Origin of the sequence: Aeromonas sp. 96A, from assembly GCF_051919165.1 — a bacterium.
GTDB lineage: Bacteria > Pseudomonadota > Gammaproteobacteria > Enterobacterales > Aeromonadaceae > Aeromonas > Aeromonas veronii.
Genome location: NZ_JBQBFE010000001.1, coordinates 1489711 through 1545051, shown reverse-complemented (window position 1 = coordinate 1545051; position 55341 = coordinate 1489711). Strand labels below are relative to the sequence as shown.

General features: G+C 59.8%; 56 protein-coding genes and 2 tRNA genes (2 of these 58 cut by a window edge). 25 read left to right on the top strand and 33 right to left on the bottom strand.

What is annotated here, in order from left to right:
• Together ACTG2W_RS06950 and ACTG2W_RS06945 are read right to left on the bottom strand one after the other, a co-directional pair.
• Window positions 1–484, bottom strand: the start of a protein-coding gene (locus ACTG2W_RS06950; protein WP_106842479.1) for an exonuclease SbcCD subunit D C-terminal domain-containing protein. It extends 743 nt beyond the left edge of the window; the window shows 484 of its 1227 coding nt (coding positions 1–484); the start codon lies at window positions 482–484; the stop codon falls past the left edge of the window.
• A gap of 103 nt (window positions 485–587) precedes the next feature.
• Entirely contained in the window at window positions 588–1016 is a 429-nt protein-coding gene (locus ACTG2W_RS06945; RefSeq protein ID WP_005338252.1) for a GNAT family N-acetyltransferase, read from the bottom strand.
• A 177-nt stretch (window positions 1017–1193) separates the two neighbouring features.
• Here ACTG2W_RS06945 and rdgC point away from each other — a divergent pair, with 177 nt between their 5' ends.
• Together rdgC and ggt are read left to right on the top strand one after the other, a co-directional pair.
• Window positions 1194–2105, top strand: coding sequence for a recombination-associated protein RdgC (gene rdgC / locus ACTG2W_RS06940; protein WP_005347467.1), 912 nt, complete (start codon window positions 1194–1196; stop codon window positions 2103–2105).
• A 191-nt stretch (window positions 2106–2296) separates the two neighbouring features.
• Window positions 2297–4078 carry a gamma-glutamyltransferase gene (ggt, locus tag ACTG2W_RS06935; RefSeq protein WP_440016134.1) on the top strand — a complete coding sequence of 594 codons (1782 nt, stop codon included), beginning with the start codon at window positions 2297–2299 and terminating at the stop codon, window positions 4076–4078.
• Between the two features lie 144 nt (window positions 4079–4222).
• On the opposite strand, the gene ACTG2W_RS06930 is transcribed toward ggt, so the two are convergent.
• Window positions 4223–4693 (bottom strand): FKBP-type peptidyl-prolyl cis-trans isomerase, encoded by a 471-nt coding sequence (locus tag ACTG2W_RS06930; RefSeq protein ID WP_005347462.1) that lies wholly within the window; start codon window positions 4691–4693, stop codon window positions 4223–4225.
• Between the two features lie 174 nt (window positions 4694–4867).
• Window positions 4868–6016 carry a sodium:phosphate symporter gene (locus ACTG2W_RS06925; protein WP_106842481.1) on the bottom strand — a complete coding sequence of 383 codons (1149 nt, stop codon included), beginning with the start codon at window positions 6014–6016 and terminating at the stop codon, window positions 4868–4870.
• 250 nt (window positions 6017–6266) lie between these two features.
• Between ACTG2W_RS06925 and ACTG2W_RS06920 the strand changes: the two genes are divergently transcribed.
• Entirely contained in the window at window positions 6267–6641 is a 375-nt protein-coding gene (locus ACTG2W_RS06920; protein WP_005359057.1) for a hypothetical protein, read from the top strand.
• A 94-nt stretch (window positions 6642–6735) separates the two neighbouring features.
• Here ACTG2W_RS06920 and ACTG2W_RS06915 read toward each other — a convergent pair whose 3' ends face one another.
• The 5 genes from ACTG2W_RS06915 to ACTG2W_RS06895 all read right to left on the bottom strand — a co-directional run bounded on the left by ACTG2W_RS06915 (window position 6736) and on the right by ACTG2W_RS06895 (window position 13479).
• Complete coding sequence (locus tag ACTG2W_RS06915) at window positions 6736–8082, bottom strand: APC family permease (protein WP_103251324.1); 1347 nt, start codon at window positions 8080–8082, stop codon at window positions 6736–6738.
• Complete coding sequence (locus tag ACTG2W_RS06910; protein WP_021230505.1) at window positions 8082–8348, bottom strand: hypothetical protein; 267 nt, start codon at window positions 8346–8348, stop codon at window positions 8082–8084. Before ACTG2W_RS06910 ends, ACTG2W_RS06915 begins: the two co-directional genes overlap by 1 nt.
• A 537-nt stretch (window positions 8349–8885) precedes the next feature.
• Window positions 8886–10235 carry an APC family permease gene (locus tag ACTG2W_RS06905; RefSeq protein ID WP_440016133.1) on the bottom strand — a complete coding sequence of 450 codons (1350 nt, stop codon included), beginning with the start codon at window positions 10233–10235 and terminating at the stop codon, window positions 8886–8888.
• A 366-nt stretch (window positions 10236–10601) separates the two neighbouring features.
• Window positions 10602–11891, bottom strand: a complete 1290-nt coding sequence (gene gabT / locus ACTG2W_RS06900) for a 4-aminobutyrate--2-oxoglutarate transaminase (RefSeq protein ID WP_106842484.1) — start codon at window positions 11889–11891, stop codon at window positions 10602–10604.
• Between the two features lie 124 nt (window positions 11892–12015).
• Complete coding sequence (locus ACTG2W_RS06895) at window positions 12016–13479, bottom strand: NAD-dependent succinate-semialdehyde dehydrogenase (RefSeq protein ID WP_106842485.1); 1464 nt, start codon at window positions 13477–13479, stop codon at window positions 12016–12018.
• A gap of 413 nt (window positions 13480–13892) precedes the next feature.
• On the opposite strand from ACTG2W_RS06895, the gene puuR reads away from it, so the two are divergent.
• A complete protein-coding gene (gene puuR / locus ACTG2W_RS06890; protein ID WP_106842486.1) occupies window positions 13893–14495 on the top strand; it encodes an HTH-type transcriptional regulator PuuR in 603 nt (200 codons plus the stop codon).
• A gap of 45 nt (window positions 14496–14540) precedes the next feature.
• A complete protein-coding gene (locus tag ACTG2W_RS06885; protein ID WP_106842487.1) occupies window positions 14541–15818 on the top strand; it encodes an NAD(P)/FAD-dependent oxidoreductase in 1278 nt (425 codons plus the stop codon).
• Window positions 15819–15945: 127 nt separating this feature from the next.
• Here the strand turns inward: ACTG2W_RS06885 and ACTG2W_RS06880 are convergent, their stop codons facing one another.
• The 6 genes from ACTG2W_RS06880 to ACTG2W_RS06855 form a co-directional block, all read right to left on the bottom strand.
• Entirely contained in the window at window positions 15946–16194 is a 249-nt protein-coding gene (locus ACTG2W_RS06880; RefSeq protein WP_005338226.1) for a DUF3297 family protein, read from the bottom strand.
• Between the two features lie 112 nt (window positions 16195–16306).
• Window positions 16307–16519: a GNAT family N-acetyltransferase gene (locus ACTG2W_RS06875; RefSeq protein ID WP_421308337.1), complete on the bottom strand. Its 213-nt coding sequence runs from the start codon at window positions 16517–16519 to the stop codon at window positions 16307–16309.
• A 57-nt stretch (window positions 16520–16576) separates the two neighbouring features.
• On the bottom strand, window positions 16577–16735 hold the full coding sequence (locus tag ACTG2W_RS06870) for a hypothetical protein (RefSeq protein ID WP_374809139.1): 159 nt from the start codon (window positions 16733–16735) through the stop codon (window positions 16577–16579).
• An 85-nt stretch (window positions 16736–16820) separates the two neighbouring features.
• Window positions 16821–17300 carry a TIGR00645 family protein gene (locus ACTG2W_RS06865; RefSeq protein WP_227096060.1) on the bottom strand — a complete coding sequence of 160 codons (480 nt, stop codon included), beginning with the start codon at window positions 17298–17300 and terminating at the stop codon, window positions 16821–16823.
• Window positions 17301–17492: 192 nt separating this feature from the next.
• Window positions 17493–18878: an ATP-binding protein gene (locus ACTG2W_RS06860; RefSeq protein ID WP_005338217.1), complete on the bottom strand. Its 1386-nt coding sequence runs from the start codon at window positions 18876–18878 to the stop codon at window positions 17493–17495.
• Window positions 18878–19552: a response regulator transcription factor gene (locus ACTG2W_RS06855; protein WP_040066247.1), complete on the bottom strand. Its 675-nt coding sequence runs from the start codon at window positions 19550–19552 to the stop codon at window positions 18878–18880. The genes ACTG2W_RS06860 and ACTG2W_RS06855 overlap by 1 nt, the downstream gene beginning before the upstream one ends.
• Window positions 19553–19751: 199 nt before the next feature.
• Here ACTG2W_RS06855 and ACTG2W_RS06850 point away from each other — a divergent pair, with 199 nt between their 5' ends.
• On the top strand, window positions 19752–20432 hold the full coding sequence (locus ACTG2W_RS06850) for a bactofilin family protein (protein WP_106842489.1): 681 nt from the start codon (window positions 19752–19754) through the stop codon (window positions 20430–20432).
• A gap of 87 nt (window positions 20433–20519) precedes the next feature.
• Here ACTG2W_RS06850 and ACTG2W_RS06845 read toward each other — a convergent pair whose 3' ends face one another.
• Both ACTG2W_RS06845 and tsaA read right to left on the bottom strand, forming a co-directional pair.
• The gene (locus ACTG2W_RS06845) at window positions 20520–21068 is read right to left on the bottom strand and encodes a cytochrome b (RefSeq protein ID WP_005350133.1); all 549 of its coding nucleotides are present in this window, start codon (window positions 21066–21068) and stop codon (window positions 20520–20522) included.
• Window positions 21069–21356: 288 nt separating this feature from the next.
• Entirely contained in the window at window positions 21357–22061 is a 705-nt protein-coding gene (tsaA, locus tag ACTG2W_RS06840) for a tRNA (N6-threonylcarbamoyladenosine(37)-N6)-methyltransferase TrmO (RefSeq protein WP_106842490.1), read from the bottom strand.
• 212 nt (window positions 22062–22273) lie between these two features.
• On the opposite strand from tsaA, the gene ACTG2W_RS06835 reads away from it, so the two are divergent.
• Window positions 22274–23272 carry an NAD-dependent epimerase/dehydratase family protein gene (locus ACTG2W_RS06835; RefSeq protein ID WP_106842491.1) on the top strand — a complete coding sequence of 333 codons (999 nt, stop codon included), beginning with the start codon at window positions 22274–22276 and terminating at the stop codon, window positions 23270–23272.
• Window positions 23273–23431: 159 nt separating this feature from the next.
• Here ACTG2W_RS06835 and ACTG2W_RS06830 read toward each other — a convergent pair whose 3' ends face one another.
• From ACTG2W_RS06830 to cydD, 4 genes are all read right to left on the bottom strand, one after another.
• A complete protein-coding gene (locus tag ACTG2W_RS06830; protein ID WP_106842492.1) occupies window positions 23432–23818 on the bottom strand; it encodes a DUF488 domain-containing protein in 387 nt (128 codons plus the stop codon).
• A 9-nt stretch (window positions 23819–23827) separates the two neighbouring features.
• Entirely contained in the window at window positions 23828–24199 is a 372-nt protein-coding gene (rcsF, locus tag ACTG2W_RS06825) for an Rcs stress response system protein RcsF (RefSeq protein WP_041235016.1), read from the bottom strand.
• Window positions 24200–24362: 163 nt separating this feature from the next.
• A complete protein-coding gene (gene cydC / locus ACTG2W_RS06820) occupies window positions 24363–26093 on the bottom strand; it encodes a heme ABC transporter ATP-binding protein/permease CydC (protein ID WP_106842493.1) in 1731 nt (576 codons plus the stop codon).
• Window positions 26086–27855 carry a heme ABC transporter permease/ATP-binding protein CydD gene (gene cydD, locus ACTG2W_RS06815; protein WP_106842494.1) on the bottom strand — a complete coding sequence of 590 codons (1770 nt, stop codon included), beginning with the start codon at window positions 27853–27855 and terminating at the stop codon, window positions 26086–26088. Before cydD ends, cydC begins: the two co-directional genes overlap by 8 nt.
• Window positions 27856–28056: 201 nt before the next feature.
• Between cydD and ACTG2W_RS06810 the strand changes: the two genes are divergently transcribed.
• Window positions 28057–28130: transfer RNA gene (locus ACTG2W_RS06810), tRNA-Gly, on the top strand.
• Between the two features lie 15 nt (window positions 28131–28145).
• Window positions 28146–28220, top strand: a tRNA-Gly gene (locus ACTG2W_RS06805).
• 161 nt (window positions 28221–28381) lie between these two features.
• Here the strand turns inward: ACTG2W_RS06805 and arcA are convergent.
• On the bottom strand, window positions 28382–29101 hold the full coding sequence (arcA, locus tag ACTG2W_RS06800; protein WP_005338193.1) for a two-component system response regulator ArcA: 720 nt from the start codon (window positions 29099–29101) through the stop codon (window positions 28382–28384).
• 396 nt (window positions 29102–29497) lie between these two features.
• Between arcA and ACTG2W_RS06795 the strand changes: the two genes are divergently transcribed.
• Together ACTG2W_RS06795 and ACTG2W_RS06790 are read left to right on the top strand one after the other, a co-directional pair.
• A complete protein-coding gene (locus ACTG2W_RS06795) occupies window positions 29498–29905 on the top strand; it encodes a DUF3293 domain-containing protein (protein ID WP_440016132.1) in 408 nt (135 codons plus the stop codon).
• Between the two features lie 42 nt (window positions 29906–29947).
• Window positions 29948–30427 (top strand): putative 4-hydroxy-4-methyl-2-oxoglutarate aldolase, encoded by a 480-nt coding sequence (locus ACTG2W_RS06790; protein WP_118854119.1) that lies wholly within the window; start codon window positions 29948–29950, stop codon window positions 30425–30427.
• Window positions 30428–30430: 3 nt separating this feature from the next.
• Here ACTG2W_RS06790 and ACTG2W_RS06785 read toward each other — a convergent pair whose 3' ends face one another.
• Window positions 30431–30910 carry a hypothetical protein gene (locus ACTG2W_RS06785; RefSeq protein WP_440016131.1) on the bottom strand — a complete coding sequence of 160 codons (480 nt, stop codon included), beginning with the start codon at window positions 30908–30910 and terminating at the stop codon, window positions 30431–30433.
• A gap of 157 nt (window positions 30911–31067) precedes the next feature.
• On the opposite strand from ACTG2W_RS06785, the gene ACTG2W_RS06780 reads away from it, so the two are divergent.
• From ACTG2W_RS06780 to ACTG2W_RS06750, 7 genes are all read left to right on the top strand, one after another.
• Window positions 31068–31466 (top strand): META domain-containing protein, encoded by a 399-nt coding sequence (locus ACTG2W_RS06780; RefSeq protein WP_005359119.1) that lies wholly within the window; start codon window positions 31068–31070, stop codon window positions 31464–31466.
• Window positions 31467–31721: 255 nt separating this feature from the next.
• Window positions 31722–32090, top strand: a complete 369-nt coding sequence (locus ACTG2W_RS06775; protein WP_440016130.1) for an ArsR/SmtB family transcription factor — start codon at window positions 31722–31724, stop codon at window positions 32088–32090.
• A 4-nt stretch (window positions 32091–32094) separates the two neighbouring features.
• Window positions 32095–32463, top strand: a complete 369-nt coding sequence (arsD, locus tag ACTG2W_RS06770; RefSeq protein ID WP_236301784.1) for an arsenite efflux transporter metallochaperone ArsD — start codon at window positions 32095–32097, stop codon at window positions 32461–32463.
• Window positions 32464–32490: 27 nt separating this feature from the next.
• Window positions 32491–34254: an arsenical pump-driving ATPase gene (gene arsA / locus ACTG2W_RS06765; protein ID WP_421288057.1), complete on the top strand. Its 1764-nt coding sequence runs from the start codon at window positions 32491–32493 to the stop codon at window positions 34252–34254.
• A gap of 109 nt (window positions 34255–34363) precedes the next feature.
• Complete coding sequence (gene arsB, locus ACTG2W_RS06760; RefSeq protein WP_042080992.1) at window positions 34364–35428, top strand: ACR3 family arsenite efflux transporter; 1065 nt, start codon at window positions 34364–34366, stop codon at window positions 35426–35428.
• A 75-nt stretch (window positions 35429–35503) separates the two neighbouring features.
• The gene (gene arsC / locus ACTG2W_RS06755; RefSeq protein ID WP_005338171.1) at window positions 35504–35929 is read left to right on the top strand and encodes a glutaredoxin-dependent arsenate reductase; all 426 of its coding nucleotides are present in this window, start codon (window positions 35504–35506) and stop codon (window positions 35927–35929) included.
• 358 nt (window positions 35930–36287) lie between these two features.
• Window positions 36288–37496: a NupC/NupG family nucleoside CNT transporter gene (locus ACTG2W_RS06750; protein WP_021230483.1), complete on the top strand. Its 1209-nt coding sequence runs from the start codon at window positions 36288–36290 to the stop codon at window positions 37494–37496.
• A 77-nt stretch (window positions 37497–37573) separates the two neighbouring features.
• On the opposite strand, the gene ACTG2W_RS06745 is transcribed toward ACTG2W_RS06750, so the two are convergent.
• Window positions 37574–39673, bottom strand: coding sequence for a hypothetical protein (locus tag ACTG2W_RS06745; protein WP_440016129.1), 2100 nt, complete (start codon window positions 39671–39673; stop codon window positions 37574–37576).
• 432 nt (window positions 39674–40105) lie between these two features.
• Here ACTG2W_RS06745 and ACTG2W_RS06740 point away from each other — a divergent pair, with 432 nt between their 5' ends.
• Window positions 40106–40255 (top strand): hypothetical protein, encoded by a 150-nt coding sequence (locus tag ACTG2W_RS06740; protein ID WP_005338159.1) that lies wholly within the window; start codon window positions 40106–40108, stop codon window positions 40253–40255.
• Window positions 40256–40437: 182 nt separating this feature from the next.
• Here the strand turns inward: ACTG2W_RS06740 and ACTG2W_RS06735 are convergent, their stop codons facing one another.
• Window positions 40438–41214 (bottom strand): BPL-N domain-containing protein, encoded by a 777-nt coding sequence (locus ACTG2W_RS06735; RefSeq protein ID WP_440016128.1) that lies wholly within the window; start codon window positions 41212–41214, stop codon window positions 40438–40440.
• A 216-nt stretch (window positions 41215–41430) separates the two neighbouring features.
• Here ACTG2W_RS06735 and ACTG2W_RS06730 point away from each other — a divergent pair, with 216 nt between their 5' ends.
• Window positions 41431–41970 carry a metal-dependent hydrolase gene (locus ACTG2W_RS06730; protein WP_106842502.1) on the top strand — a complete coding sequence of 180 codons (540 nt, stop codon included), beginning with the start codon at window positions 41431–41433 and terminating at the stop codon, window positions 41968–41970.
• A gap of 3 nt (window positions 41971–41973) precedes the next feature.
• Here ACTG2W_RS06730 and ACTG2W_RS06725 read toward each other — a convergent pair whose 3' ends face one another.
• From ACTG2W_RS06725 to ACTG2W_RS06690, 8 genes are all read right to left on the bottom strand, one after another.
• Window positions 41974–42960 carry a hypothetical protein gene (locus ACTG2W_RS06725; protein WP_146142104.1) on the bottom strand — a complete coding sequence of 329 codons (987 nt, stop codon included), beginning with the start codon at window positions 42958–42960 and terminating at the stop codon, window positions 41974–41976.
• A 96-nt stretch (window positions 42961–43056) separates the two neighbouring features.
• Window positions 43057–43893, bottom strand: a complete 837-nt coding sequence (locus ACTG2W_RS06720) for a restriction endonuclease (RefSeq protein WP_219899334.1) — start codon at window positions 43891–43893, stop codon at window positions 43057–43059.
• Between the two features lie 999 nt (window positions 43894–44892).
• Window positions 44893–45699: a tryptophan synthase subunit alpha gene (trpA, locus tag ACTG2W_RS06715; protein ID WP_075115669.1), complete on the bottom strand. Its 807-nt coding sequence runs from the start codon at window positions 45697–45699 to the stop codon at window positions 44893–44895.
• Window positions 45696–46889, bottom strand: coding sequence for a tryptophan synthase subunit beta (trpB, locus tag ACTG2W_RS06710; RefSeq protein ID WP_005347359.1), 1194 nt, complete (start codon window positions 46887–46889; stop codon window positions 45696–45698). Before trpB ends, trpA begins: the two co-directional genes overlap by 4 nt.
• 47 nt (window positions 46890–46936) lie before the next feature.
• Window positions 46937–48433: a bifunctional indole-3-glycerol-phosphate synthase TrpC/phosphoribosylanthranilate isomerase TrpF gene (trpCF, locus tag ACTG2W_RS06705; RefSeq protein ID WP_440016127.1), complete on the bottom strand. Its 1497-nt coding sequence runs from the start codon at window positions 48431–48433 to the stop codon at window positions 46937–46939.
• On the bottom strand, window positions 48433–49461 hold the full coding sequence (gene trpD / locus ACTG2W_RS06700) for an anthranilate phosphoribosyltransferase (protein WP_440016126.1): 1029 nt from the start codon (window positions 49459–49461) through the stop codon (window positions 48433–48435). Before trpD ends, trpCF begins: the two co-directional genes overlap by 1 nt.
• Window positions 49462–49476: 15 nt before the next feature.
• Window positions 49477–50076 (bottom strand): aminodeoxychorismate/anthranilate synthase component II, encoded by a 600-nt coding sequence (locus ACTG2W_RS06695; RefSeq protein WP_005359135.1) that lies wholly within the window; start codon window positions 50074–50076, stop codon window positions 49477–49479.
• Complete coding sequence (locus ACTG2W_RS06690) at window positions 50069–51703, bottom strand: anthranilate synthase component 1 (protein WP_128836185.1); 1635 nt, start codon at window positions 51701–51703, stop codon at window positions 50069–50071. Before ACTG2W_RS06690 ends, ACTG2W_RS06695 begins: the two co-directional genes overlap by 8 nt.
• 437 nt (window positions 51704–52140) lie before the next feature.
• On the opposite strand from ACTG2W_RS06690, the gene rnm reads away from it, so the two are divergent.
• From rnm to rluB, 5 genes are all read left to right on the top strand, one after another.
• Window positions 52141–53022 carry an RNase RNM gene (rnm, locus tag ACTG2W_RS06685; RefSeq protein ID WP_440016125.1) on the top strand — a complete coding sequence of 294 codons (882 nt, stop codon included), beginning with the start codon at window positions 52141–52143 and terminating at the stop codon, window positions 53020–53022.
• Between the two features lie 106 nt (window positions 53023–53128).
• Entirely contained in the window at window positions 53129–53749 is a 621-nt protein-coding gene (locus tag ACTG2W_RS06680; protein ID WP_005338129.1) for an L-threonylcarbamoyladenylate synthase, read from the top strand.
• On the top strand, window positions 53742–54611 hold the full coding sequence (locus ACTG2W_RS06675; protein ID WP_159163171.1) for a segregation and condensation protein A: 870 nt from the start codon (window positions 53742–53744) through the stop codon (window positions 54609–54611). Before ACTG2W_RS06680 ends, ACTG2W_RS06675 begins: the two co-directional genes overlap by 8 nt.
• Window positions 54595–55167 (top strand): SMC-Scp complex subunit ScpB, encoded by a 573-nt coding sequence (gene scpB / locus ACTG2W_RS06670; protein ID WP_005350230.1) that lies wholly within the window; start codon window positions 54595–54597, stop codon window positions 55165–55167. Before ACTG2W_RS06675 ends, scpB begins: the two co-directional genes overlap by 17 nt.
• Before the next feature lie 134 nt (window positions 55168–55301).
• On the top strand, window positions 55302–55341 hold the beginning of the coding sequence (gene rluB / locus ACTG2W_RS06665; RefSeq protein WP_005347347.1) for a 23S rRNA pseudouridine(2605) synthase RluB. Its footprint extends 884 nt past the window's final position; 40 of the gene's 924 nt are visible here — the first part of the coding sequence; it begins with the start codon at window positions 55302–55304; its stop codon lies beyond the right edge, outside the window.

The window sequence follows — 55341 nt, the reverse complement described above, 5'->3', positions numbered from 1 at the left end:
TCAGCCTGTCTTGTCCTTCTTCCAACGACTCTACCCGCAGATCGCTGCTGCGCAGGAACGGCACGGCGGCGCACCAGGCGGCGATCTTGCCCTCCCGGTCTTGCAGCGGTACCAGTAGGCGGTCGGTCTCGAGCTTGCCCTCACTGTCGCGGCTGATGCTGCCCACCAGATGCAGATCAAAGGCCCGCAGCAGCTCGTGGGGGGCATCGAGCTTGGAGGGGGAGTCGTGGTTGCCGCCGATCAGCACCATGTTGAGGCGGGGCATTTCGGCGCGCAGTCTGGCCAGAAAGCGGTAGAGCTGTTGCCAGGCGCTGGCGGGGGGATTGGCGGTATCAAACAGATCACCCGCCACCAACAGGGCGTCGATCTCGCGCGCCTTGAGGGTGTCGCTCAGCCAGTTGAGAAAGGCATCGTGTTCAAAACGGCGGTCATGACCATGGAGTTGATGGCCAAGGTGCCAATCGGCGGTATGGAGGATTTTCATTGGAAAGCAGCCCGGTTGCAGGGACGGTGCCTGTGGCACCCGATGGAGACAAGATGAGGATGCCCCGTGCTTTTTTCAAGTAAAACAGGGGGCTGGCATCGATTCAGGCAGGTTCGCAGCACATCCGGTATTGGGGGTGGCCGGTAAGGGGATCGGACTCCTCGGCCTCAATGACGAAGCCGTGGCGGCGATAGAAACGCACCGCCTGGTCATTCTCGACAAAGACCCGGGCGTGGAGCGACGCCCCCTGACGCTTGGCCTCCTGCAGCAGGGCGTGGCCGACGCCGCGTCCCTGTCGGTCGGGGCGCACAAAGAGGGCGGCGAGGTAGTTGTCTACCAGCGCCATAAATCCGAGCAGGTCGCCGCGCTCCTCGAACACCCAGATGGCGGCGCGATCGAGATAGCGGGTACGCAGATCCTCCTGGGCCTGCCACCAGCAGGAGGCATCGACGAAATCGTGGGCCTGCAGGGAGGCCAGCAACCAGATTTCGACGATCTCTTCCATGTCTTCCGGGCGACTGGGCCGCAACATACCTTCATCCTTATTAACAATTTACTTTCGCAGTCTAGGAGAACTTGATGAACAAACTGGTGACATAAATGAGACCCTGTGAGGTCGATCGCCCTTTATTTAGCGAGAATGATTGGCTGATCACAAAGCGCCTCTCTAGTACAATGCCCGCCGGACAATCTAGAGACCGAGGACGCCATGTGGTTTAAAAACCTGCAGATTTATCGCTTTACCCGCCCCTTTGACCTGACCGTGGATCAGCTGGAAACCCAGCTGGAAGCCTGTGCCTTCACCCCTTGCGGCAGTCAGGACATCTCCCGTTTCGGGTGGGTCAAGCCCCTTGGCAAATTCGGCTCAACCCTGACCCACTCTGCTTCCGGCCACATCCTCATCTGCGCCCGCAAAGAGGAGAAGATGCTGCCCGGTACCGTGGTCAAGGAGATGCTGGCCGAGAAGGTAGAGGCGATCGAGTTCGAACAGGGACGCGCCCTCAAGAAGAAAGAGAAGGAAGCGCTGAAAGAGGAGATCCTCCACACTCTGCTGCCCCGTGCCTTCAGTCGTACCAGCCAGACCTTCGCCTGGATCAATCCGGCCGACAATTTGATGGTGGTGGACGCAGGTTCTGCCAAGAAGGCGGACGATCTGCTGGCACTGTTGCGCAAATCCATCGGCTCCCTGCCGGTGGTGCCGGTGGCCCTCAAGAACCCGCCCGAAATCACCATGACCGAGTGGCTGAACGAGGGCAACCTGCCTGCTTCGTTCACCCTGGAAGATGAAGCCGAGCTGCGCAGTGCCATGGAGCACGGTGGCATCATCCGCTGCAAGCAGCAGGATCTGATGACGGATGAAATCAAGAACCACCTGGCCAACGACAAGCTGGTGACCAAGCTGGCCCTCAACTGGGGCGAGACCGTCAGCTTCGTGCTGGGGGATGATCTCTCCATCAAGCGCCTGAAATTCAGCGAAGAGCTGCGCGAGCAGAACGACGACGTCACCAGCGAAGATCCGGCCGCCCGTCTGGATGCGGACTTCGCGCTGGTCACCGCTGAGCTGTCCCAGTTTATCCCGGCGCTGTTTGCCGCCCTGGGTGGCGAAGAGCAGTCCATCTAACCGGACTTGCGCCTGTTTGGCCTCTGCCATCCCATCGTAAAAGCCGCCTTCGGGCGGTTTTTTTATATCTGTTACGGATAGCCATTATTGATAGATGAGTAAGATATTGATCTTGTTCAATAACTTGAGCTATCAGCGCCAATCGTGACATAGTCCCTCTTCATGGTCATAAAACAGACAAGGAGAGTGTCATGTTGCGCAAACCTCTGGGGCTGGCTGTCGCCCTTGCCCTGCTGGCCGGTTGTGCCAGTGACAACGGCTTTCACTACACCCCGCCAGCCCAGACCCTGATCGCACCCGAAGCCGCCAGTGGCTGGACCGACAAACAGGGCTGGCAGGGCCATGACTTCATGGTGGCGGCCGCCAACCCGCTGGCGGTGGATGCGGGCTACCAGATCATCAAGGCCGGTGGCAGTGCCGTCGATGCCGCCATTGCGGTGCAGCTGGTGCTGACGCTGGTAGAGCCGCAATCTTCCGGGATCGGTGGCGGGACGCTGCTGCTGGTGTGGGATGGCCGCAAGGTGAGTGCGGTGGATGGCCGCGAGACGGCGCCGGCTGCCGCCACCGACCAGCTGTTTATGCAAGATGGCAAGCCGCTGGCGTTTTATGACGGGGTGGTCGGGGGCCGCTCGGTCGGCGTTCCCGGCACCCTGCGCGCTCTGGCACTGGCCCATCAACGTTATGGCAAGCTGCCCTGGGCTACGCTGTTCGAGCCCGCCATCACGCTGGCAGAACAAGGATTTGTGATAAGTCCACGGCTGGCCACATTGCTGGCCAAGGATCCCTATCTGGCACGGGATCCAGAGGCGCGAGCCTACTTCTATCAGGCGGATGGCAGCCCCAAAACGGCGGGCACCCGGCTGACCAACCCAGCGTTGGCCAAGGTGTTGCGCACTCTGGCCACAGAGGGGGCGGATGCCTTCTATCGGGGGCCGCTGGCGGATGCCATGGTAGCCAAGGTACGCCAACATCCCACCAACCCCGGGGTACTGGCGGCCACCGATCTGGCCAGCTATCAGGCCAAAGTGCGGGATGGCCTCTGCTTTGACTATCGCCAGAGCAAGATCTGCGGCTTTCCCACTCCCTCGTCCGGCACCCTGGCGCTCGGCCAGATCTTCGGCATGCTGGAGAGCCGCGATATGGCGGCCCTCAAGCCGATCACCACGAAGGAGGGGGGACTGGCTGCTTCCAGCGAGGCTATCCACCTCTACAGCGAAGCGGCGCGTCTGGCCTTCGCCGATCGCAACCAGTACGTCGCCGACAGCGATTTTGTCAGGGTGCCGGTGCAGGGGCTGCTGGACAAGGGCTATCTGGCCGAACGCGGCAAGCTTGTCGGTCAGCTCTCCATGGGGATTGCCAAGCCCGGTACGCCGCCACTGGCGCTGGCGCGGGGCAAGGATGCGACCCCGGAACTCCCCTCGACCAGCCATGTCTCGATCGTCGACAAGGCGGGGATGGCCATCTCCATGACCAGCTCCATCGAGGATGGTTTCGGATCGCGTCAGATGATCAACGGCTACCTGCTCAACAACCAGCTCACCGATTTCTCCTTCACCTCGGTGGATGCTGCCGGTCTGCCGGTGGCAAACCGGGTGGAGCCGGGCAAGCGGCCCCGCTCCTCCATGTCACCCCTGCTGGTGTTTGACAAGCCAAGTGGCGAGCTGACCATGACGCTGGGCTCGCCGGGGGGCTCCGCCATCATCAACTACGTGGGCAAGACCCTGCTCGGCACCCAGGATTGGGGCCTGAACCTGCAACAGGCCATCAACCTGCCCAACTTTGGCAGCCGCAACGGCCCCACCGAGCTGGAAGCGGGGCGCACCCCCATGTCGGTGGTCGAGGGATTGAAGGCGAGGGGACACGAGGTGGTATTGAACGAGCAGACCTCCGGCCTGCAGGGGGTTGAGCGCAACGCTGGCGGCTGGTTTGGCGCAGCGGATCCGCGCCGGGAAGGGATCGCCAAGGGGGAGTAAGGTTCCCATAACAACAAGGCCAGCATAATGCTGTCCTTGTTGTTGATGGAGCGTGACGGAGCGCTTACTGGATACCCAACAGCTCCACGTCGAAGATCAGGACTGGCGCTCAGTGGGATATTGCCACTGGAGCGTCCTGCGCGGTTACTGGATACCCAACAGTTCCACGTCGAAGATCAGGACGGATCCCGGCGGGATTTTGCCAGCGGCGCGGTCGCCGTAGGCGAGGTTGGCAGGGATGTAGAAACGGGTCTTCTCACCTTCCACCATCAGCTGCACCCCTTCGGTCCAGCCTGCGATCACCTGATTGAGGCCAAACTCGATGGGCTCGCCACGGGCGACCGAGCTATCAAAGACGGTGCCGTCCAGCAGCTTGCCCTCGTAGTGCACCTTCACCTTGCTGGTGGCTGTGGGGTGAACGGTGCCGGTGCCCGGGGTCAGCACTTCGTACTGCAGGCCGGAGGCGGTGGTGGTCACCAGCGGCTTCTCCTTGTTGCTGGCGAGGAACTCGGCGCCAATCCGCACGTTGTCGGCCGCCAGCTTCTTGTTGTTGCTGCTGGAGTAGAAGTAGTAGGCCACACCGGCGATGAGCAGTGCGATCAGTATGAATTTCATCGGTTTTTCCTGTTCCATGAAATGTAAAAAGTGCAATGAGGACGCCATCTTATCGCGCACCGCCCCTGATGGCGAGCCACAGGGCGGGAGGATGTGAGCGGGCAGGCAAAGCTCGGAGACGCAGACGCAAAAAGGGGCGAGTCGGTGACTCGCCCCTCGTCATGGCGGCGGCGCTTACTTGGCGGCCACCATCATCAGGGCGGGCAGGGCGAAGAAGAGACCCGCCACATAACCCAGAGCCAGCAGCTTATTCTCGCTGCCTACCCGGGCCAGCCCCTCGGCGGCGCGAACCGGCAGGTCGCGCAGGAAGGGGATGCCATAGATGATGACCACGGCAAAGAGGTTGAACAGCACGTGGACCAGCGCGATGGTCAGGGCCAGCTGGGCACCGGCTCCGCTGATGGCGGTGGCAGCCAGCAAGGCGGTGATGGTGGTGCCGATATTGGCCCCCAGGGTGAAGGGGTAGAGCTGACGGGTGCTGAACACGCCGCCGCCGGCCAGCGGGATCATCAGGCTGGTGGTGGTGGAGGAGGATTGCACCATGATGGTCACCAGCGCACCGGAGGTGATGCCGGTCAGCGGGCCACGGCCCAGCGCCTTGTGCAGCACCTCTTTGGCACGGCCAACCAGTACCTGTTGCAGTACTTTGCCGAGATAAGTGACGCAGGCGAGGATCAGCAGGATGCCGATGACGATAGTGGCGATGGCGGCACCCTTGCCCGGCAGGAAGGCAACGGCGCTGTCAATCAGCTGCTGGGCCGGTGCGGTCAGCGGCTTCATGAAGTCCATGCCCTTCATCGACATGTTGGCGGAGCCTACCAGCAGGTTGGCCAGCCACTCGGCGCTATGTTGCAGCAGGCCGAACATCAGCTCCAGCGGCAGGAAGATGAACACCGCCAGCAGGTTGAAGAAGTCGTGCACGGTGGCGGCGGCGAAAGCGCGGCGGAACTCGGCGCGATCCCGCACATGGCCCATGGAGACGATGGTGTTGGTGATGGTGGTGCCGAGGTTGGCACCCATGACCATGGGGATGGCCATGCTGATGGGCAGGCCGCCAGCCACCAGACCGACGATCACCGAGGTGACGGTACTGGAGGATTGCACCAGCGCGGTAGCGAGAATACCCAGCAGCAGGGCGACAAAGGGGTTGTTGGCAAAGGCGAAGATCTGGGCTGCGCCCTCGGCGCCGCCGGAGAAATCTTTGAAGCCGTGGGAGATGGCGCCCACGGCAACCAGGATCAGGTAGACCAGTACGATGACACTCATCCAGTTGAACAGGGCGCGGGTCGCGGGCGGCTGTGACAAGGAGTGATGGTGTTGCATAAAGCCTCTTGAGACGGTCGTTCCGTCTTGGGTTGTTGATGACCCGCGCATTTAATCAGTGGTTAATGACAGAAATATGACAACGTGACATTTCGATGATGTTTTTATGACGACGAACTGCGGCGACAGGCGCTGACCGAGCCGGTTGGCTCTGGGGTGGCAAAAGGGGGGGACGAAAGCACTGCCGCCTTGCCAGCCGGAATGTGATCGCTACACTGCGCCCCTTTATTGGCAAGCAGGAGTAAACAAGATGATGCGTGCATGGATCCTCTCTCTGTCGCTGGGGCTGCTCTCGGCAGGGGCACAGGCCAGCCTGTTGAAAACCGACTGCAACCTCGACAAGGCCCTCAAAAACGAAGCGGTGAATGCCACTCTGGGAGTCAAGGGCAACTGTGATACCAGCAAGCTGGTGAAGCAGGAGAAAGAGAAGGTGAAAGCTGAGGTGCAAAAAGGCCGCAACGACCTGCTGGGCGAGAAGCGTGCCGACCTCAAGGAGAGCGGCAACGGTATGCAGCAGAAGATGGACAAGGCAAACCAGCAGTTGCACAAGGCGGAGCAGGATGCCAAGACCATCGCTCGCGATCCGCTAAAGGCTGCAGCGACCGCCGTACTGGATAAGCAGTAAGCAGACCGGGCCCAAGCCCGTGTGACCGGCCACAGACCGGCAGCAAAAAGGGGAGCCATGGCTCCCCTTCTGTCTATCCGTTATCCGCAAAGGATCAGGCGTCAGCCGCTTCCTCGTACTGACGGAACGGGATGCGGAACACCGCCAGACGCAGGAACAGATAGGTTGCGCCGAGGCCCGCCCAGATCAGGCCCAGCTCCAGCGAGCTCTGCTCCAGATTGATCCACAGAGCACCGATGGTGGCGGCGCCGAGCAGCGGCATCAGCAGGTAGATGATGTGATCCTTGAGGGTCTTGTTGCGCTTCTCGCGCACCCAGAACTGACCGATCACCGACAGGTTGACGAAGCTGAACGCCACCAGTGCGCCGAAGTTGACCAGCGCCAGTGCGGTATCCAGATCAAACGACACGGCGGAGAGGGCCAGACCACCCACCATCAGCACGTTGATGGCCGGAGTACGGTATTTCGGGTGGATGTAGCCAAACACCCGCTCCGGGATCATGCGATCACGCCCCATCACGTAGAGGATGCGCGACACACCGGCGTGAGCCGCCATGCCGGAGGCCAGTACCGCGACCGTGGTGCAGACCAGCACCACGGACTGGAAGAAGGTGCCGCCAACGTAGAGGGCGATCTCCGGCAGTACCGCATCCGGATGCTGGAAGCGGGCGAGGCTCGGGAAATAGAGCTGCAGGCAGTAAGAGACCACCACGAAGATGATGCCGCCGATCAGGGCAGTCAGCACGATCGCCTTGGGGATCACCTTGCCGGCATTCGGAGTCTCTTCGGAGAGGGAACTCAGACCGTCAAAGCCCAGGAACGAGAAGCAGAGAATGGTCGCACCGGTAAAGAGCGGTACCAGCTGTGCTGACTCGAAGTGGAACGGACGGCTGCTCATCAGGGTGCCAGCCCCTTCACCATGGTAGATGCCCCACGCCATCAGGCCGATAAAGAGGGTGATGATGGCCAGCTGGATCACCACGATCAGACCGTTGAAGTTGGCCACCAGATTGATGCCGCGCAGGTTGAGGAAGGTCATTACGGTCACCAGACCGAAGATGAACACCCAGGGCTCGACGCCCGGGAACATGGCGGTCAGGTAGATCTTGGCCAGCAGGATATTGATCATCGGCATGAACATGTAGTCGAGCAGGGAGGACCAGCCGACCATGAAACCGACGTAGGGGTTGAACACCTTCTGGGCATAGGTATAGGCAGAGCCCGCAGAGGGGAACTTGCGTACCAGATGTCCGTAGCTGAGAGCGGTGAGCAGGATGCCACCCAGAGCCAGCAGATAGGCGGTGGCGACCCGGCCATCGGTGATGTCACCGACGATGGCGAAGGTGTCGAAGACAGCCATGGGGGTCAGATAGGCCAGACCCATCACAATCACTTGTGTCAGGGTAAGGGTCTTGAGCAGCTTGGCGTTTTGCGATGCCATTACGCTTTCTCCTCAATCAGTGCCGCAGCACGTGCTTGCAACGAGCGCAGGGATACGATGGATTCGCAAGCCTGTACATCAAGGGCGCCGGGGAGGCGCATACCGGGCTGTACCGGCAGGAAAGCATTAAAACGCCCCATTGTTATCCTCTCAACGTCGGGAGATTGTTTGGCAATCTCGAATATCACTTCCGGAAACGTTCCGGCCTCTTGTGGTGGGTTTGTACTGCACTTCAAAAATACAAAAACCGATGTCGCAGTGAACATCGGTCCTTTATTGGCGGCGTATTGTGCATTCGGTCAGCCCCCTTGACAAGCAAAAAAGGGCGGATTAACGCATTTTTTTGCATACGCACGGAGCAGGTAAGTGGTCACTCGCCCCCTGCAGCCGTCCCCGAGCCATTCCCCCTTTTTCGGGGGGAAGAGAACCCTGTCATGGCGTATGAAAAATCGGCAAATCGGGGCTGCAGGGTGCATAGCGCCTCAACATTGATCCTGATCATATTTAGCGGCGTTCCCCCGGGCTCGAGTCCAGCGAACTTATCGGCTGGCGGGGGATGGGAGGGGTTGAAGTGGATAAAGAGTGGCTGCATATCCATTCACATTAATGACTGAGGATAGAAGGCAACGCGGCTCGGGCCATGGCCCGGGGAGCAGTCCGGCTGGGTAGTTATTTGAAATCAGTCACACTTCCTGCAGAAACCGCATTTCTGGCAACCCGTGCTGCTGGCAACCAGCGCGCCGCAAAAACAACAAGGAGCCCGCAGGCTCCTTGTTCGCTATCGGGGGGAGGGGCGCCAGCGGTTACTGGGCGATCTCCACCTTGTCGGCGGTATGCAGCGGGATGCGGAACACAGTCAGGCGCAGGAACAGGTAGATGGCCCCCAGCGCCGCCCAGATCAGCCCCAGCTCGAAGGAGGATGGCTCGAGGTTGAGCCACAGTACCCCGATGCAGGCGGCGCCACAGAGCGGCAGCAGCAGGTACATCAGGTGATCCTTGAGACACTTGTTGTGACCGAGCTTCACATAGAAGTGGGCAATCACCGCCAGATTGACGAAGGTGAAGGCCACCAGGGCGCCAAAGTTGATCAGCGCCAGCGCCATTTCCAGATCCAGCGACACCGCAGAGAGGGCCAGCAGGCCGACCAGCAGCACGTTGAACGCCGGAGTCTGCCACTTCGGATGGATGTAACCGAAGAAGCGGGCGGGCAGGGCGCGATCACGACCCATCACGTAGAGCAGGCGCGATACACCGGCGTGGGAGGCGAGCCCCGAGGCCAGCACCGCTACTGTGGTGCAGACCAGTACCACCGCCTGGAACAGCTTGCCGCCAGCATAGAGTGCGATCTCCGGCAATACCGCATCCGGATGCTGGAAGCGGGAGATGTCCGGGAAGTAGAGCTGCAGGAAGTAGGAGGTAGTGACAAACAGCACACCGCCGATCAGCGCCGTCAGCACGATGGCGCGGGGGATCACCCGATCCGCGTCCGGGGTCTCTTCCGACAGGGTACTGATGGCGTCAAAACCGAGGAACGACAGACAGAGGATGGAGGCCCCCATCAGCAGCGGCGACACCTGGATCTGCTCGGAGAAGAAGGGACGGCTGCTGGCCACGGTCCCCAGCCCCTCACCATTCTGAACGCCCCAGGCGATCAGGCCGATGAAGATGGCGATGATGCTGAACTGCATCACCACGATCAGGCTGTTGAAGTTGGCCACCAGCTTGATGCCGCGCAGGTTGAGGGCGGTCATCACCGCCGCCAGACCGAAGATATAGGTCCAGGGCTCCACGTTCGGGAAGAGGGCTTCCAGATAGATCTTGGCCAGCAGCATGTTGATCATCGGCATGAACATGTAGTCGAGCAGGGAGGTCCAGCCCACCATAAAGCCGACATAGGGGTGAAACACCTTCTGGGCATAGGTATAGGCGGAGCCGGCTGACGGGAACTTGCGCACCAGATGGCCGTAGCTCAGGGCAGTGAACAGCATGCCGATGAGGGCAAACAGGTAGGCGGTCGGCACATGGCCTTCGGTGATCTCGGTGACGATGCCGAAGGTGTCGAACACCGCCATGGGGGTGAGGTACGCCAGTCCCATAACCACGACCTGCCACAGTTTGAGGGTCTTTTTCAGACCAACCTGCTGGGCCGCCATTATGCATGTTCCTCATGCAGTGCCAGAGTGGCACGGTCCATCAACGAAACCGGGAGAGAGGCCCGGGAATCAAGGGCGCCAGGGCGGCGCACACCGGCCATGGCCGGTTGGAAAGCATTGAGATGCCCCATGTTGTTCCTCACTAGACTTGGTGTCGGGAGACTGCTGCCAATCTCGCTATCTTTTCCGGGGGTGATCCGGCCTCGTTTATGGGTTTGTTCACTGTCTAAAAAAGAACCGATGCCATTGTTTTACATCGGTTCTTTCAGTGGCGGCGCATTGTGCATTTGCAGGGCCCCCTTGACAAGAAAAAAAGGGGGCAAAATTGCATTTATTTGCACAGGTAAGTGGTCACTTTCCTGCTGGTCAGGCCAGCACGGCCTCCAGTGATTTTTCAAGGAGTTGCAGCCCCTCGTCAATCACTGCCGCAGGGGCTGTCAGGGGGGCGAGAAAACGGATGACATTTGCGCGCACCCCGCATGAGAGCAGGACCAGACCCCGTTTGCCCGCCTCGGCCACCAGTTGCTTGGTAAGGTCGGGATCGGGCTGACTGGCATCACGCCGTTTCACCAGCTCCATGGCCACCATGGCACCGGGGCCGCGAATTTGACCTATGCAGTCAAAACGCTCGGCTATGCGTTCCAGCCCCGCCTTGATCTGCTCCCCCTGATCCAGTGCTTTCTGGTTGAGTTTCTCCTCGTCGATCACCTGCAAGACCGCCAGCGCGGCGGCGCAGGCAATGGGGGAACCGGCATAGGTGCCACCTAGACCACCCGGTTTGGCCGAGTTCATGATCTCCGCCTTGCCCACCACCGCCGAGAGAGGGAAGCCCCCCGCCAGACTCTTGGCCAGGGTCATGATGTCCGGCTCGATGCCGGCATACTCGGTGGCGAAGGTCTTGCCGGTGCGGCAGAAACCGCTCTGGATCTCGTCACAAATCAGCAGAATGCCGTGCTGATCGCAGACGCTGCGCAGCTTCTGCATAAAACTCGGGGAGGCGGGATAGAAGCCCCCTTCGCCCTGTACCGGCTCGATAATGATGGCGGCAACCCGGCTCGGCTCGATGTCGGCGCTGAAGCAGAGCTCGAGGGCGTGCAGGGCATCCTCTTCACTCACCCCGAGATAATCGGCGGGGAAGGGGATGTGGTAGACCTCCCCCGGGAAGGGGCCAAAGCCGGTCTTGTAGGGGACCACTTTGCCGGTGAGCGCCATCCCCATCATGGTGCGGCCGTGAAAGCCCCCCTTGAAGGCGATGGTGCCGCTGCGACCGGTGTGGGCACGGGCAATCTTGATGGCGTTCTCGACCGCCTCGGCGCCGGTGGAGAGAAACAGGGTGCGCTTCGGCGTCGGGCCGGGCACCAGGGCATTGAGCTTCTCGGCAAGCTCGATATAGCCGGGGTAGGGGGTGACCTGAAAGCAGGTGTGGCTGAACTTTTCCAGCTGCTCGCGCACCGCCGCCACCACTTTGGGGTGGTTGTGACCGGTGTTTAGCACGGCGATGCCGGAGGCAAAGTCGATATAGCGGTTGCCCTCCACATCCCACAGCTCGGCGTTTTGCGCACGGTCGATAAAGACCGGCAGCAGGGTACCGACGCCATTGACCACGGCCGCTTCGCGGCGCGCTTGCCACGCCTTGTTTGATTCTGACTGACTCATCTTTCCTCCCTGAGGGGCCGCAGCCCCCGATATTCCCTGAAAATGTGGCAGGCGTTTTGGCGCCTATTACCGCCGATCAGCCCATCGGGCCAGATCGGCGGCGCCTTGTCTCTCTGTTGCTGCCCTAGCGAATGGCGCCAAAGCAGAGGTATTTGGTCTCCAGATACTCCTCCAGCCCCTCGGCAGCCCCTTCCCGGCCCAACCCCGACTCCTTGATCCCGCCAAAGGGGGCCAGCTCGGTTGAGATGATCCCCTCGTTGATGCCGACCATGCCGTACTCCAGCTGCTCGGCGACGCGCCACACCCGGGCGATATCGCGGCCATAGAAGTAGGCGGCGAGCCCATAAGGGGTGTCGTTGGCAATGGCGATGGCCTCGGCTTCCGTCTCGAAGCGCACCAGCGGGGCGACCGGGCCGAAGATCTCCTCCTGCAGGATGGGGTTGGTTTTATCCACCTTGCCCAAAATGGTGGGGCGGTAGAAGAGGGGGCCGGCGGGGTGAGCTTCGCCCCCCAGCAGCACTTCGGCACCGGCGGCGACCGATTGCTGCACCAGCTCGGCCACCTTGCTGGCGGCGGCGGGGTTGATGAGCGGGCCGATCTGGGTGCCCTCCGCCATGCCATCTCCCACCTTGAAGGCCTTGACGGCGGCAGTCAGCTTCTCGGCGAAGGCGTTATAGACGCTGGCCTGCACCAGAATGCGGTTGGCGCAGACACAGGTCTGCCCGGCGTTGCGGTATTTGGAGGCGAGCGCCCCGGCCACCGCGGCATCGAGGTCGGCGTCGTCAAAGACGATAAAGGGGGCGTTGCCACCCAGCTCCAGCGACAGCTTCTTCATGGTGTCGGCGCACTGGCGCATCAGCAGTTTGCCAATGCGGGTGGAGCCGGTGAAGGAGAGCTTGCGCACCACCGGATTGCTGCACAGCTCGTTGCCCACCGCGCTCGCCTGATGGCTGGTGACGATATTGATGACACCGGCGGGGATGCCCGCCTGCTCGGCAAGCAGCGCCAGTGCCAGCGCGCAGAGCGGGGTCTCGGCGGCAGGCTTGATGACGATAGTGCAACCGGCAGCCAGCGCCGGGCCCGCCTTGCGGGTGATCATGGCAATGGGGAAGTTCCACGGAGTGATGGCGGCGACTACCCCGACCGGCTGCTTGATGGTGGCTAGCCGGCGATCGCCGCTAAAGCCCGGGATGGTGCGGCCATAAGCGCGCTTGCCCTCCTCGGCGAACCACTGGATAAAGCTGGCGCCATAGGCCACCTCGCCCTTTGCTTCCGCCAGCGGCTTGCCCTGCTCGCAGGTCATGATGCGGGCCAGTTCGTCGCTATGGGCGGTGATGGCGGCAAACCAGGCGTAGAGCTTGTTGCTGCGCTCCTTGGCGGTCAGCGCCGCCCAGGCGGGTTGCGCCGCGTGGGCGGCCGCGATGGCGCGGCGGGTATCCTCGGCATCCATGTCGGGCACCTGGGTAATGACGGCCCCGCTGGCGGGGTTGGTGACCTCGAAGGTGCGGCCGCTGGCGGCCTCGCACCACTGTCCATCTATATAGGCGCGGGATGTGATCAAGCTGGAGTGGGATGTTGTTCCTGACATGAGAAGCCTCGAGTGTGGGTCAGAGCAGCTGGTTGCCGGAGTGAGCCGACCCTTCCTGCGCCGCTGCCGTATAAAATAATAAGCACAGGAAGACCATAATTTGAGCTGAAATGTTTTTCAAGTGTTAAATATATTTGAATTGCTGGGGGGCGCCATGCTAGAAAATGAGCTGTGTAGCGCGCTTTCTTCGGTTCACTTGCAGGCTGCAAGTGGGCAAACGACCGGGGGATGGTAAATCAGGTGTGCAAAATAATGAACGGCTGTGCTGTGTAACATAGTGAACGGCAAGGGAAAGCTGGTCGGCTATTTTAACCAGCAGGGTAAACAGGCTGCGCCTGATCCGATGCGATCACGCGCAAGCAGGAGAGGCTGATGATGCAAGGATGCAGAGATAGCGCAGCAGGGGGCTTGTCATGAGCGGGCCACAGAGCCGGGAGAGCGTGGCTCGACCGTTGGGTGCGGCTGACGCCGGGGCGCGCACCATGGGGGAACGGTTGGCGGCGGTACGCCATCAGCTGGGGCTCTCCCAGCGGCGGGCGGCAGAGTTGAGCGGCCTGACTCATGGCGCCATCTGCATGATCGAGCAGGACAAGGTGAGCCCCTCGGTCGCCTCCCTGCAAAAGCTGCTCACCATCTACGGCCTGCCGCTGTCGCGCTTCTTCGCCGAGGAGGAGAGCCGTACTCCGGAGGTGGTGATCAAGGCGGATCAGCTGATCGAGCTGGGCAGTCAGGGGGTCTCTCTCAAGCTGGTGCACAACGGCAACAACCGCCGCCAGCTCGGCTTTATGCTGGAGACCTATCCCCCCGGCACCGACACCGGCGGTCAGGTGACCCATCAGGGGGAAGAGGTCGGCACCGTGCTGGAGGGGTCGGTGATCCTGACGGTGGCGGGCCAGAGTTATCAGCTGGAGGCGGGCGACAGCTATGTGATCGACACCGGCGAGCCCCACAGCTTCAGCAATCCGTCGGGGGAGACCTGTCGCATCGTCAGCGCCCACACCCCGGCGAGCTTTTAATCCTGACAGTAGTTTGGCAACCGAACCGGTAAGGAAACAGGGATCATGACCGAACATGTAAGCAGTTACTACGCAGCCAGCGCCAATAAACACGCGCCCTATCCGACATTGACCGAGCAGCTGGAGTGCGATGTCTGCGTCATCGGGGCGGGCTATACCGGCCTCTCCAGCGCCCTGCATCTGGTAGAAAAGGGCTACAAGGTGGTGGTGCTGGAGGCCGCACGAGTCGGCTTTGGCGCCAGCGGTCGCAACGGCGGCCAGATCGTCAACTCCTACAGCCGCGACATCGACACCATAGAAGCGAACTGCCCGCCGGATCAGGCCAGGCTGCTCGGTTCCATGTTGTTTGAGGGGGGACAGATCATCCGCGAGCGGATCAAGCGCTACAACATCCAGTGCGATCTGCAGGAGGGGGGCGTCTTTGCCGCCGAGACCGAGAAGCAGCTGCACGAGCTCAAATCCCAATACGCCCGCTGGCAGAAGTGGGGCAACGACCAGCTGGAGCTGCTCGATGCCAAGGGGGTGCGCGAGGTGGTCGCGAGCGATCGCTACGTCGGCGCCCTGCTCGACAAGAGTGGCGGCCATATTCACCCCCTCAATCTGGCGTTGGGGGAGGCGGAAGCGATCCGCATCCAGGGGGGGCAGATCTTCGAACAATCCGCCGTCACCAGCATCACCCCGGGTCAACCAGCACTGGTCAAGACCGCCAAGGGGGCGGTGAAGGCGCGCTTTATCGTGGTGGCCGGCAACGCCTATCTCGGCAATCTGGTGCCCGAGCTCGCCGCCAAGAGCATGCCCTGCGGCACCCAGGTGATTGCCACCGAAGTGCTGGGAGAGGAGCGGGCCCGTTCACTGCTGCCGCAGAACTACTGTCTGGAGGATTGCAACTACCTGCTTGACTACTACCGCACCTCCGGCGATCACCGGCTGCTCTATGGCGGCGGTGTGGTTTATGGCGCGCGGGATCCGGCGGATATCGAGCGGCTGATCATCCCCAAGATGCTCAAGACTTTTCCGCAACTGGCCGACGTCAAGGTGGAGTACACCTGGACCGGCAACTTCCTGCTCACCCTGTCGCGGCTGCCGCAGTTTGGTCGCATCGGCCCCAACATTTACTACATGCAGGGCTACAGCGGCCACGGCGTCACCTGCACCCATCTGGCGGGCAAGCTGCTCTCGGAGGTGCTGAGCGGTCAGGCCGAGCGCTTCGATGCCTTTGCCAAACTGCCGCACTACCCCTTCCCGGGTGGCCGCCTGTTCCGTATCCCCTTTACCGCCGCGGGCGCCGCCTGGTACACCCTGCGCGATCGGCTGGGGGTATAAGATCCGCTCTGCGAGAAATGTGGGTTGGTGGCTGCCGCTTAGATAACGCTGACGCCAGCACCAATACCGGAAACAACAAGGCCACCGCGAGGGTGGCCTTGTTGTTTATCAAGCAGCAGCGCGCTGATTAGCTGTAGAAGGCTTCAACGGTGCCCTTGAGCTTGATCAGGATGGGCTGACCACGGCGATCCAGCGCTTTGGGGGAGGGGATCTTCACCCAACCTTCGCTGATGCAGTACTCCTCGACATCGGTGCGCTCTTTGCCGTTCAGGCGAATACCGATCGGGTGCTCGAAGCATGCGGCCACATAGTGAGGGCTGCGGGGATTGCAGGAGAGGTGATCCGGCAGAGCCGGTTTGGTGCTGGTATCGCTCATCGATATAACCCGAAATGAATAAAAAGTGGGTCATTGTAGAGAATGCCGCCATGGCATTCAAGGCGGCCACAAAACAGGCAAAGCGTGCTCGCCATCGCTATGGGCGACCCGCTTATCCTCGTTGCCAATGCATCACCAGCTCGGGGCGACCGCTATGCTCGCACAACTGCTGCTCACCCTCTTTGAAACCGTTGCGGGAATAGAAGCGCCGCGCCTGCTCATTTTCGGCGTAGACCGTCAACTCGAGCCGGTCATATTGGGCTTTGAGGTGTTCGAGCAGTTGGCTACCCAGCCCGTGTGATTGGTGATCAGGGGAAATAAACAGCGCGGCAACAGACCCCTGATACCAGGAGATAAAGCCCAGTAGCTGTCCATCCTCCTCTTAGACCCAGCTCTGGCTGGCGGGCAGGTAGATATCGCGCATCGCTGCCCGTTGCTCATGCCAAAAGGCGGCGGGAATAAAGTCGTGGGCTTGTACCGATGCCTGATACCAGAGCTCGACGGCGGCATCCAGATCGGTGGCAGATAATGGGCGGATCATAGTGGCCTCGACTGTGAAGAGTGGTCGCACGATATGCCCGCTCCATGTCGTGTTATCGGGCATATCGTTTATCGCAGGCTGACTCCTATTTGCGGGTCAGCTTGTCGAGGTAGCCCATGGCGAATGCCGAGAGGACAAAGGTGATGTGGATCAGCAGGTACCACTTGATCTTGTCGTTGGGGAGATTTTCGGCATTCATAAACACCTTGAGCAGGTGAATAGATGAGATGGCAACAATGGAGGCGGCGACCTTGTTTTTCAGGGAGCCGGCATCGAGCTTGCCGAGCCACACCAGTTTGTCGCTCTCATCCCCGACATCGAGGCGCGAGACGAAGTTCTCATAGCCGGAAAACATCACCATCACGATAAGTCCCCCCACCAGGGTGATATCGATCAGCGACAGTGTGACCAGCACCAGATCCACCTCTTTCATCTCCAGTATGTTGGGCAGGATATGGAGGATCTCCTGAAAGAATTTCACTCCCAGTGCCAGCAGTATGAGGCTGAGCCCAAGATAAATGGGGGCCATGATCCAGCGGGATGCGTACATCAATCTTTCAAACATGTTTTCCATAGTGCGATTACAGGTCCATCAAATGGTTAACAAACGAGTCGGCCATAGCTTAACCGAGATGCCTCACATCTCAAGCATCTCGATAGCATATTGCTGAATTGGGTGGTGTCAGGCAGGAGTTTTTAACCCTGGGTAGGGCAGTGCAGCGGGTGGCAGAGGGCCCGTGGTCGGGCCTATCCGGTGTCAGGGCAGGTCCAGGGTAAAGCGGGCGCCGCCGAGGGGGGATTCATCGACCCGGATCTGGCCGCCGTAGCTGTGGACGATTTCGGTCACCACCGCCAGACCTATGCCCTGACCCGGCGAGCTGTCAGCCCGAACGCCGCGCTGGAAGATCTGCTCCGATTTGGCCGGATCGATTCCCGGGCCATCATCTTCCACTTCGATACGCAGCCGCTCGAGATGGCGGCGCACCGTCACCTTCACTTCGCTGATGGCAAACTTGCAGGCATTGTCGAGCAGGTTACCCATCAGCTCCATCAGGTCGCCCTGTTCGCCGTGGAAGAGGGCGTCATCGTCGAACTTGAAGTGGGTTTGCAGCTTCTTGTGGCGATAGACCTTGGTCAGGCTGGCCAGCAGTTTTTCAATCAGCGGCACCGGCTCGGTGCCCTTGCTGGCAAGGCGCTGGCGGCCAGTAACGGCCCGTCTGAGCTGATACTGGATCATCTGATCCATGGTGAGGATCTGCTCGTTGATGTTGTCGTGGATCTCCCGCCCCAGCTTCACTTCGCGGGTGGTGATCTGGATCAGCGCCAGCCGGGTTTTCAGGCTGTGGGCGAGATCGTTGAGGGCGTGTTGGTAGCGCTGGGTCTGCTGGCGTTCGTTTTCCAGCAGCTGGTTGATGGAGTCGGTCAACGGGGCCAGCTCCCGCTCAAAATCGCTTGAGAGGTCATCGCGCTTGCCAGCCCGGATATCGTCGATCTGACGGGCGATGGTGCGCAGGGAGCTGAGGCTCCAGAAGGTGGTGAGCAGCAGCAGCCCGGCCAGCAGCATATAGGCGAGCAGCGCCTGTTTGGCAGTCTGGTAGAGGTAGGTGCGGGACTCTTCGTGGTAGCGTTTGGCCGAGTCGATCATCACCACGTAGTAGGCGGTGGTGCCGCTGCCGGGATTGCGGATAAACCGCAGGCTGTAGACGAAGTAGCTCTCGCCGTTCTTGATGGTGTGCTTCTTGAAGAAGTAGTCGAGATCCATCCCCCCCAGATACTTCATCAGATCGCCGCAGATGGTCTGTTTGGCCTTGATCACCTCCGGCATATGGAGGCTCGACCAGACCAGATCGCCATCGGCGCGGCAGATCAGGGTATCGAGGTTGCGATCCCCCGCACCACGGGATATCCGCCCCAGCTCGACGTTCGATCCCTTGTCATCCGGCTCGGTGGAGGAAAACAGCTTGGCCAGGTTCTCCTGCATCCGGGCGCTGGCCTTCTGGGTCTGCTCCTCGACATGGCCGAGGTAGAGGGCGTAGACGGCAAACCCCATGATCAGCGCGATGACCAGCAGCGAGCTGAGCAGCAGTTTGATGTGCAGTGAGCTGCGGATCATCTTGATGGGGCGCGGCAGATGAAACTGCATCAGTTACAGGAGAGGTTGAAGATGTAACCCTGACGCCGGATGGTGGAGATGGGTTGAATCGTCCCTTCCGGATCCAGCTTCTTGCGCAGGCGGCTCACCATCACCTCGATGGTGTTGGGATCCCCTTCGCCGTCGCCGTAGAGCTGGTCGAGCAGTTGCTGTTTGGAGACCACCTGACGGGCGTTGCGCATCAGGTACTCCAGAATGAGGTATTCAAAGCTGGTGAGCACCGCAACTTCACCGGCGATGGTCAGCTCCTTGCGGGAGAGATCCAGCTCGTAATCACCAGCCTTCACTTTGGGCGAGATAAAGCCGGCGCTGCGGCGCACCAGCGCATTGAGTCGGGCCAGCAGCTCATCTTTCTGGAACGGTTTGACCAGATAGTCATCAGCACCCGCTTCCAGTCCTTCGACCTTGTCCTGCCAGTTGCCACGGGCGGTCAGCACAATGATGGGGAAGGGGATCTGCCGTTCACGCAGTTGCCGGATCAGTTGCAGGCCGTCCATATCGGGCAGACCGAGGTCGATGATGGCCACATCAATGGGATAGTCGGCGGCGTAGTGCAGTGCAATCCCGGCCTGGTCGGTGCTGTAGACCTGATTGTCGGCTTCGGTCAGCAGAGAGGAGAGGTGGTGATTGAGCAGCTTGTCGTCTTCGACCAACAGAATTTTCATGATGTGAGCGGTCATAGGGATCCAGGCTGTCAATTAGAAAGTGTATGTCGCTTCGAGTCAATTCGAATCCTAATGCATCCCGGCTGTATTGGGACTGAATCAGCGGGACTTCAGAGTTCGCGCCAACTGGTCGTTTAACCATGGTCCGGGTTGTCGATGGCCTGCTGGTCGGCAGCCATGCTGCGAAAGGTTTGATGTGATGAGAGAGATGGCCGGGAGGCTGCTGGCGCGACTGCAACAGCGTGAGCGCAGCGACCTCCTCTATATTGTCTGGCTCTGCTGGGGGGCAGCCTTGCTGCTCTACGTGCTGGGGTCGCCCTGTTTTCTGTGGCCAGTGGCGCCGATGCCGCTGGTTCTGCTTGTGTGGTTGGTGGAGAGAGTACGGATGTTTGGAAGAAACAAAGGTGGTGCGGCTACTGCGTCGGCCGGTGCCACTGTGATTGCAGCCGGTGCCCGCTTCAAGGGTGAGTTGCAGGTGGAGGGGGATCTGGAGGTGCGCGGTCAGGTCAATGGCACCATCCAGCTCATCGGTGGTGTGCTGCGCATCATGCAGGGCGGCAGTGTTGAGGGGGATGTGAGTGCGCCCCACGTGATCATCAATGGTCTGCTGGAAGGCACCTGTACCTCCGCCGAGGTGGAGATCCTGGAGAGCGGCAAGATGCAGGGGATCTTCAAGGGGGGCAGTCTCTCCATCTGCAAGGGCGGCAACTTTGTTGGCCAGTCCCAGCCCACCGTGGCCGGCAAGGCCGATCCTGTGTTGCAAGCCTTGTCTGAAAACAGTTCGTCCGGGAGCAAGCAGCCGGAGAACAAGAGCAATGTGAAAAAGCTGCCGCACGAGCCGAAAGGCAAGCCGACCGAGGAGCTGGCCAAGCAGGCGTGATGCCGTTTGCCAGCGGTGCAGATGACGGTGGTTCAGGAAAACAGAGAGGGGACCACAATGGCCCCCTCTGCATTTCCCCGTTACCCGTTAGCTGCGGCGTGGCGGCAGCATATTGGTGAGGGTGTTGTCTTTGAGAATATGGTGGTGATAGAGGGCCGCCACCGTGTGCAGGCCGATCAGGGCGTAACCGATATTGCCCAGCGTCTCGTGCACCTCCTTGATCAGTCCCTTGAGATCCGGACTTGGGGAGAGCAGGGCAGGCAGCTCAAGCCCGAAGAAGGGGATGGGCTTGCCCGCGGCGCTCAGCAGCAGCCAGCCAAACAGCGGGGTGAGAATCAGAAAACCGTAGAGGGCGAGGTGGGCCAGTTTTGCCAGCTTGTGCATGATCGGGGAGAGCTCGGGCACGATGCGCGGCGTCGGGCTCATCCAGCGTAGGGCCAGTCTGACAAAGACCAGGGCGAAGATAAGCAGCCCCAGCATAAAGTGCCACTCCTTCATCAGATCACGGCCAGGATCCCCTTTGGGGAAAATATCGCGAAATTCGATCAGGGCGTAGACGGCGATCATGGCCCACAGGGTCAGCCAGTGCAGCCCGATATTCAGGGTGCCATAACGTTGTTCACTGTTCATCAGCATAGGTTTGTTCCTTCGAAGTGCTGTCACATCCGTGTGGCATCCCCGCACTCAAACGTGTCGGGGCCAGGCCAGATCCTTTGGTGGCAACAGCAGAGCTACCATGCTTGCCATACATCGATAGCCTGCCGCTGGCATCAGTCAGAGAGGAGATGCCCTCTGCTGTCTGCATGGTATCACTGGCAACCGGGTGGATAGTCTGATCAATGCCACACAATTTACAGGCTCATTAAGCCCCTTGTGACGTGAAGAAGGCGTGAAATAGCATCCGTGATGTCAGCCCGCCAAGGTTCAGGCGGGCTCGATGGCCAGCACCACGCAATCCGGCTCGCTGATGCGAAAACGGACGTTGCAGTCAAACAGCCGCACCCCGTACTCCTTCTCATCGGGCTTGCCCTTCTTGTAGGCGGGGCGCGGATCTTGCGCCAGCACTTCGCTCACCAGCTGGCGCAGCTCGGGATGGGCCTTGAGCCAGGGTTGCAACTGCTGCTCGGCCTCGGCACTGAAGCTCACCGAAAGCGGCGGGGTGGGGGCGTCGGGGGCAAAACCACCATGGGCATCCGGCAGGCTGTCGGCATAGGGAATGTAGGGCTTGATATCGACGATGGGGGTGCCATCGAGCAGATCCACCGCCCCCAGCTCCAGCCACAGCTTGCCCCGCTCGCGACCGACCCCGTGCAGCTCGACCACAGAGAGCCCTAGCGGATTGGGGCGGAAGGTGGAGCGAGTGGCAAAGACGCCGACCCGTTCGTTGCCGCCAAGGCGCGGCGGGCGCACAGTCGGGTGCCAGCCCTGCGCCATGGTCTGGTGAAAGACGAAGCTGAGCCACAGATGGGAGAACTGCTCGATGCCGCGCAGCACATCCGGCTGATCGTAAGGGGGGAGCAGCTCGAGGCGGGCGCGGGCCGATTTGACCAGACCGGGCTGGCGGGGGATGGCGAACTTCTCCTTGTAGGGAGAGCGGATGATCCCGAGGGTGTCGATTTCGAACTTCATGGCGGATCCTGACTGAAAACCCCGGCAATTTAGCACAGGCGGCCCCAAAACGCAGGCTTGGCCTCGCTACGCCCTTTTCTGCGGCGCTGCCGTGATCCCTGTCCCATCCCGGCCAGTCGGGGGCTGTGCCCGCGCGCCGAGTTGCGTAGGGTGGAGGCATTGGCGTGTCAGGATGAAATATGCGCACTCGCGCCGAAGGGGGAGGGAGAGGGATGAAATTGCTGATTATCGGTGGCACCGGCTTTTTGGGGCGCCACCTCACCGCGCTGGCGCTGGATTGGGGCCATGAAGTGACTCTGTTCAACCGTGGCCTGCACCAGCATCCGGACTGGCGCGATCTGGTGCAGCTCACCGGCGACAGGGACAAGAGCCTGAGCGCCCTGCAAGGGGCCGGGTTGCAGTGGGATCTCGTCATCGATACCTGCTGCTATCGCCCCGAGCAGGCGGCGAGCCTCTCGGCAGCTTTACTCGGGCGCTGCGCGCGGCTCATTTTTATCTCCACCATCAGCGTCTATCGCGATTTCTCACTGCCCGGGATGGATGAGTCGGCGCCGCTGCATGCTATCCCCGAAGGGGAAATGCCCACTGACTATGGCCCCCTCAAGGTGTTGTGCGAGCAGGAGTATCGCGCCCGCTGGGGCGAGCGGCTCTGCATCTTGCGCCCGGGCGTGCTGTGCGGCCCCCATGATCCTACCGGGCGCATGGCCTGGTGGATTAAGCGGGTGCAGCAGGGCGGGCCCTGGTTGCTGCCGGGCAGTGGCGAGGATCGCTTGCAGTATCTCGATGTGCGCGACTGCGCCGAGTTTGTGTTGCGTGCGGCCGAGCAGCAGTTGGGGGGCACATTCAACCTGATCAAACCCGGCATTACCTTGAGTGACTGGCTGGAGCGGCTGAGCGCCCGGTTGCAGCCCACTCGCCCCATCCAGCCCGAGTGGCTGCCTTGGTCGACCCTGATTGCGGCCGGTATCGAGCCCTGGCAGAGCTATCCCACCCTGCTGCCCTGCGCGCAGGCGGAGTTTGCCGGTTACGGCTCTATAAGCGCCGAGGCGGCCATCGTCCACGGGTTGAATTTCCGGCCGCTGGAAGAGACCGCCGCCGACCTTGCCCACTGGCTGGCCATCGAGCCTGCCGCCGGGGTAGCGGCGAATGCCATGACTGAGGCCGAGGAGACCTCGCTACGGCAGCTGTTGCTGGAGCCCAGTCTGCAATAGGAGAGGGAGCATCGTGCCGCTGCTACCGAGCGTGGCGCGGCAGGTGTGAATACAACGAGAGAGGGCATCCCGCGGGATGCCCTCTCTGTCTATCCATGCCTGATGGTTGCCGAATAGAGGCTGACGCGATTCCCCATCACATCGCTGTCGCTCACCGAGTTAGCGAATGGCGGCCCCAGCGGCTACCAGCAGCTCTTTCAAAATGCTGCGATGGCAGCGGGACTCCTGCTCGCAGTAACAGCCCACCGACAGGTTGGTGGTGTAGGAGAGGGCGGCCAGCAGCGCCAGATCATGCCTGGCGGCAGGTTGCGCCATCTCGGCCTTGTACTGTTTGCCAAACGCCGCCCACTGGGCGGGCGTCTCGGCTGTCTGCCCCAGCTTCATGGTCTCGCTGCTGGGGGCCAGGTTGGGAAACCAGACATCATACCAATGCTGGCTGGCAAATTCGCTCTTGGGTACGCCGCGGGGCGGGCGGCGCACCGTACCGATCCGCAGCCCCTCATCGGGCAGGCGCGGGCTGCCAAGGCGAACGATAGCGAGGGCCATGACAGCGGGTTACTTCTCTTCGGCCACTTTCAGCGCCTGCCCGTAGCAGATCACCTGTCTCAGGCAGCCCGGGGTGTCGCTGAACTCGGCGCACTTGTCGATGGTGACGCCGTTGCCCCCCATGTCGGCTGCGCGGCGGCGGGCCAGGGTGCGCGCTTCACCGGCGTTGGGCACCGGCTGGTTGGCATCGGCCTGGCAGGATTCACCCTCGATGGTGCCGAGGTAGAGGTAGTTGAGGTCAGCCAGCTCATCCTGTTCATAGATGCGCACGCTACCGGGTTTGAAGTATTCGTCGAAGTTCTCTTTATCCAGATTGCTGTTGAAGGCGTAGTTGGCACAGCCGGAGGCAATCAGGGGCATCATCAGGATCAGGCGTTTCATCGTCTCGTATCTTGTGTCGGTGATGAGGACAGTAGAAATGCGCAGGCGCTCCATGTCGGCATCTTGTTGAATAATGAGGGGGACATTATAGGGGCCAGCCGCCTGCGGCGACCAGCCCCGTTTTGCACCCGGTTGTCAGGGTGTGACCCCCATCAGGCTGATATCAAACGGGAGCCAGCCGCTGATAGAGGCTGCGGTAGTAATCATCCCCCAGCAGCTTGTTGTGCGGGGCGCAGAGGCGGATCTGTCCCTCTTCCATCAGGGCAATCCGGTCCATCTGCTCCATCCCCAGCAGGCGGTGGGAGATGAGCAGCAAGGTGCGATCTGCCCCGAGCCGGAACAGCAGCTCCATGATCTCCCGCTCGGTCTGGCTGTCGAGCCCTTCGGTCGGTTCGTCCAGCAGCCAGAGCGGCGCATCGTGCAGCAGGGCGCGGGCGATGCCGATACGACGACGCTCACCACCGGAGAGGGGGCGGCCGCCGTCACCGAGCCAGGCGTCAAGGCCCGCCTCATCTTCCAGCAGATTGGCCAGTCCGACCTGGGTCAGCACAGCAATCAGCTGCTCGTCAGTGGCGGTCGGGGCGGCCAGTTTGAGGTTGCCCCGCAAGGTATCGGCAAACAGATGCACCCGCTGGCTCACCACCGAGATGGAGGCGCGCAGCGCCCCTTCGCTGTAGTCTGTGAGCGGCTTGCCACCCAGCAGGATCTTGCCAGCCTGCGGGCTCCACTCACGGGTCAGCAGCCCCATCAGGGTCGATTTGCCGCAGCCGGTCTGGCCCAGCAGGGCCAGCTTTTCCCCAGCGTGCAGTTGCAGGGTGCAGCCACGCAGCACCGGCTGGGGATTGCCCGGGTAGCCAAAATAGAGGTCATTGATCTGCAGCGTGCCAGCGGTGGCATGGGTCTGTTCGCCGCCCCACACGGGGGCTTTTGCCTCTTGCAGGATCTCGTTCAGGCGGCGTGCCGAGGTGAGGCTGGTGGAGAGGTGCTGGAAAGCCCCCGCCAGCGGCATCAGTGCCTCGAAGCTGGCCAGGGTGGCAAAGACCATCAACGCGGTAATGGGGTCGGGCGCAGCGCCCGCCACTCCATGACCGGCCAGCCAGAGCATCAGGGTCAGGGTCCAGCCGCTCAGTAGTTGCACCGAGAAGTTGGCCAGCCCGCTCACTTTGGCCATCCGGGCCTGCGCGACGAGCAGCGCCTGTTCGGCTTGTTGCAGCTCAACCAGCGCCTTGGGGGCGGCGGCAAACATCTGCAGCTCGGCCTGACCATCCAGATAATCCACCATCCGGGTACGCAGGGTCGATTTTTCGGCAATCAGCGCCTGACCGGGGCGACGGCCGAGGAAGTAGAACACCAGCGGCAGGGCAATCATGCCAAACAGCAGAATGGCACCCAGGGTGAGGGCGAGGCGACTGTCGAAAAACGACAGGAAGAAGACCAGTCCGGCGATGCTGAGCAGGGCCGCGCCTATGGGGGTGATCAGCCGCAGATATACGTGGTCCATCGCATCGATGTCGGCCACCAGCCGGTTGAGCAGATCCGCCTGACGAAAACCGGCCAGGGTACCGGTGGAGAGCGGCGAGAGTTTCTGCCAGAACCAGACCCGCAGTCGGGTCAGTACCCGGAAGGTGGCGTCGTGGCTCACGACCCGCTCACCCCAGCGACCGGCGGTACGGACGATGGAGAAGAAGCGCACCCCGCCGGCAGGGGTCATGTAGTTAAAAGCATGGGTCGTCGCAATGGTCATCCCCGCCACGGCGGCGGCGGAGAGGAACCAGCCGGAGAGGGAGAGCAGCCCCATGCCTGCGGCCAGGGTCACCAGCGCCAGCAGCAAACCAATGGTGAGGCTGAGCCAGTGTTGGCGATAGAGGCGCAGAAATGGCAACAGATCACTCATCGAGAGAACCTCCGGAACGTTGGGAGAGCAGGCGGGCAAAATGCCCCAGCCCAGAACTAAGTTGCTGGAAGCTACCTTGCTCCACCAGCTGGCCGCGGGCCAGCACCATTATCTTGTCCATCTTGGTAAGCTGGTCGAGGCGGTGGGTGATCATCAGCAGGGTCTGGCCAGCCATCACTTGCTCGAGGGTGGTCATGATGGCGCGTTCGGAGTGGCGATCCAGACTGGCGGTCGGCTCATCGAGCACCATCAGCTGGGTTGATTTGAGCAGGGTTCGCGCCAGGGCAAGGCGTTGAGCCTGACCGACCGAGAGGCCTCCTGCCTGATCGCCGACCGGATAGTCGAGCCCCTTCTCCATGGCAAATTCCCACGCTTGCGCCCGTTTCAGGGCATCTTCCAGCTCGGCATCGCTGGCCGTTGGCTTGGCCAGCAGCAGGTTGTCGCGCAATGAGGCGTGGAACAGCTGCGGGTTTTGCGAGAGCCAGCCCAGCTGCAGGCGCCACTGGCTCATGTCGAGGGTGGCGAGCTCCTGCCCGTTGACCTTGAGTTCGCCGCGATAGGGGGCAAAGCCGAGCAGGGCGTTGACCAGCGAGCTCTTGCCTGCGCCGCTGACGCCGATGAGGGCGGTACGTGAACCGGCTTCCAGGGTGAAGTCGATGGGGCCGACCAGCACCTTGCCCTCGGCGCTCAGCACTTCAAGGCCTTTTGCTTCTACCTTGACCGGGCTGTCGGCATGGAACGGCGCCGTGCCTGCGGCCGGCTCGCTCACCTCGGCTTCGAGGAATTCAAGCAGCTGCTCGGCAGCGCCGATGGCCTGCGCCTTGGCGTGGTAGTGGGCACCCAGTTCCCGCAGCGGGGCGTAGAACTCGGGGGCGAGAAATAGCACGAACAGACCGGTAAAGAGGGTGACCTTGACCCCATAGCTACCAAAGTTCAGATGGTCGATATAAGAGAAGCCGAAGTAGACGGCAACCAGCGCTACCGAGATGGCGGCGAAGAACTCCAGCACGGCGGTGCTCAAAAACGCCAGGCGCAGCACTTCCATGGTGCGCTCGCGAAAATCTTCCGAGGCGTCGCGAATGGCGTCACCTTCTGCCTGGGTACGCATAAAGAGTTGCAGGGTGCGCAGCCCCTTCAGCCGATCGAGGAAGTGGCCCGAAAGACGAGCCAGCGCCTGAAAATTGCGGCGGTTGGCATCGGCGGCGCCCACACCCACCAGGATCATAAAGATGGGGATGAGGGGCGCAGTGCCGAGCAGGATCAGACCTGCCGCCCAGTTGACCGGGAATACAGCCACCAGAATGACCACCGGAATAAAGACGGCGATGGCCATCTGCGGCAGATAGCGGGAGAAGAAATCCTGCATGTTTTCAATCTGTTCCAGCAACAGGCTGGCCCAGCTACCGGCCGGACGGCGCTGGATATAGGCAGGGCCGAGGCGACTCAAACGAGTGAGCACCAGCTGGCGGATGGTCTGGCGCACCGCGCTGCCCGCCTTGAAGCTGGCCACTTCCCGGCCATAGGCCAGCGCCGCTTTGCCAAGCGTCACCAGCAGCAGGGTAATAAAGAGCGTGATGGATTGCTCAGGCGTTGAGCCTTCGATGATAAAGCCGTGCAACAGGGTCGCCAGCAGCCAGGCTTGCGCCACCATCAGAATGCCCTGACCAAGGCCAAAAGCGATGGATATCGTGATCCAGCGGCGACCGTGACTCGATTGCTTGCGCAACCAGCCATAGAGACGTTTTTGCGTTTTTTTATCCATTACCACCATCCTCGCGTCGAGTGGCGCAAGACTATCCTTGCCGTTTGGCCTTGGCAACCTTGTAAATTATCTGTGTTGAAAATGTTTGATTGAAAAAGCAACCGTCTGTTCAATCCTTGTCCGAACAGATTGATTTATTGAAAAAAGTGGCAAAGGCGCCATTGCGCTCGGCGGCAAAATGCATATAGTAGGAGCCCTGACGCGGGTGTAGTTCAATGGTAGAACGGTAGCTTCCCAAGCTGCATACGTGGGTTCGATTCCCATCACCCGCTCCAAATTTCAGATGCCAGGCGGGCATCGTATAATGGCTATTACCTCAGCCTTCCAAGCTGATGATGCGGGTTCGATTCCCGCTGCCCGCTCCAGCTTCAAAACAAAAAGCCCACTCCTGCGAGTGGGCTTTTTGTTTTTCATCTATCCTGTGCACCGTTCAACGTCACGCTCACGGTTTCTCAGCTTTAAGGCAAACCGCAGAGACAGAAAAGGCGCCCGAGGCGCCTTTTCAGATCAACAGCGTCGCGGGAGCTTATTCCTGCTCCAGCTCACCACAGAAACGGTAGCCTTCGCCGTGGATGGTGGCGATGATCTCCGGAGTATCGTTGACGCTTTCGAAGTGCTTGCGAATGCGACGGATGGTCACATCGACGGTACGGTCGTGGGGCTTGAGCTCACGGCCGGTCATCTTCTTCAGCAGCTCGGCACGGGTCTGGATCTGGCCCGGGTTTTCGCAGAAGTGCAGCATGGCGCGGAACTCGGAGCGCGGCAGCTTGAACATGTCGCCAGTGGGGCTGACCAGGGCGCGGCTGTTGATATCCAGCGCCCAGCCGTTGAACAGGTAGCGCTCAACCAGTTTCTTCTCTTCGCCACCGGCTGCTACGTTCATGGTGCGGCTCAGCAGGTTGCGGGCACGGATGGTCAGTTCGCGCGGGTTGAACGGCTTGGTGATGTAATCATCGGCGCCGATCTCCAGACCCAAGATCTTGTCCACTTCGTTGTCACGACCGGTCAGGAACATCAGAGCGATGTTGTCGTTCTCACGCAGTTCACGGGCCAGCAGCAGGCCGTTCTTGCCCGGCAGGTTGATGTCCATGATCACCAGATTGATGGTGTGGGAAGTGAGGGCTTGATGCATTTCGTCGCCGTTGTTGGCTTCGAGCACGATGTAGCCTTCGGCTTCAAAAATGCTTTTCAGGGTATTGCGTGTGACCAGCTCGTCTTCGACGATCAGAATGTGTGGTGTTTGCATGAGTATTCCCAGATTCTTATCAGTTAATTATCTTAAATTTAACACTCTTTGGCGTTTCAAACCGATTTCCTGACTGATCCTGAAAATTTATTACGTCATCCTGGGTATGAGAGTCAGGTCGGAATATCGCGAATTAGGCATCAGTACCGGCAAGTATCCCTGTGCCACTTATAGGTTCCCGACAAGTCTGGTCGAGCAGAGCCTGGAAAGGTCGTCCATTACGAAAGTGGCCGCATTTTATCAGTTAACAGGAGCATAACAACACTCTTTGCCGTCAGATAGCAACTTTTTAACTCTGATTTGATATAGGTCAAACCCTGGTACAGCAGCATCATACTTGGCCTGAACCGGGTTTTCGCCCCTACAAAATGTAATGGAATGTAACATGTGATTGACATGAATTTGTGGGAAAACTACAAGAAAATCTGCTTTATCGCGCCATTTGAGCCACCAGATTGGTCTGCTTTTGCCATCATCACAGCCTGGAATCCGGCCAGCCAGTGGGTCACAGAACGACGCAATGTACGGCGGGAACGGGCGCTGTGGCGCCATCTGACCGTGGATTTGCAGGTGCCCGTGGTGGGGCCATTTTGGGGATCTGACCCGGACGAACGCTGGCAGGAGTCATCGCTGGCGGTGGCGCTATCCCTGCCACAAGCCCGTCAGCTGGCTGCCCGTTTTGGCCAGAATGCCATCTACTGGGTGGAGGATGGCCAGCTCTGGCTGACACCAGTATTGATGGATAAATCAGCAGTTTGTCTGGGCAATATTGAATCCTTCTGGATTGCCAGAAACCTTGCCTGATGAAAGAATGAACACCTTCATGTATCTGAAAGGAATCAAATCATGCTGGATCTCCTGCCCGACCTCTGCGATCAACATGGCGACTTGCTGCAAGTGGCCGACCCGGTGTTTCAGGATTTTGGCGGCAAGGCCCTCTTTTATGGTCGCGCCGTAACGCTCTCCTGTTATGAAGACAACAGTCTGGTGCGGGATCTGGTGACCCGCCCCGGTCACGGCAAGGTGATGGTGATCGACGGCGGCGGCTCGCTGCGCCGTGCGCTGCTTGGCGATCAGTTGGCGGTCAAGGCGGTGGAGCAGGGGTGGGAGGGGATCCTGATCCACGGCGCGGCGCGGGATGTGGGCACCCTGGCGACATTGGCGCTCGGGGTCAAGGCGCTGGCGGCCTGTCCGGTCAAGACCGAGAAGCGGGGATTGGGAGAGCTGGGGGCCGTGGTCAGCTTTGCCGGGGTGACCATCCACGAAGGGGATTATGTCTATGCGGATCGCAACGGCGTGGTGGTGAGCGCCACGCCGCTGTTGTGATCATCAGAAATTGAAGCCGACGCCCAGACTCAGTGCCTGATCGGCAGTGATGGCGCTGACGCCGTAGTTGGCGGTGAGGGAGAGTCTGGGGGTCAGCAGCAGGCTGTAGTTGAGCTCCAGCAGGGTGCTGGCCTTGTTGAGATCGAGATGTTTGATCTGGCTGCCGATATTGAATGCCGGAGAGAGCTGGTAGCGTACCCCCGAACTCATATTGAAACCGGATGTGCGATTCTGATCCGCTACCGCCGGGCCCGCTTCCATAAAGAGGGTCACATCATCCACCACCGGATATTGATAGCCGCTATTGACCAGCCAGAGATCAAAACTGTCGCTGTGATGGCTATGGCCATTGAGCAGCACACCCGAGTAACTTTTGACATAGAGAGACGGGTTGGATTGCGGCTGAACCACTGCCCAGTCGGCGGCCTGTACGGCCATGCTGGCGCAGGTTGCAAGCAGTGTGATGATGAGCGATTTGACCATTCGTTTCCCCTCCCTGGGTCCGGAACTGAGCCTAAGCATGGCACATGCCAGCTGGTAGTAAAGTGAAGCGAGATCACAATAAAATCCTTTGGCATGGGCGCCAGCCATGTTAAACAGGCTGCCGTATTGATGGCTCTAATCATTAAGAGGTGAATCCATGAACAAGAAACTGACTCTGCTGGCCGCGCTGGCACTGGGAGGCTGCGCAATGGCAACGGGTTCCAGCATGGCTCAACTGCAAGCATCCAGCTGGCAGCTGCAAGGCGCCACCGGCGATACCTTCACCCTGCAAGTGGTCGACGGCAAGGTGGCGGGCAAGGGCGGCTGCAACCGCTATTTTGGCGGCATCACCAAGCAGGGTGACGGTGTCTTGACGCTGGGCGCCATGGGCTCCACTCGCATGATGTGCATCGGCGACGCCATGAACAAAGAGACCGAGTTCCTGCAAAAGCTGGAGAAGGTGGCAACCTACTCCATCAACGGCAACCAGTTGACCCTGAGCGATGCCAACAAGGCGGCCCTGCTCACCTTCAACGCTGTGCCTGCTGCCAAATAAGGCACGCGTTTGTCTGATTGCCCCGACAGCGCTGACTGTGCTGGCGGGTCAAACGCTCTGATACGCCCTCCCTCTGGAGGGCGTCTGTTTATCTGCGGAACCCTGCGTGGTCGTCCGCTACTGTTGTTCACTCGTCGATTCTCCAGTCAGCCCGGTTTGATACCAGAATCTCGTATCTTCGGTTTGGTACGTATCTTGATCATTTCAATAATTCTTGTATAGTTGAAATGAAAAGTCGCACCAAGGGGAGTGAAGATGAACAAAGAGATGGCCACCAAGGTCTTTGAATCGCTGGCATCCGGCATCCGGCTCGATGTATGGCGGCGGCTGGTGAAGGCCGGGCTGGAGGGGCGGGTCGCCGGTGAACTGGCCAGCGAGCTCGATATTGCCCCCAATACCCTCTCGTTTCACCTCAAGGCGATGCTCAACACCGGTCTGCTGTCGGTGGAGCAGGAGGGGCGCTTTCTGCGCTACCGCGCCAATATTCCCCTGATGCTGGATGTGATCGCCTACCTCACCGAGGAGTGCTGCGCCGGTCATCCCGAGGCGTGCGGCGTGATGCGTGCCGAGTCAGCCTGCTCCCCCCATGTTCTGCCTGCGCAGCCCTGCTGCAACAAGGAGTAATGCCATGTCCTCCATTCAGATTTTTGATCCCGCCCTCTGCTGCTCCAGCGGTGTCTGCGGTACCGAGGTTGATCAGGCACTGGTCACCTTCGCAGCCGACCTTGCCTGGGCCAAGGAGCAGGGAGTTGCCATCGAGCGTTTCAATCTGGCCCAGCAGCCGATGCAGTTTGCCGAGACGCCTGCCGTCAGCGCTTTTCTGACTCACGCCGGGGAGGAGGGGTTGCCACTGGTGCTGGTAGAGGGGCTGGTGGTGTTGACCGGCCGTTACCCGAACCGCAGCGAGCTGGCCCGTTATGCCGGGCTGCCTGCGCCGCAAGCGGCCATCAAGGGGATCGTCAAGGGCGGCTGCTGCTCTGGCAGCGGTTGCTGCTGAGTCGTGACGCACCATTCGGGAGAGGCTATGTACCATTTTCTGACCAATCCACCGCCGTTTCTCTTTTTCACCGGTAAGGGCGGGGTGGGCAAGACCTCGCTGGCCTGCGCCAGTGCGGTGGCTCTTTGTGATATTGGCAAGCGCGTACTGCTGGTCAGCACCGACCCTGCCTCCAACGTGGGGCAGGTGTTTGCCACCGAGATCGGCAATCGCGTCACCGCCATCGCCGCTGTGCCCGGTTTGTCGGCGCTGGAGATAGATCCCCCCGCGGCGGCCAAAGCTTATCGGGAGCGGATCGTCGGGCCGGTGCGCGGCAAGTTGCCCGAGAGCGTGGTGCGCAGCATCGAGGAGCAGCTCTCCGGCGCCTGCACCACCGAGATCGCCGCCTTTGACGAATTCACTGCGCTGCTGACCGACCAAACGCTGCTGGCCGAGTATGACCATATCGTCTTTGATACGGCCCCAACCGGCCACACCATCCGGCTGCTGCAATTGCCGGGCGCCTGGAGCGAATTTCTGGAGCAGGGCAAGGGGGATGCCTCCTGCCTGGGCCCGCTGGCGGGGCTGGAGAAGCAGCGCAGCCAGTATGCAGAGGCGGTCGCTGCGCTGGCTGATGCTGCTCGCACCAGGCTGGTGCTGGTGGCGCGGGCCCAGCAATCCACTCTGCGGGAAGTGGCTCGCACCCACGAGGAGCTGGCCGCCATCGGCTTGTTGAACCAGCAACTGGTGATCAATGGCCTCTTCCCCGAAGGCGCCATTGCCGGAGATCCGCTGGCAATGGCGCTCTGGCAGCGCGAGCAACAGGCTCTTGCCCAGATGCCGCAAGGGATAAAGGGGCTGGCGCAGGATCATATCCCGCTGCTGGCCACCAATCTGGTGGGGGTCGATAGTTTGCGGCTGTTGCTGCAACCACAGGATGCTGGTGCGCAGGTATCACTGGCAACGTCAGCTCATCTGCCAGCTCGGCCCGAGTTGAGTTCGTTGGTAGACGAGCTGGCCGCCGACGGTCACGGCCTCATCATGCTGATGGGCAAGGGCGGGGTGGGCAAAACCACTCTGGCTGCCGCCGTGGCGGTGGAGCTGGCGAGCCGCGGCTTGCCGGTGCACCTCACCACCTCGGATCCCGCCGCACACCTGAGCGAGACGCTGGCAGGTAGCTTGCCCCATCTGGAGGTGAGCCGCATCGATCCCCACGCCGAGACCGAGCGTTACCGCGCCCAGGTGCTGGCCACCAAGGGGGCGGCCCTGGACGAGCAGGGGCGGGCACTGCTGGAGGAGGACTTGCGCTCCCCCTGTACCGAGGAGATTGCCGTGTTTCAGGCTTTCTCGCGCATTATTCGCGAGGCGGGCAAGCGCTTCGTGGTGATGGATACTGCCCCCACTGGCCACACCCTGCTGCTGCTCGACGCCACCGGCGCCTACCACAGGGAGATCGCTCGCCAGATGGGAAACAAGGGGCTGCACTTCACCACCCCCATGATGCAGTTGCAGGATCCCAAACAGACCAAGGTGTTGATTGTGACCCTACCCGAGCCCACGCCAGTGCAGGAGGCGGCCAATCTGCAATCCGATCTGCGCCGTGCGGGCATCGAGCCCTGGGGCTGGCTCATCAACCACAGCTTGCAGCAAGCCGCGGTCAGCTCGCCGCTGCTGCAACTGCGGGCCGAGTGCCAGTTGCCCCATATTGAGGCGGTCGAGCAGCAACACGCCAGCCGCTACGCCGTGGTGCCGCTGCTCGCCGAGGAGCCGGTGGGGCCCGATGCCCTAGGCCGCCTCTGCCAGCACCATTGAGTCGCCGCCCCGGCCAGCAGCCGGGGCGGCTTGAATATGCCGTTACTTGTTATAAACCCGTGTTTTGAACCAATAGAAGATGCGGAATTGCGCCGCATCGGGAGCTGTGATGTCTGCAACATGTGATGCCAAGGCCGTGCCTGCCATCGGCTTTTTTGAACGTTATCTGACCGCCTGGGTCGCCCTCTGCATTCTGGTGGGGATCGGGCTCGGGCAGGGGTTGCCGGATCTCTTCAAGGCGATCGGCGCCATGGAGGTGGCCAAGGTCAACCTGCCGGTGGGGCTGCTGATCTGGGTGATGATCATTCCCATGCTGCTCAAGATCGACTTTGGCGCCCTGCATCAGGTGAAGGGGCATCTCAAGGGGATTGGGGTCACCCTCTTTATCAACTGGCTGGTCAAACCCTTCTCCATGGCCTTCCTCGGCTGGCTCTTTATCCGCGTGCTGTTTGCCGACTGGCTGCCGGCTGATCAGCTCGACAGTTACGTAGCGGGCCTGATCCTGCTGGCGGCGGCTCCCTGCACCGCCATGGTGTTTGTCTGGAGTCGCCTCACCAACGGCGATCCCTACTTCACCCTGTCGCAGGTGGCGGTGAACGACCTCATCATGGTGTTTGCCTTCGCGCCGCTGGTGGCGCTGCTGCTCGGGGTCTCCAGCATCATAGTGCCGTGGGATACCCTGCTTACCTCTGTGGTGCTCTATATCGTCATCCCGGTGATCATCGCCCAGCTGCTGCGCAAGGCCTTGCTGAAAAAGGGAGAGGCCCATTTTGACGGCGTCATGACCCGCATCCAGCCCTGGTCGGTGGCGGCTCTGCTGCTCACTCTGGTGCTGCTGTTTGCCTTTCAGGGCAACGCCATCATTGAGCAGCCGCTGGTTATCGCCCTGTTGGCGGTGCCCATCCTGATCCAGGTGCTGTTCAACTCCGGGCTGGCTTACTGGCTCAACCGCAAGGTGGGAGAGAAGCACTCGGTCGCCTGTCCTTCCGCCCTGATCGGTGCCTCCAACTTCTTCGAGCTGGCGGTGGCCGCCGCCATCAGCCTGTTCGGCTTTCACTCCGGCGCGGCGCTCGCCACCGTGGTCGGAGTGCTGATCGAGGTGCCGGTCATGCTGCTGGTGGTGCGGGTGGTTAACGCTAGCAAACCCTGGTACGAAGCAGGGCTAAGCCGCTAACTGATGACCGTTAACAGATGGCCGCGAACTGATGCTATCCATTTTCTATTCACTTGATTAATGAGAGACACGCAAATGAGTGCAATCACCATCTATCACAACCCGGAATGTGGTACCTCCCGCAATACCCTGGAGCTGATCCGCAACAGCGGCGTGGAGCCCACTGTCATCCACTATCTGGAGACGCCCCCCTCCCGTGACCAGCTGGTGGCGCTGATCGCCGCCATGGCCATGCCGGTGCGCGATCTGCTGCGCAAGAACGTGCCACCCTACGAGGCGCTCGGGCTTGCGGAAGATCGTTTCAGCGATGATGAACTGATCGATGCCATGCTGGCTCACCCCATCCTCATCAACCGCCCCATCGTCGTCACGCCGCTTGGCACCAAGCTGTGCCGCCCGTCGGAAGTGGTGCTCGATATTCTGCCCGATCAGCAAAAAGGGGCCTTCGCCAAGGAGGATGGCGAGCAGGTGGTGGACGCGAGCGGCAAGCGCCTCAAGTAATCATCTGAGTACTCAAGTACGGATTGAAACAGGGCCAGCTTCACGCTGGCCCTGTTTCGTTGTGTGAACAAGTTGAAAAAGTTACTCCGGCCAATCGTTTTACCGCTTTTTCTGTGACGATGATCACTGTACCATCGCCGCCCGACCTGCCACCCGGCCGCATCTCCACCTGCGACGGCGCTGGCGTCACCCGATACATGCTGTCACCCGGAACGTGAATGACCCCAGGATGGGACCCGCCACTAACCTGTAGGTTTGTGGTCTGCGTGTCGCGTGGGTCGGCACCTCTCCCGCCGGATCTTCCGCGACGCCTGTCTGCAGACTTGCCATATGAAACTCCTCTCTTCATAGGTGCAAGATGACACTGTTATTGAGTCTGGTCGGTATGCTGGCCCTGATGTTTATCGCCTGGCTGGCCAGTGAAAACCGCCGAGCCATCCGCTGGCGAACCGTGCTGGGTGCGCTCGCCCTGCAAACCGGTTTTGCTGCGCTGGTGCTCTATTTCCCCCCCGGACAAATCATGCTCGGTGCCATGAGCAATGGCGTCTCCGCCCTGCTCGGCTTTGCCGACAGCGGCATCCGTTTCGTGTTTGGCGATCTCGCCAGCAACGGCTTTATCTTTGCCGTGCGGGTGCTGCCGCTGGTGATCTTTATCAGCGCGCTGATCGCCGTGCTCTACCACTTCGGCATCATGCAGTGGGTGATCCGGGTATTGGGCGGCGCCATTCACCGCCTGCTCGGCACCAGCCGCGCCGAATCCCTGGTGGCCACCGGCAACATCTTCCTGTCGCAAGGGGAGTCGCCGCTGCTTATTCGTCCCTTCCTCGCCGGTATGACCCGCTCCGAACTCTTTGCGGTCATGACCTGCGGCATGGCCTCGGTGGCGGGCTCGGTGCTGGGCGGTTACGCCGGTCTGGGTGTGGATCTGAAATACCTCATTGCCGCCTCCTTTATGGCGGCGCCCGGTGGCCTGCTGATGGCCAAACTGCTGGTACCGGAGCAGCAGCAGGTGAGCGATCAGACCGAGATCACCCTCGACAAGAGCGACTACAGCAACGCCATCGACGCGCTGGCGGGCGGCGCCATGGGCGGCATGAAGATCGCCGTAGCCATCGGTACTATCCTGCTCGCCTTTGTCAGCGTCATCACCATGATCAACGCCGGTCTCACCACCGTCGGCGAGTGGTTCGGCTGGGCTGATCTCTCCCTGCAGCAGTTGCTGGGTTATCTGTTTGCACCGGTGGCCTGGCTGATTGGCGTGCCCGCCAGCGAGATGATGGCGGCAGGATCCCTGATTGGTCAGAAGGTGATCATGAACGAGTTCGTCGCCTATCTGGATTTTGCCAATATCAAGGCGGATCTGAGCGCCCACACCCAGATCATCATCACCTTTGCGCTGTGCGGTTTTGCCAACCTGGGCTCCATTGCGGTGCAGCTGGGCTCCATCGGCACCATGGCGCCGGAGCGCCGTCACGATGTGGCCAATATGGGCTTCAAGGCAGTGTTGGCGGCGACCCTCGCCAACCTGATGAGCGCCACCCTGGCCGGGATCTTTGTCTCCCTCTGATGAGATAAAACGAGGTTGCGCCAGTAAAAAAGCGCCCGCCCCATCTGGGGCGGGCGCTTTACTTTATGGGCAGGGTGCTAGCGAGCGTTCGCTTCCCCCAGCCGTGGGTTGAGGGAGAGGATCCGGGTCTTGCTGACCCGGTGGCGATAGATCTCCCGCAGATAGAGCAGCGCCTTTTTCACCGATTCGCGGCTGAGGCGAATATCGTTGATGGAGACGAACTTCTCCTTCTCGCGGATAAGCTCCCGATATTTCTTCTCATACATGGGCTTGATGGCGTACCAGTTGGTATCGAGGATCTTGGCCGGGTTCTCGAACTCGTTGAGCATGCTGTCGAGCAGTGTATCGTTCCACTCCTCATTGCAGATCATCTCAATCACCGCCTTGTCCAGATGCTCATCGAAGCGATAGTGATCCTTGGCAAAGCAGCGCTTGATAAAGGCCACGATCAGGGTCAGGAAGTCATCGCTCAGGCAGGGGCTCTTGACGATCAGGGTGGTGAGGGAGATGTTGGCCGACGCCCCGATGACCAGCGCATAGCGCTTGAGGGTGGTATTGGGGAAGAGCCCGTTGAGGTGAGACTTGAGCCGGTTGAGATCCATATAGGAGAGCTTGTACTCCTTGGGCAGGGAGATGATCGACACCACAGAGGAGCAGTTCTTGAAGAAGTGCAGCTCGTTGAGGTGGGCCGGGTCATGGCCACTTTTCACATAGTCGTCCAGATACTCCCGATAGTTGCCCGCCTCGATGGGCAGCAGACTGATCCCCTCGATGGCCTGGGTCATCTTGTTGAAGTGGGGCAGCTCGATGGAACGGGTGAAGAGATCGTCCACATTGAGCCCGTCCTCCTTGTCAAACAGGCCGCCGGGGGGCGAGATGGACTCGGCATACGCCACCGCCACCGGCCCCGCCAGACTCATAAAGAGGTCGTTGGCATCGAGCCGAATGGTCTCGCTGATATCGATGCCCGCCCGGCGAAAGTAGTTCTCGTCGTAGTCGGTGGTGACGGCCTGGGCGGTAAGAATGTTGAAGATCTGCTGGGAGATGTACTGGTTGGCGTACTTCTCCATGGTGTTGACATCAACATGCTGGATCTCGCCATCGTCGCTCTCTTCGGCGTAGCGCATGATGTCGTTGGAGATCAGCATCATGGCATTCCAGGGTCTGATCCGCTTGAGCATGCTGGCATCGCACGCCTGCTCGTTGTCGAAGTGATAGGAGAAGTCCCACTCCTCGGCCAGATACTTGCACAGCAAACGCCCCGCGTTGATGTGCAGCGCTTCCGAGATCTCGATACCCCGATCACAGATATTGGGCAGGATGCAGATGCCGCTGGTGAAGATGGGATCGAACATGAAGTGCTCCCCGAGGGAGAGGTGTTCCTCCTCTTCTGACGGGGGTGAAAAGGTCTTGCTCATGTAGGAGTACTGCTGGGCCAGCCCGAACTCGGAGGCCATGCCGGAGCCGGTGCCTCCCCCGGCACTGAAGATGTAGAAATAGAGACGGGACTGGTTGGCCTTGATGCCGCAGGAGTCCACCAGATAGGTATGAATGGCCTGCCACTCGGAGTTGGCGAAGTAGTGGGGGCTCTTGTTGAGGATGATCTTGGCCAGATACTGGCCAAGGATGGGGGCGTTACCCGCGCCACCCGCGTGGATCTCCGACAAGTCCATCACCCGCATCTTGGCGTAGTCACGCAAGGAGCCACCTTCGCCGCTGCGATTGGAGTGGCGGATGCGGCCATCGATGTCCTTGTCCAGATCCCCCAGCATCACCATGGGCTCGATCAGAAAGACCGGTCTGGCCCCGTTGTTTGGCAGTCGCAGATTGCGCCGGATCCAGCTCACCGGGCCAAACTCTTTCTCCCGCTTGCGTTGCTCTTCACTGTTGAACTCATTGAGATAAAAGCTGCGGGCGTTGTAGACCAGCGAGGCCACATCCTGCGCGATGTTGGAGCCGCAGCGTCCCAGCCCCACCAGGCAGACGGACGGAAAGCTGTGGGGCACGGCGGCGCCCGTTTCGCTCTCTCCGATGGCGGCCGGAAACACCGCGTGGCGCAGCTGTTCCAGATTGGCAAGAATGCGGGCCAGATCCCCTTCGGTGTAGTAGAGGTAACGGTTGCCTGCGTCCTGCTCATCATCCGTGTTGATAGGTAGCAGATCGATATGCTCGGTCATGAAAAAAGATCCCTCTTGGCGGCGAATGTATATAAATCAGCAGCTTTGGACTGCCCGGTAACTCTAGATGATAAAAAGCGGGGGTGCGGTGAGCGGAGGGCGAGAGTTGTGACTGTGTGATCATGGGCACAGCAACATGCCGGTACCCCGCACTGGACGGATGGGGCAACGGCGCCTCATTCCCCTGAAAAGAGGGGCGACCAGACTCAACAACGTGTTGGCCGCGCGCCGGATCATCCCGCTCTGAGCGGCCTGTTTCCCTTGCGCTGGCATGGTGAAACAAACACGAAAAAGCATTTTTAGATTGGTTTTCGCACTTCCAATCGATTATTTGATTGGGCAGTAACGGCATTAGCGGTGTCAGATTAGGGGAGCAGGTTGGCCAACGCGCCGTCAGCCAGTCTTTACGCGGTCACACAAGGAGACACTCTGATGGAAACACTTGACCAGAAAATCGACACCATGCGAGAAGCATTTATGCAGCAGGAGCGCAAACAGGCCCACGACAAGTGGCAAGCCAGGGTCGAGGAGCTGCTACAGATACGGGGTGAGGAGAGACAACCGGAGGAGCAAGAGGAGTAGTGCTCGTTCCCGGGCGAAAGTTGAGGTAGCGAACGCTTCGTATCGGCTACCCGTTATCTACCACCGATAAAAAAAACCACCGACCTTTGCAGGTCGGTGGTTTTTTTATGGATTGCTGCCGATTGGATGGCCTGGCTTCCGGGCCGAGCAATGGGAGCAAACCCAGGGGCGTAGGGACGCGACTACTTCGAATGGGTGACGGGCTCTTCGGAGAGCAACTCGTTGACGAGTCCAACGGCTAAATGAATATTCGACTCCATCTTGTCGCCGCCCACCGCATTCGCTTTCCACAATTCGGGGGCTTCGGGGTGTGGCCCGGAAACGGCCACCTTGCCTTTGCCATATGAGCTGATCAGCGCAGCAATATGATGGTTTTGAAAATGGGCGATAACCTTGACCTGCTCTGGGCTTGGCACCGGCGTAAACTGCGGACCGGCCTGGTAATACATCTGGCGCTTTTCACCAAGCCAGGTGATCGGGAAGATCCTGGCGCTAAAGTCGCCGTCATAATCATCGGATGTCGCAGGAACAAGGCCCAGCGCCGGCACAAAGCCCTCTTCTTCAGACCAGCCGGTGGATGCCACAAAGGCACCCCCACAGATCCCGAGGTAGCGGCCACCATTCTGCAAATAGGTTTTTAACGCCGAACGAGCGTCCGCGGTGAAGGCGTTGAGGAGCGGCTCAACATCGTCCTCTGTGCCGCCAACGATAAACACCCTGGCATTATCGAGCTCTGCAGGCAGCGCCTCGATATTGGAGAGATACCTGACTGGCAAGCCCACCTGCTTGACCACATCCGCAATCGCTCTGGTGCTATCCCCATCAGAAACCGGCCCGTTATAGATCAGCGCGTATTGCTCTTGCTGCGGCTGCGCAGAGGCGGCCTCTGCCATGCACCCTGTCATTAACCAAAGGCTGATAACGCTCGCAATCAGCCTGATGCTTTTTGAAAAATTCATCGCTGCCACTATCCCTGTGATGTGAATCGAAGAGACTACTTATCACGATCCCGTTCTGCATGTCAGCCGCAGTTAAATGAACATTTCAAGTTAACGCGCCAACGCTGATTGGAGCTGCGTTTATCTAACAGCGAGCCAATACAGTGGGTGCACTTCACCTTCACTTCACCGAGCGGGGGTAGGGTAGGCTCACGTTTTCAGTTGGAGCTTTATTCTATGCCCACCATAGTCACTCACGCCGCCGTCCCTCTATGCCTTGGACTGGGGCTTGGCAGCCGGATTATTCCGCCCCGCCTGCTGCTGGCGGGGGTTGCCATCGCCATGCTGCCCGATGCCGATGTGCTCGCTTTCAAGTTGGGGGTCGCTTATGGCCATGTTTTTGGCCATCGCGGCTTTACCCACTCACTGCTGTTTGCCTTTGCCCTGCCCACCCTTGCCATGCTGTTTCACCGCCAATTTCGGGCCAGCGCCGTCACCATCTGGTCATTTTTGCTGGTCTCGCTACTTTCCCACAGCCTGCTCGATTCCCTCACCACCGGCGGCAAGGGGGTTGGCTGGCTCTGGCCGTGGCGTGACGAGCGCTTCTTCGCCCCCTGGCAGGTGATCCGGGTTGCCCCCTTCAAGCTGGAGGCCTATCTCACTGCCCGAGGCGAAGCGGTGATCCTCTCCGAGCTCTACTGGGTCTGGCTGCCGGGGGTTGTATTGATGCTGGTGTTGATGGGGTGGCGGGTGTGGGGATGGGGAGATAGGTATTAATTGTTAGGTATTAATTGTTCGGTATTCAATTGGTATGTGAAATTTTTTGCGCAAAAAATCAAGATATTTTGTTTCCTCCTCGGTTGCCATTGCCTCACCAACAATAACTAATTTTTTTGCCTGCTGATGACCTGGCCAATATGAATACTCCATTATTTGACCTAAAGATTGTCGTATGCATGCCTTAGCTGTGGATGAAGTTTTTATTTCATAGAACCAGTATTCATCATCATTTTTCACAACTAGATCAATGCTTAAACCATTAATTTTTATTTCTGTGCCAACATTATCCTCTCCATATGCTTCAGAGAGTTCAGTATATAGTTTGTACTGAAGATCATTATGTCGCAATAGTATGTTTAGTTTCTTTTCTGCTACAGAGCCTGACGTAGAAGAAGCCTTTATTGAACAACCCGTTTTGAAATTAAATCCAAATTTATTAGATTTATTGTAAATCTTATGTTCTGCCTTTTCAGTGAAAAGGTAAAGTGGCAATAGTCGGTCTAATGTTTCGAGGATAAGAGAGTAGTTTATACTGTGTTTGTTTTGCTTTCCTCCTAGAAATATAAAAACTCCCTCTTGAGCTAGCTCTTCCGGGATTGGTGAGGGCATATAATCTTCACTTCTATGGATTTTGTAGTGCCACATTCTTAAGTCAGAGAAGTGTTCTCCATATTCAGATAAATACTCATTAAATAGCAATATTTTTGGTCTTAAAATATCTATTCTGGGTAGGGACTGGCTGCACTCAAGTGAGAAAGCTACGCCATACCGAAGATAATCTCCTTCAATGTCAATGTTAAACTGTAGTTCCTTTCTACCACCATAGTGCCAGCCCCATTCTTCAAATACAGTCCTTTGATCGAAAAGTTGGCTCGATGGTATTCGAGACAGGCCACCAATTTTTTTACGGATACTTTGTAAATTACCAACTTCGTATGCATAAGCTTTTTTATTTATTTCCTCTGCTATCTGTGCCAGAAGATGCATGACTTAACTCCCTAGAGGTTTAGTACTTTAGCTCAGCTAATCCAAAAAGTGATCTAATATATTGGGTGACAGTTGGAGCCTATTTTTACGCAAATTTTATCCATTGAACTTATTGATTGGCAAGTATGCTTCACCTGTTTGTGAGGCATGACGCCTCACTCTCGATACGATTTCCCCGAACTCCATTGCACCAGATAAAAACATATACAAATGACTAGCATCCATTATTAGCAGTGGTGTTTTACTACCCGAAGCATCCGTAACTGCTGTACTGCTATAGCCAGAGATTGACACCATTATCCCCATGGTGTTGTCGGCCATTTTATGAACCTTCGCCTTTAATGAGTCAATATCCGGTGCGCCAGACTGATCTTTTGTAAACTTTAATTCAACAAGATATGTAGTGCCTTCAAGGGTCATCGACCCATCGATTTGTCTCCCACCACTTTTATAAGGCTTTCTATTTATTATTTCACAGAAATCAAGAAGCTTGTAGAACCACTCTTCAAATTCGTAACCCCCTTCTTGGGTACCGACCTTGGGGTGCATTGCATCAAGCTGTTGCTGTAGTTTTGCTTTATCCGTTCGTGAGCGTTGGATTACTTTGTTTTGCTCCCGAGCTCGCTCTTGTGCTTCTTTTCTAGCTTTTTCACTTTTTATTTCTTCATCTTGTTGTCTGAGATACGCCTTAAGCTCTTGGACAGCTTTATGTGCTTCTTGGATTTTTTTAGCAGAATCTTCCCAGTTTCTCAGATCCGGGAATGTCGCTTGTTCTGATAGGCTTCTTGCCATTTCAAAAATTACTACTTTGCCAGTATCTGTTGCTTGCAATTTCAGGAAAAGCTGGTCAAGCAAATCACGCTTAGATTCATCGTTTGACCACGCAGCTAAAAAACTCTCTTTGACGTGTGATGCAAGCAAAAATTTTTTCAAGGCATTCCGACGCCAATAGGACTTAAGAACTGCCTCATATGTCAATTCTATTAGTCGAGGTGTAATTTTTGATGCCAAATCGGATACCCCCTTTACACATGACATTAACTAGATGGTCGAAATAACTTATCATCTCGTATGTTGGGCTAAAAATCGTAGGTTGGTGCTGAACGAAGTGAAGCCCAACGTTTACCGCGAAATATATTTGTAAATCTGTTTTACTGATCTGCCACATCCATATTTATCCCGCGCTGGTTGGCGTAATAATGCTCGCCTGTTGGGTTTTGCTACACGCTGCGTCAACCTACAAAAACCACGCTACCGCCCCTGAGTTTCAGCCCCCAGTTTGCTGCTTGTAACCTGCGAGATGGCAACAATCGCTGTCATGGTGTTCTTTCGAGAGGTTGATTGTCATTCGGGTATCTTAAGGGGGAGGGTGGTGCGTTGAGAAGCTGGTTTTGGCGGGAATCAGTGTTGGATCAATAAATTAGTTATTAAGGCATGGGCTGAGTGAGCATCTTGTTTGGCTGGGTATACACAATCCCCTCACCCCAGCCCTCTCCCAAGGGGAGAGGGAGCATATCTGCTGTTAGACGGGGCTGCGGGTTGGCACAGTTTTGATCCCCCTCTTGTTCGTTGAGGCTCATCCTCTTGTCCATCGGCGTGTGCAGTTGGACAAGAGGATGAGCCGAAGGTCCCCGACGTCAGTCGGGCGAATAAGCGGGGGAGAAGACCTTTGGTGTTATTTGTTAAAGAGAGCGGGTCTTTCCAAAGTCACTCGCCCACGCCCGAAGGGCGGGCGAAACCCTGTCGAGGGCAGCGCCCTCGTGGCCCATGCGGCGAAGCCGCGCCATAGCATCAGCATCCATTCCGCGAGCGTCTGATTACGCTTCGCTAATCAGACCTACAAGGGTGGCACTAACCAGGGATGGTGGATAACAAAAGGGAGCCCGCTTGGGCTCCCTTGCTTGTCATGGGGGTGGGCGTTTGACTGAACGCTTAGCGCAGGGTCGCGGCCTTCATCCCTTCCACAAACTCTTTCAAACGAGTGAGCATATGTTCCGGGTTTTGGTGGTGGGTCTCGATGATCTTCACCACGGCGGAGCCGGAGATGGCACCGGCGGCGCCAGCGGCGATGGCCTCACGCACCTGAGCCGGTTCGCTGATGCCAAAGCCGAGCAGGGCGGGGGGGGCGTTGAACTCGCGCAGGGTATTGATCAGCCCCTCTACCGGCATGCCGGCCTTGGTCTCGGCACCGGTGACGCCAGCGCGGCTCACCAGATAGGTGTAACCATTGCCGAGCTCTGCCACCTGTTTCAGGGTCTCGGCGTCGCCATTGGGCGGGGCGATAAAGATGCTGTCGATGCCGAACTTGTCGGCGGCCGCCTTGTAGGGGGCGCACATCTGCACCGGCACGTCGGCGACCAGCACCGAATCCACGCCCGCCTGCTGGCACTTCTCGTAGAAGCCATCAATCTTGCGCACATAGACCAGGTTGGCGTAGACCAGCAGGCCAATGGGCAGTTGCGGGTACTTGGCGCGGATGCGGCCGAGCAGCTCGAAGCAGTCGTCCGGGGTTGTATGGCTGGCAAAGGCCCGCAGTGCGGCCCCCTGAATGGTGGGGCCGTCAGCCACCGGATCGGAGAAGGGAATGCCGAGTTCGAGGGCATCGGCGCCCCCTTCGACCAGCGCATCGACGATGGCCAGTGACAATTCGGGGGTGGGGTCACCCAGCATCACGAACGGCACAAAGGCGCCCTGATTGGCCGCGTCCAGACGGGAGAAGAGTTGTGCGTAACGGTTCATGACAAGGTTCCTTCTTTTTCAAAAATGTCTGCCACGGTGAAGATATCTTTGTCGCCACGGCCGGAGAGGTTGACGATGAGCACCTGCTCTTTTTCCGGTTCACTGCGGGCCATCTTGAGGGCGTGGGCCAGCGCGTGGGAGGACTCCAGCGCCGGGATAATGCCTTCGGATTTGGCCAGCTCCTGGAAGGCGTCCAGCGCCTCCTTGTCGGTCACCGAGGGGTACTCGGCGCGGCCGATGGCGGCCAGATGGGCGTGCTGCGGGCCGACGGAGGGGAAATCCAGCCCCGCCGAGACGGAGTAGGACTCCTGAATCTGGCCCTGATTGTCCTGCATCAGGTAGGAGTGCATGCCAAAGAAGACCCCCTTGCTGCCGTGACCGAGCGGCGCACCGTGCTCGCCACTCTCGATGCCGTGACCACCTGGCTCGACGCCGATAAGGCGCACCGACGGCTCATCGATAAAGTCGGCAAACATGCCGATGGCGTTCGACCCGCCGCCGACGCAAGCGATCACCGCATCGGGCAGCCGCTCCTCCTTCTCGAAACACTGGGCTTTGGCCTCTTCGCCGATCATCTTCTGGAACTCCCGCACGATGGTGGGGAAGGGGTGCGGGCCGGCGGCGGTACCGAGCAGGTAGTGGGCCGACTCGTAGTTGGCAGCCCAGTCGCGCAGCGCCTCGTTGCAGGCATCTTTCAGGGTGCTGGAGCCGGAGTGCACCGGAATGACGGTGGCGCCCATCAGCTTCATGCGAAATACGTTCGGTTTCTGGCGCTCGCAATCCTTGGCACCCATATAGACCCGGCACTTGAGGCCGAGCAGGGCACAGGCCAGCGCAGTGGCCACGCCGTGCTGGCCAGCACCGGTCTCGGCGATGATCTCGCTCTTGCCCATCCGCTTGGCCAGCAACGCCTGACCCAGCACCTGGTTGGTCTTGTGGGCGCCGCCGTGCAGCAGATCTTCACGCTTCAGATAGAGGCGGGTCTTGGTGCCTTTGGTCAGATTGCGAGTCAGGGTGAGCGGGGTCGGGCGACCGGCATACTCGGTCAGCAGGGACTGAAACTCGGCGATAAAGGCCGGATCATCCTTGGCATCGACAAAGGCTTTCTCCAGCTGGAGCAGGGCCGGGATAAGGATTTGGGGTACATACATACCGCCAAATTCGCCGAAAAACGGGTTGAGCAGGGTCATGGCTTCTTCCTTGTATTAGCTAAATCGAAACATCAAAAAGGGTTGCGTTACAGGTTGCGCAGTGCGTCGAAGGCGGCTGCTATCTTGTGCGCATCCTTCTGGCCCGGGGCACTCTCCACCCCGGAGTTGAAATCAAGGCCGAGGCAGCCGACTTGCGCCGCCTGCAGGGCGTTGTCGGGATTAAGGCCGCCCGCCAGCATCAGCTTGGCTTTATCGAGCGTGGCCAGCAGGGTCCAGTCGAACGCCTGACCGGTACCGCCGCTCTGGCTGCCGACTTTCGTATCCAGCAGCAGGCGATCGGCCGGATAGTCGAGGGCAGGAAGCGGTTCGCCACTTGTGACTCCAACTGCTTTCCAGATCTGGCAGCTAGTCGGCAGCAGTGGGCGCAGGGTCTCGATATAGGCGGCATCCTCATCTCCGTGCAGCTGCACCGCGGCGAGTCCCAGCGCATCCACCGTCTTGGCGATGGTAGCGGGCTGGGCGTTGCGAAATACCCCGACGTAGGAGAGCGGTGCGCCCGCCATCACGGCGCGGGCGGCGGGGATGTCCACATAGCGCGGGCTTTTCGCCACAAAGATAAGACCCCCGAACACCGCGCCCGCCTGATGGGCGGCGGCGGCATCCTCGGCGCGGGTCAGGCCGCACACCTTGTTCTGGCCCAGAGTGAGCTTGCGCACTGCGGCTTCCAGATCCGGCTCGGCCATCAATGACGAGCCCACCAGAAAGCCCTTGGCGTGGTGGCGCAGATCCGCCACCTGAGCGCGGTGATTGATGCCGGACTCGCTGATCACCACCCGATCGCTTGGAATATCTTTAGCCAGCTGTTTGGTACGGTTCAGATCGACGCTCAAATCCCGCAGATCCCGGTTGTTGATGCCAATCACCGGCGCGCCCAGCGCGATGGCGCGGGTCAGCTCCTCCTCGTTGCTCACCTCGGTGAGCACGCCAAGGCCCAGCTCCTTGGCCACCGCGAACAGGGCGCGATACCCCTCGTCGGTGAGCACCGAGAGCATCAAGAGGATGGCGTCCGCCTGATAGTGGCGGGCCAGATAGACCTGATAGGGGTCAATCATGAAATCCTTGCAGAGCACCGGCTGGCTGACGCGGCTGCGCACCCGCGGCAAAAAGGCAAAATCCCCCTGAAAGAACTTTTCGTCAGTCAGCACCGAGATGGCGGTGGCGTATTTGCCATAGATGTCGGCGATCGCCTCCGGGCTGAAATCGTCGCGGATCAACCCTTTGGAGGGGGAGGCCTTCTTGCACTCCAGAATAAAGCGGGTGGAGCCCGCCTTCAGGGCGCCTACGAAATCCCGATCGCTGGGGGTCAGTGCGCTCTGGAAGCTCTCCAGCGGCTGGGCCTGCTTGCGGGCGGCGACCCACTCCTGCTTGGCCGCCACGATCTTGCCGAGAATGGTCTGGCTGATGGAGGCCATGTTCAGAAAAGCATGGGGGGCAATAAGGTCTGACATCTCGTTATCCTTGCGAAACTGGCTCTTGTCCTGTGGGCGTTCTGAATGACTGCTGTGCAACGTGGTGGCTGACATCATGCCTCCTGATGGCCCGCTTCCTGATGGCTCAAAGTGGCGAGCCGAGCAGCCAGATCCGCTGCCTTGCCGCTCGCCAGCACCGCTAGTACCTCGGCCGCCGCGCTCTTGAGATCTTTCGCCTTGCCCGCCATCAGCAGCAGTGGCGCCACATTGGCGGCAATGGCGGCGTTGTGGGCCGGGGTGCCACGCCCTTCCAGGATGGCGGCGGTGATGGCGCGGTTCTCTTCAGGCTCACCGCCCTGAATGGCGCTGACCGGATAGGTCTCGAGGCCAAAGTCAGCCGGGGTGATCATAAATTCGCGGATCTCGCCGTCACGGATCTGGGCCACCTGGGTCGGGCCGTGAATGGCAATCTCATCCAGCCCGGCACCGTGCACCACCATACCGGTTTTCAGCCCCAGTGCCAGCAGGGTTTCTGCGATGGGGCGCACCAGCTCGGGGGCATAGACTCCCATCAGCTGATAGGTGGGGCGAGCCGGGTTGATAAGCGGCCCCAGCACATTGAACAGGGTGCGGGTTTTGAGGGCCTGACGCACCGGCATGGCATGGCGCACCCCGGCGTGGTACTGGGGGGCGAACAGGAAGCAGATGCCGAGCTCATCGAGGCAGCGGCGCGCCTGCGCCGGGCTCATGTCAAGCTTGATGCCCATTTTGTCGAGCAGATCGCTCGAACCCGACTTGCTCGAGACCGAGCGGTTGCCATGCTTGGCCACTTTCAGGCCGCAGGCGGCGGCGACCAGCGCCGAAGTGGTGGAGACGTTGATGGTGTTGAGGCCATCGCCACCGGTGCCGACGATGTCGCAAAACTCATAATCCGGACGCGGGAAGTCGCGCGCTTCTGCCAAGAGGGCCTCGGCGGCGCCGGCGATCTCCTCCGGGGTCTCCCCCTTGATCTTGAGAGCGGTCAGGAGACTGGCGAGAACTATGGGATCCACTTCGCCACGAACCACCTGGCCGAAGGCGTCGCGGGTATTTTCACGGCTCAGAGACTGACCCTGATAGAGGGTGTTGAGATGTTGATGCATGTTGGTCTCCTTACCTTAACGCACGCTGCTTTCTGGACGGGTGATGTGGGCAAGCGCCTGAGTCAGCAGACGGGCCCCTTCCGAGGTCATGATGGATTCCGGGTGGAACTGGAAGCCCAGTACCCGCTCATCCTGCTGCTCAATGGCCATGGGCATGCCCTGATAGTGGGCAATCACCGTCAGCTCTTCCGGTACATAGGTGGCGACCAGCGAGTGGTAGCGGGCCACTGGCAGCGGGCTCGGCAGACCGGCGAAGGCGCCGTGGCCGTTGTGCTCAATCAGCGAACGCTTGCCGTGGACAATTTCGCCCGCCGCGCCGACGGTGCCGCCGTAGGCTTCGCACAGGGCCTGATGGCCGAGACAGATGCCGAGGATGGGCACCTGACCACGGGCCAGCTTGATGAGGTCAATGAGGCAACCCGCTTCATGGGGGGCGCCCGGCCCCGGGGAGAGCACCAGCACCGCATCCCCTTCGCAGGCGGCGATCTCGCTCATGATGCGGCTCGCTGGCAGGCTGTTGCGGTAGATCCGCACCGGATAGCCGAGGGAGCGGAACTGATCGACCAGGTTGTAGGTAAACGAATCGAAGTTGTCGAGCAGGAAAATGTTAGTCATGGCTCACGTCCTTATGTTGCTCCTGCTGGGCGCTCAGGGCTTGCAGTGAGGTGCCATGGCTGGCGGCGATGGCGGCCAGCACGGCGGCCGCCTTGGCGCGGGTTTCATCCGCTTCGGCCTGGGGCTTGGAGTCATAGACCACCCCAGCACCAGCCTGTACATGGGCCACGCCATCTTTCACGAAAGCCGAGCGGATGACGATGCAGGTATCCATCTCGCCGGCACCGTTGATGTAGCCGACCGCGCCGCCGTAGCTGCCGCGGCGCTTGCCTTCCACCATGCGAATAAGCTCGCTGGCGCGGATCTTGGGGGCGCCGGTGAGGGTGCCCATGTTCATGCAGGCCTGATAGGCGTGCAGGGCGTCAAGGTCAGAGCGCAAGGTGCCCACCACCTTGGAGACCAGGTGCATCACGTGGCTGTAGCGATCCACTTTCAGCAGCTCCTTGACGTAGCGGGTACCCGGCTCCGAGATGCGGGCGATGTCGTTGCGACCCAGATCTACCAGCATCAGGTGCTCGGCCACCTCTTTTTCGTCCTGACGCAGCTCCAGCTCGATGCGGCCATCGAGATCCCGGTTGATGCTGCCATCCGGGTTGAAGCCGCGGCGGCGGGTACCGGCGATGGGGTACATCTCCACGTCGCGGCTGGCGGCGCAGAATTTCACCGCGCTCTCCGGCGAGGCGCCAAACAGGGTGAAGCCCTCATCCTGCACGTAGAACATGTAGGGGCTGGGATTGGTCTGCTTGAGGCGGCGATAGGCGGCCAGGGGGCTCGGGCAGGGCAGGGAGAAGCAGCGGGACGGCACCACCTGGAAGATGTCGCCACGGCGGATAAAGCCCTTGAGCTTCTCCACCTCGGCACAGAACTGCTTGTCGCTCTTGTCCACGCTCATGCCACCGGTCAGGGGCTGGGTGGTTAGCTCGGCGCAGAGGGGTTGCTGGCAAATCTGTTTGAAGTCGGTGAGTCGCTCGGTCAGGCGGGTGTATCTGTCTTCAACCTGGCTTTCGTCGCTGTCGCCGCCAAAGATGCAGGCCAGCAGTTGAGTGGTGCGTTCGATATGGTCGATGGTGATCAGGGTTTCGGCCACATAGAAGCAGTAGTCGGGGCAGTCGTTGCTCCCCTGTGGCACTTCGGGCAGATCTTCAAAAGAGGCGATCAGGTCGTAGGCAAAGCTGCCCGCCATAAAGAGCGCTTCTTTGCCGAGCTGGCAATCGAGCTCCCGTTGCAGGGTGCGCAGCACGTCCAGCACGCTGCTCCCCTTGAGGCGGGAATCTTCGTCCTGCTCCCGATCGGAGGCCGGGAAGTCGAGTTGCAGCTCGGCATCGACCAGCGAGCGAGCCACCACCTCAGGCAGCCGCTCGGTCAGCAGGCTTTGCAACTGGGCGCCGTTGTCATTGAGGCTGCGAACCCGCACGGTGCGACCACGGCACTCGATGCGCAGGCAAGCATCCACCAGCAGCAGGCTCTGTTTACCTGCCTTGGAGTCGATCTCCACCGATTCCAGCAGCAGGTTGTTGGGGCGACCCTGACAGAGGCGGGTATAGAGCGCCAGCGGATCGGCCACATAGGGGGCGTTGAGCTTGAGGGTATCGAATTCACCCAGAGGAAGGCGATGTGTGGCTGTCATAGTGCGTTCCCTTGCGTGTGATGCGTGTTACCGATGTTCATGACGTTGAATTCCTTGAAAAGTTAATTGGTCCGGGGTGGCTGGTTCAGGGAGCGCCATCGCCAGGTCAGCTTGCTTGTCTGAATTCTCGGTTTCATCACAGGTCCATTTGCCGGATAATAAAAAAGCCCGCTGGGGTCAGCGGGCTTTTTCTTTGGGTTCTTAATTTGCTGTCAGATTACAGGTACAGCAACGACCACACGCCCGCATGTCAGGGAGTGTGCCACCACCAGATGGTCAGGATGGAAGTCGTTTGCATGATAAAGTCCTGTAAAAAGATGTTTGCAATGAAGTGCCTACAGAAAACGATAAAGCCGCGGCCAAGTCAAGTCGCTTTTTAGCCTTCTTTCACCGATTTGCCATGAATGGTGACCTGACCACGAGAGCGGAATAACCTGATGAGATTCGATCTTCACTGCCATACCACTGCCTCCGACGGGGTGCTGAGCCCCGCCGAACTGGTGCGCCGCGCGGCCGAAAAACAGGTCGAGGTGTTAGCAGTTACTGACCACGATACCCTTGCCGGGCTTGATGAGGTGCGCCGTACCATCGAAGCAGAGCAACTGCCGCTGCGACTGGTGAGCGGGGTCGAGATCTCCACCGGCTGGGAGCACCACGAGATCCATATCGTGGCGCTGGGGGTTGATGAAAAAAATCCGCAGCTGACCGACTTTCTGGCTGGTCAGCTGGCTCGCCGTGAGGCGCGCGCGCTGGAAATCGGGCGTCGTCTGGAGAAGTGCCTCATTCCCGGCACCTATGAAGAGGCCAAACAGCTTGCCGGTGATGCTGCCGTGACCCGCGCCCACTTTGCCCGGGTGCTGGTGGCACGCGGGGTGGCCGACAACATGCAGAAGGTATTCAAAAAGTACCTGAGCCGTGGCAATAAAGGGTATGTCCCGGCCGAGTGGCCCGAGATGAGTGAAGCCATCGCGGCCATTCACGCCGCCGGTGGGCTGGCGGTGCTGGCCCACCCCAGCCGTTACGATCTCACCGCCAAGTGGATCAAGCGGCTGCTGGTGGCCTTCAAGGCGGCTGGTGGCGATGCCATGGAGGTCTCGCTGCCCCAGCAGAGCCCGCAGGAGCGGGCCAATCTGGGCCAGTGGGCCAAGGATCACGACCTCTATATCTCGGTGGGATCGGATTTTCACTTCCCCTCCAACTGGACCGAGCTGGGCCGCCACCTTTGGCTGCCCAAAGAGGGGATGCCCGTCTGGCTTGCCTATCCCGGTCACTTCGGGCTCACCACTGAACAGCATGCAGAGCTTCTGGCGAGTCGGTAACGGCGCCAGCGAAGCGGCCACAAACAGGTTAAGGTAGTGTCATGGGTCTTTGACCCGTGACCATACGAGCGGGCAGGTATTGCTGCCCCCATTGCGAGAACAAGCTATGAGTCAGCATTTTTACGTACATCCTGAAAACCCCCAGGCCCGTCTGATCGGTCAGGCGGTACAGATCATCCAGAACGGCGGCGTCATCGTCTATCCGACCGACTCCGGTTATGCGCTGGGTTGCCAGATGGGGGACAAAGGGGCGCTGGAGCGCATCTGCCGCATCCGTCGCCTTGATGCCAACCACGACTTCACTCTGGTGTGCCGCGATCTCTCCGAGATCTCCACCTACGCCAAGGTCGACAACAGCGCGTTTCGCCTGATCAAGAACAACACCCCGGGCGCCTACACCTTCATCTTCAAGGCGACCAAAGAGGTGCCGCGCCGCCTGATGAACGAGAAGAAGAAGAGCATTGGCATTCGGGTGCCGGACAACAAGATTGCCCAGGCACTGCTGGAAGCCCTCGGCGAGCCGCTGCTCTCCACCACATTGATTCTGCCGGACTCCGAGATGGCCGAGTTCGACCCGGAAGAGATCTTCGACAAGCTGGGCAAGCAGATCGATCTGGTGGTCAATGGTGGTTATCTGGGCGAGCAGCCCACCACTGTGGTCGATTTCTCTGACGACGAGCCGGTATTGCGTCGTCGCGGCGCCGGAGATCCAACCCCGTTTGAGTGATGTCGCTGAACCGGTGACAGTCCCCGCTGCCGAGACGGGGACAGGCACCGCACTACCCATCGCGAAAGTCCTGGGGCAGCCCTATCACGAGCTGCCCCAGGACTTGTTCATCCCGCCCGATGCGCTGGAGGTGTTCCTCGATACCTTCGAGGGGCCGCTCGATCTGCTGCTCTACCTTATCCGGCGTCAGCAGCTCGATATCCTCAACCTGCCAATCCTGCAGATCACTGCCCAGTACATGGAGTACGTGGAGCTGATGCAGGGGCTCAACCTTGAGCTGGCGGCTGAGTATCTGTTGATGGCGGCCTGGCTGGCCGAGATAAAATCCCGTCTGCTGCTGCCCAAGGCACCGGAGCTGGAGGACGAAGAGGAGGGGGAAGACCCGCGGGTGACCCTGATCCGCCGCCTGCAGGAGTACGAGCGTTACAAGGTCGGTGCGGAGCGGGTCAATGAGCTGCCACGGGTGGAGCGAGAGATTTATATCGCAGCCGCCTTGCCCCCCGATTTTGGCGCCCTCAAGCCACTGGCGCCCGATGTTTTGCTGGTTGAGCTCGCCCTTTACATGCAAAGTGTGGTAAAACGCGCGACTCATTTCGAACATCACCAGATCCGCCGCGAACAGATCCCGACCCGGGTGCGCATGGCGGAGATCCTCGCCATGCTCACGCTGGGCCAGACCCTGCGCCTTGAGCAGGTACTGCGCGCCGAAGAGGGGCGCATGGGGGTACTGGTGACGTTTCTGGCCCTGCTGGAGCTGTGCAAGGAGCAACTGATCTGGATCCTGCAGGCAGAACCGCTGGGACCAATTCATTTCGCATTGGCCGAGCAGAGCGAGGAGGGCAACCGTGGCGCTGCCCACTGAACGACTCAAGACCCTGATCGAAGCGGCGCTGTTTGTGGCCGGTCGCCCGCTCAATGTCAGCGAACTGAAAAGCAGCGTGCTGGCGGATTATCCGGTGACCAGTCGCTATGTTCAGCTGCTGTTGGCCGAGATCAGGCAAGATTACAGCTCGCGGGGCGTCGAGCTCAAAGAGGTCGCCTCCGGCTGGCGCTTTCAGGCGCGTCAGGAGTATGCCGAAGAGCTCTCGCGGCTCTGGAGCGAGCGGGCGCCGCGTTATTCCCGCGCCGTGATGGAGACACTGACCCTGATCGCCTATCGCCAACCCATCACCCGGGCCGAGATCGAAGCGATCCGCGGGGTGGCGGTGTCGAGCCAGATAGTGAATACCCTGAAAGAGCGTGGCTGGGTGCGCAGCATCGGCCACAAAGAGGTGGCCGGTCGCCCCGAACTGCTCGCCACCACCAGAGAGTTTCTGGATTACTTTAATCTGCAGAGTCTGGAGCAGCTCCCCGAGCTGGATCCGGAGCTGCAACCCCTGTTGCCCTCTGCGGTGGACGGGGAGAGCGATGCCCGGTGAATGGCGCCCAAGCGTGCCGATTTCACCGAGATATACATTTTTCAACTGTGGCAAACGCTCCAACCGGCGTTTGTTACAGTTAACCCCGTTGCCCCTTTCACCAGTGGGCAGCGATCAACAATCAGGTAACCCCGATGAGTGAAAAACTGCAAAAAGTGTTGGCCCGCGCGGGTC

Bases quoted from the DNA above. Each gene is read 5' to 3' on its own strand.
- ACTG2W_RS06945 (WP_005338252.1), bottom strand. From the start codon at position 1,016: ATGTTGCGGCCCAGTCGCCCGGAAGACATGGAAGAGATCGTCGAAATC.
- rdgC (WP_005347467.1), top strand. From the start codon at position 1,194: ATGTGGTTTAAAAACCTGCAGATTTATCGCTTTACCCGCCCCTTTGAC.
- ggt (WP_440016134.1), top strand. From the start codon at position 2,297: ATGTTGCGCAAACCTCTGGGGCTGGCTGTCGCCCTTGCCCTGCTGGCC.
- ACTG2W_RS06930 (WP_005347462.1), bottom strand. From the start codon at position 4,693: ATGAAATTCATACTGATCGCACTGCTCATCGCCGGTGTGGCCTACTAC.
- ACTG2W_RS06925 (WP_106842481.1), bottom strand. From the start codon at position 6,016: ATGCAACACCATCACTCCTTGTCACAGCCGCCCGCGACCCGCGCCCTG.
- ACTG2W_RS06920 (WP_005359057.1), top strand. From the start codon at position 6,267: ATGATGCGTGCATGGATCCTCTCTCTGTCGCTGGGGCTGCTCTCGGCA.
- ACTG2W_RS06915 (WP_103251324.1), bottom strand. From the start codon at position 8,082: ATGGCATCGCAAAACGCCAAGCTGCTCAAGACCCTTACCCTGACACAA.
- ACTG2W_RS06910 (WP_021230505.1), bottom strand. From the start codon at position 8,348: ATGTTCACTGCGACATCGGTTTTTGTATTTTTGAAGTGCAGTACAAAC.
- ACTG2W_RS06905 (WP_440016133.1), bottom strand. From the start codon at position 10,235: ATGGCGGCCCAGCAGGTTGGTCTGAAAAAGACCCTCAAACTGTGGCAG.
- gabT (WP_106842484.1), bottom strand. From the start codon at position 11,891: ATGAGTCAGTCAGAATCAAACAAGGCGTGGCAAGCGCGCCGCGAAGCG.
- ACTG2W_RS06895 (WP_106842485.1), bottom strand. From the start codon at position 13,479: ATGTCAGGAACAACATCCCACTCCAGCTTGATCACATCCCGCGCCTAT.
- puuR (WP_106842486.1), top strand. From the start codon at position 13,893: ATGAGCGGGCCACAGAGCCGGGAGAGCGTGGCTCGACCGTTGGGTGCG.
- ACTG2W_RS06885 (WP_106842487.1), top strand. From the start codon at position 14,541: ATGACCGAACATGTAAGCAGTTACTACGCAGCCAGCGCCAATAAACAC.
- ACTG2W_RS06880 (WP_005338226.1), bottom strand. From the start codon at position 16,194: ATGAGCGATACCAGCACCAAACCGGCTCTGCCGGATCACCTCTCCTGC.
- ACTG2W_RS06870 (WP_374809139.1), bottom strand. From the start codon at position 16,735: ATGATCCGCCCATTATCTGCCACCGATCTGGATGCCGCCGTCGAGCTC.
- ACTG2W_RS06865 (WP_227096060.1), bottom strand. From the start codon at position 17,300: ATGTTTGAAAGATTGATGTACGCATCCCGCTGGATCATGGCCCCCATT.
- ACTG2W_RS06860 (WP_005338217.1), bottom strand. From the start codon at position 18,878: ATGCAGTTTCATCTGCCGCGCCCCATCAAGATGATCCGCAGCTCACTG.
- ACTG2W_RS06855 (WP_040066247.1), bottom strand. From the start codon at position 19,552: ATGAAAATTCTGTTGGTCGAAGACGACAAGCTGCTCAATCACCACCTC.
- ACTG2W_RS06850 (WP_106842489.1), top strand. From the start codon at position 19,752: ATGAGAGAGATGGCCGGGAGGCTGCTGGCGCGACTGCAACAGCGTGAG.
- ACTG2W_RS06845 (WP_005350133.1), bottom strand. From the start codon at position 21,068: ATGCTGATGAACAGTGAACAACGTTATGGCACCCTGAATATCGGGCTG.
- tsaA (WP_106842490.1), bottom strand. From the start codon at position 22,061: ATGAAGTTCGAAATCGACACCCTCGGGATCATCCGCTCTCCCTACAAG.
- ACTG2W_RS06835 (WP_106842491.1), top strand. From the start codon at position 22,274: ATGAAATTGCTGATTATCGGTGGCACCGGCTTTTTGGGGCGCCACCTC.
- ACTG2W_RS06830 (WP_106842492.1), bottom strand. From the start codon at position 23,818: ATGGCCCTCGCTATCGTTCGCCTTGGCAGCCCGCGCCTGCCCGATGAG.
- rcsF (WP_041235016.1), bottom strand. From the start codon at position 24,199: ATGAAACGCCTGATCCTGATGATGCCCCTGATTGCCTCCGGCTGTGCC.
- cydC (WP_106842493.1), bottom strand. From the start codon at position 26,093: ATGAGTGATCTGTTGCCATTTCTGCGCCTCTATCGCCAACACTGGCTC.
- cydD (WP_106842494.1), bottom strand. From the start codon at position 27,855: ATGGATAAAAAAACGCAAAAACGTCTCTATGGCTGGTTGCGCAAGCAA.
- arcA (WP_005338193.1), bottom strand. From the start codon at position 29,101: ATGCAAACACCACACATTCTGATCGTCGAAGACGAGCTGGTCACACGC.
- ACTG2W_RS06795 (WP_440016132.1), top strand. From the start codon at position 29,498: ATGAATTTGTGGGAAAACTACAAGAAAATCTGCTTTATCGCGCCATTT.
- ACTG2W_RS06790 (WP_118854119.1), top strand. From the start codon at position 29,948: ATGCTGGATCTCCTGCCCGACCTCTGCGATCAACATGGCGACTTGCTG.
- ACTG2W_RS06785 (WP_440016131.1), bottom strand. From the start codon at position 30,910: ATGGTCAAATCGCTCATCATCACACTGCTTGCAACCTGCGCCAGCATG.
- ACTG2W_RS06780 (WP_005359119.1), top strand. From the start codon at position 31,068: ATGAACAAGAAACTGACTCTGCTGGCCGCGCTGGCACTGGGAGGCTGC.
- ACTG2W_RS06775 (WP_440016130.1), top strand. From the start codon at position 31,722: ATGAACAAAGAGATGGCCACCAAGGTCTTTGAATCGCTGGCATCCGGC.
- arsD (WP_236301784.1), top strand. From the start codon at position 32,095: ATGTCCTCCATTCAGATTTTTGATCCCGCCCTCTGCTGCTCCAGCGGT.
- arsA (WP_421288057.1), top strand. From the start codon at position 32,491: ATGTACCATTTTCTGACCAATCCACCGCCGTTTCTCTTTTTCACCGGT.
- arsB (WP_042080992.1), top strand. From the start codon at position 34,364: ATGTCTGCAACATGTGATGCCAAGGCCGTGCCTGCCATCGGCTTTTTT.
- arsC (WP_005338171.1), top strand. From the start codon at position 35,504: ATGAGTGCAATCACCATCTATCACAACCCGGAATGTGGTACCTCCCGC.
- ACTG2W_RS06750 (WP_021230483.1), top strand. From the start codon at position 36,288: ATGACACTGTTATTGAGTCTGGTCGGTATGCTGGCCCTGATGTTTATC.
- ACTG2W_RS06745 (WP_440016129.1), bottom strand. From the start codon at position 39,673: ATGACCGAGCATATCGATCTGCTACCTATCAACACGGATGATGAGCAG.
- ACTG2W_RS06740 (WP_005338159.1), top strand. From the start codon at position 40,106: ATGGAAACACTTGACCAGAAAATCGACACCATGCGAGAAGCATTTATG.
- ACTG2W_RS06735 (WP_440016128.1), bottom strand. From the start codon at position 41,214: ATGAATTTTTCAAAAAGCATCAGGCTGATTGCGAGCGTTATCAGCCTT.
- ACTG2W_RS06730 (WP_106842502.1), top strand. From the start codon at position 41,431: ATGCCCACCATAGTCACTCACGCCGCCGTCCCTCTATGCCTTGGACTG.
- ACTG2W_RS06725 (WP_146142104.1), bottom strand. From the start codon at position 42,960: ATGCATCTTCTGGCACAGATAGCAGAGGAAATAAATAAAAAAGCTTAT.
- trpA (WP_075115669.1), bottom strand. From the start codon at position 45,699: ATGAACCGTTACGCACAACTCTTCTCCCGTCTGGACGCGGCCAATCAG.
- trpB (WP_005347359.1), bottom strand. From the start codon at position 46,889: ATGACCCTGCTCAACCCGTTTTTCGGCGAATTTGGCGGTATGTATGTA.
- trpCF (WP_440016127.1), bottom strand. From the start codon at position 48,433: ATGTCAGCCACCACGTTGCACAGCAGTCATTCAGAACGCCCACAGGAC.
- trpD (WP_440016126.1), bottom strand. From the start codon at position 49,461: ATGCATCAACATCTCAACACCCTCTATCAGGGTCAGTCTCTGAGCCGT.
- ACTG2W_RS06695 (WP_005359135.1), bottom strand. From the start codon at position 50,076: ATGACTAACATTTTCCTGCTCGACAACTTCGATTCGTTTACCTACAAC.
- ACTG2W_RS06690 (WP_128836185.1), bottom strand. From the start codon at position 51,703: ATGACAGCCACACATCGCCTTCCTCTGGGTGAATTCGATACCCTCAAG.
- rnm (WP_440016125.1), top strand. From the start codon at position 52,141: ATGAGATTCGATCTTCACTGCCATACCACTGCCTCCGACGGGGTGCTG.
- ACTG2W_RS06680 (WP_005338129.1), top strand. From the start codon at position 53,129: ATGAGTCAGCATTTTTACGTACATCCTGAAAACCCCCAGGCCCGTCTG.